The following is a 57,014-nucleotide window of genomic DNA, read 5'->3' on the forward strand; positions in this document are numbered from 1 at the left end:
AACCGGCGAGTTGCAGTTCGAAAGCGGATTTCAAATTCAAAGCGGACGTCGTCATGGCGATTTCCCCTTTTTGTGAAGAGCCATATTGTCAGGCTCCTGAATAAGAGATAATCGTCTTGAATAGTTTTTAAACAGTAAAAACAATATATTAGCAACAATCTCGATCGAGTGCTGCCAGTCCGCCCCGAAGATTGTGCGTCATTGTGGAACATGGACGCGCCGATTGTCTAATTTACCTTGCCGGCAATGGACGGTAGACAAGGCACCCGATGGCCTTGCTTTCGCGGCGGGCCGTTTCATCCGGCGGGAGGTGCCGGGCATTTTTGGGTGCATTTATGCGAACGGAATCTTGCCGTCCGGCTCGCGGAAATGCTGAAGGAGGACATCATGTCGGAAAAGCTTTACCCGGTGCTGGCCGAGGCGAAGAAGAACACGCTCATCGACGACGCAACCTATCTCGACTGGTATCAGGAGAGCGTGACCGATCCGGACGGATTCTGGGCAAAGCATGGCCGGCGTATCGACTGGTTCAAGCCGTTTACCAAGGTCAAGAATACGAGCTTCGACGGCGACGTTTCGATCAAGTGGTACGAAGACGGCGTCACCAATGTTTCCTATAATTGCATCGACCGCCATCTGAAGAGCCGCGGCGACAAGGTCGCCCTCATCTGGGAAGGCGACAATCCCTATATCGACAAGAAGATCACCTATCGCGAGCTATATGAAAATGTCTGCCGCATGGCGAATGTGCTGAAGAAGCACGGCGTCAAGAAGGGCGACCGCGTCACGATCTACCTGCCGATGATCCCGGAAGCCGCTTACGCCATGCTCGCCTGCGCGCGCATCGGCGCTGTGCATTCCGTGGTCTTTGCCGGCTTCTCGCCGGAAGCGCTCGCGGGCCGCATTGTCGATTGCGAATCCACCTTCGTGATTACCGCCGATGAAGGCGTGCGCGGCGGCAAGCCGGTCGCGCTGAAGGAAAACACCGACACGGCCATCGACATTGCCGCCAAGCAATATGTCCTGGTCAACAAGGTGCTGGTCGTGCGCCGCACCGGCGGCAAGGTGAGCTGGGGCCGCGGTCGCGACCTGTGGTATCATCAGGAAGTCGCCACGGTCGAGGCGACCTGCGAGCCGGAGCCGATGAACGCGGAAGACCCGCTCTTCATCCTCTATACGTCCGGCTCCACCGGCAAGCCGAAAGGCGTGCTGCACACCACGGGCGGCTATCTCGTCTATGCCTCCATGACCCATCAATATGTCTTCGACTATCATGATGGCGACGTCTACTGGTGCACGGCGGATGTGGGCTGGGTAACGGGTCACTCCTATATCGTCTATGGACCGCTCGCCAATGGCGCGACGTCGCTGATGTTCGAGGGTGTGCCGAATTTCCCCGATCAGGGTCGTTTCTGGGAAGTGGTGGACAAGCACCACGTCAATATCTTCTACACCGCGCCAACCGCCATTCGCGCGCTGATGGGCGCTGGCGACGAGTTCGTCACGCGCTCCTCGCGCTCCTCGCTGCGGCTACTCGGCTCCGTGGGCGAGCCGATCAACCCGGAAGCCTGGGAATGGTATTACAATGTCGTGGGCGACCAGAAGTCGCCGATCGTCGACACCTGGTGGCAGACGGAAACCGGCGGCATCCTCATCACGCCGCTGCCGGGCGCGACCGACCTCAAGCCCGGTTCCGCCACGCGTCCCTTCTTCGGCATCAAGCCGGAGCTGGTGGACGGCGAAGGCAATGTGATCGACGGCGCATCGGACGGCAATCTGTGCATCACCGATAGCTGGCCGGGCCAGATGCGCACGCTTTACGGCGATCACCAGCGCTTCATCGAGGCTTACTTCTCCACCTACAAGGGCAAGTATTTCACCGGCGACGGCTGCCGCCGCGACGAAGACGGCTATTACTGGATCACCGGCCGCGTCGATGACGTCTTGAACATTTCCGGCCACCGTCTCGGCACGGCGGAAATCGAATCGGCGCTTGTCTCGCACCATTCGGTTTCGGAAGCCGCCGTTGTCGGCTATCCGCATCCGATCAAGGGACAGGGCATCTATTGCTATGTCACGCTGATGACCGGAGCGGACGCGCAGGACGCCGACGAACTGCGCAAGGAACTGACCCAGCACGTGCGCAAGGAAATCGGTCCCATCGCCACACCGGACAAGCTCCAGTTCGCGCCGGGCCTGCCGAAAACCCGTTCGGGCAAGATCATGCGGCGTATCCTGCGCAAGATCGCCGAGGACGATTTCGGCGCGTTGGGCGACACCTCGACGCTTGCCGATCCAGGTGTGGTGGACGACCTGATCCAAAACCGCCAGAACAAGCTGTAACGCGAAAAGGCCGGGAATTTCCCGGCCTTTTGTTTTCCGGCACGAGCGCCAAAGTTTGGTAAGATTTTCGTCCTGCTGAGACGAAAATCGTGATCTTTGAGAACCGGAGCGGAGTGTACTTCAGTACATGAGCACCGGAAGCGCAAAAGAGCGCGATTTGCAGGCCAGCAGGGCGGAAATATCCCAAACTTTTCAGAAGTCGATCGTCCGCCCCTTGATCTCCCAGTCGCCGAAACGCGCGGGATCCTTGCCACCGCGACCGCCAATCTCGCGCGGCGCTTGCGCTTCTTTTTCGGCGGCGCGGCGTTCTTCGGCTTCCTTCAGCGCGCGCTGGGCAGCCGGAGGCAGATCGTCAAATTTGCGCGGCGCGGCGTTCTCGTCGATGTCGGTTGCGTTGAGTTTATCGGTCATCCGCTTAGGTTCCATTATTGAAGCGCAGGCTTTTGATACCCATCATATAGGCAGGAATAGTAGGGACGCAAAACCCCGTTTGAGATAAACTCCCGCTGACTTGGAGACCGCCACGGATGAATATGACCAAAACTGCCATGCTGATCGCGCTCATGACGGTCATGTTCATGAGCATCGGCTATTTGCTGGGCGGCGGAGGCGGCATGATGATCGCGCTTGCGATCGCCGTGGCCATGAACCTGTTCGGCTACTGGAATTCCGACAAGATGGTCCTGCGCATGTATAATGCGCAGCAAGTGGACGAGCGCAGCGCCCCCGACTACTACCGCATGGTGAGCGGTCTCGCCGCCAATGCCGGCCTGCCGATGCCGAAAGTCTATATCATCCACGAAGACCAGCCCAATGCCTTTGCCACCGGGCGCAACCCGGAAAACGCCGCCGTTGCCGCCACGACCGGCCTTCTCAATCGCCTGACGCCGGAGGAAGTGGCGGGCGTGATGGCGCATGAACTGGCCCACGTCCAGAACCGCGACACGCTGACCATGACCATCGTGGCGACGCTTGCCGGCGCCATTTCCATGCTCGGCAATTTCGCCTTCTTCCTGGGCGGCAACCGCGAGAACGGCAACGGCATCATGGGCGTGGTCGGCACCCTCCTCGCCATGATCGTCGCCCCCTTTGCCGCCATGATCGTGCAGATGGCCGTCAGCCGCACCCGCGAATATGCCGCCGACAGGCGCGGCGCGGAAATCTGCGGCAATCCGCTATGGCTTTCCACCGCGCTGAACAAGATCGCGCGCAGCGCCAAGGTCATCCCGAACGAAGAGGCCGAACACAATCCGGCAACCGCCCATATGTTCATCATCAATCCGTTGAGCGGGCGCGGCGCGGACAGTCTTTTTTCGACCCATCCCGACACGGACAACCGCATCGCGGCACTCGAACAGCTTGCCGCCGAAATGGGCATCCGCTCCGCCGGTGCGGCATCGCGCGCATCTGCCCCTTCCCAAAACAGTGGGCCATGGGGTAATGCAGGCGGCAACAACAATGGCGGTTCGGGCTTTCGGGGCCCATGGTCGTAGATAAAGTAGAATAGTGTGAACGATAAAAAGCCTGCACCGCGGCGCGGAAACAAAAAGCCGCAAGCACAAAACAATGTCGCGGATCGCCCCGGTCTGGCAGCGCGTTTATGCGCCGCGCGCCTGCTCGGCGCGGTGATCGAGAAGAAGACGTCGCTCGACGGCCTGACCGACAATGTCCACGGCCACCCGCAATATCTGGCGCTGGAGCCGCGTGACCGCGCACTGGTTCGCGCCATCCTCGGCGCGAGCTTGCGCAATCGCGGCGCCATCGAGCGCGCGATCGACAAGCGCCTCGACAGGCCCCTGCCGGAAAACGCCGTTGCGCTGAAACATCTTCTGCATGTGGCGGTGGCGCAGATATTCTATCTCGACCTGCCCGATCATTCGGCGGTCGATCTGGCGGTGGAAGCCGCCAGCAGCGACCCGCGCAACCGCAAATATGCCGGTCTCGTCAACGCCCTTCTGCGTCGCCTTTCGCGCAACAAGGAACGCGCGCTGGCGCACACGTTAGAACCGGAACGCAATGTGCCGGACTGGTTTGCCAAAAGCATCGCGGACGCCTATGGCGCGGAAAAGGCCGCTGCCATTTTTGCCATGCACGCCTATGAACCGCCCATCGACTTCACCGTGAAGGGCGACCCGGAAGGCTGGGCCGAAAAACTCGGCGGAGTGGCGCTTCCCAACGGCTCGGTACGCCTGCAAACCATCGAAGGCAATCTCACCGACCTGCCCGGCTTTGCCGAAGGCGACTGGTGGGTGCAGGATGCCGCCGCCAGCCTGCCCGCCCGCCTGTTGGGCGATATCGAGGGCAAGCGGGTCGCAGACCTTTGCGCCGCCCCCGGCGGCAAGACGGCGCAGCTTGTGCTTCAGGGCGCGGACGTGACCGCGCTCGACCTTTCCGAAAACCGCCTGAAGCGTCTCAACGGCAATCTGGAACGGCTGGGCTTCAAGGCCAAGACCGTCGCGACCAACCTGATGGACTTCGAACCGGACGAATTGTTCGACGCGGTGCTGCTCGATGCGCCCTGCTCTTCCACCGGTACGGTGCGCCGCCACCCCGACGTGCCATGGACAAAAACACCGGAAGACATCGCCAAACTTGCCGACCTTCAGGGCAGGCTTCTCGCCCATGCGGCGACCTTGGTGAAGCCCGGCGGCGTGATCGTCTTTTCCAATTGCTCGCTGCACCCGCTCGAAGGCGAGGAAATGGCGCGCAAGGCGGACGAGAATCCGCTTCTGGAAACCGACCCGATCACGGAGCGCGACTGCCCCGGTCTGGACGGACTGGTGACGTCGGAAGGCTATCTGCGATCCACGCCTGCCGACCTGCCAGCCGAACGCTTTGGCGGCAATCCGCATATGGCCGGCATGGACGGCTTCTTCGCCGCCCGCTTCAAGCGCGTATAGCAATCGCCGATAAATTAGTAAAATTGCCATAACGGGTCGCAATACCCGTTATGGTTAACGCTCGATTCACCATTTCGGTACAATTGTATCAAGGGACACCGGCTGTTCGAATGGCCGCAGAATAATGACAGACAATACGGAGAAAGACCGGGTGGCAGTCGCCCTCAGCGAAACCCCGCACCTGTGGGGACTGGCCGTTGCACAGGCCTGGCGCAAATTCAGCCGCCGCCTGCGCATGGGGCCGCTTTATCGCTGGCGCTTCACCGGCTTTACGCCCGATCGCATCCTGATCGCGCCGCCCGATCTGCGTGTCGCGGACCCGCAGCTTGCGCAGGAGTTCTACCACGGCCGCTTCGCGCTCGCCGGCCGTCTTGTCGAAACCGGCGGATTGTCGCCTTTCGCCGTCGAGCCGCCAACGCCCGAATGGGAAGCGGCACTTCACAGTTTCGGCTGGCTGCGCCATCTCAAAAGCGCTCATAGCGAGCTTGCCACCGCCAATGCGCGCGCGCTTGTCGATGACTGGATGCGCATGTTCGGCAAGCGCATCGGCGGTCTCGCCTGGTCGCCGGAAGTGACCGCCCAGCGCATCATCGCCTGGCTCCAGCATTCGAACCTCATCCTGTCGGGCGCGGAACTGCCCGCCTATCGCAAGTTCATGCGCTCGCTCGCCATGCAGGTGCGCTATCTGCGCACGGTCGCCGCCGCCATGGACGATGGCGAGGAACGCCTGCGCGCCCGCATCGCACTCGCCTTCGCGGCTCTGGCGCTCCCCGTTTCGCCGCCCACGGCGCGCGCCGCGCGGCGCAATCTCGAATATGAACTCAAGCGCCAGATCCTGCCCGACGGCGGGCATATCTCGCGCAATCCCGTCACTGTCCTGGAACTTTTGGCCGACCTCCTGCCGCTGCGCCAGACCTATGCCAACGGCACCGAAGCGCCGCCGAAAGCGCTGATCGAAGCCGTCGAGCGCATGTTGCCCGCGCTGCGCTTCTTCCGTCATCAGGATGGCAGTCTCGCCCTTTTCAACGGCGTTGGCCCCACCATGCCGGAGCGCATCATTTCGGTGCTGCGCCACGACGAAACCGCCGGATCGCCGCTGACGCACGCGCCCTATTCCGGTTATGAGCGCCTTTCCATGGGCTCGACCACCATCATCGCCGATACGGGCCTGCCGCCGCCGGTCACCGCATCGCGGGACGCCCATGCCGGTTGCCTCGCCTTCGAAATGTCCTCCGGACGCCAGCGCTATATCGTCAATTCCGGCATCGACCGTTTCGGCCCGCCGGAATTTCGTCCGTTGGGGCGCTCGACAGCGGCCCATTCCACCGCCACGATCAACGACACATCCTCATGCCGCTTCAGCCTCAATGCCGGTCTTTCCAACATGATCGGCACACCGATCATTGCAGGCCCGACCCGCGTGCAGCGCGACCGGATCGAGGAAATGGGGCGGCAGGGTTTCGTTGCCAGCCATGACGGCTATGCGCGCCTGTTCGGCATCTATCATGAGCGCCGCGTCGTGCTTTCGCACAATGGCAGTGTCATTCAGGGCGCGGATCGCTTCTATCGCGGCGATGGCCGCTCGCTCAAGGCGAACGGACGCGACAATATTGCCGTCCGCTTCCATGTTCACCCGTCGGTCGATATTTCCTTCGATGAAAACGGGCTGATCATTCTGTCGGCGGATCGCGACGATACCTGGGTCTTTTCCTGTTTCGAGGTGGCGCCGCAGCTTGAGGATTCCATCTTCTTCGCGGGCTTCCGTGGCCCGGTGACGTCGAAGCAGATCGTGCTCTCCTTCCCGGCCTCCGAACTGCCGGAAGTGAACTGGCAATTCAGCCGCGTCGCGCTCGGCAGTTACGTATAAAGTTCAAATCGGTCTTTTACGGTAGGATTCTCGGCGCGCCTGTGTTAGGGCGAGCCGTCCACTTTCCTGAACGCATCCGTTTCAGCAACGAAGAGACCAACTCCCTATGGCTGTCAGCTCCAAGCATATTCCCGCTCCCGATCTTCATCGGGTGCGCCGCGCCCTCCTTTCCGTTTCCGACAAAACCGGCCTGATCGATTTTGCCCGCGCGCTCCATGCGCATGGCGTCGAAATCCTTTCGACCGGCGGCACCGCCAAGTCGATTGCCGCCGAAGGCATTCCGGTGAAGGACGTGTCCGAAGTAACCGGTTTTCCTGAAATCATGGACGGGCGCGTCAAGACGCTGCACCCGGCGGTTCATGGCGGTCTGCTCGCCGTGCGCAACGATCCCGAACACGTTGCGGCCATGGAAGAACACGGCATCGGCGGCATCGATCTCGCCGTGATCAACCTCTATCCGTTCGAGGAAGTCCGCTTCAAGGGCGGCGATTACGACACGACCGTCGAGAACATCGACATTGGCGGCCCGGCCATGATCCGCGCCTCGGCCAAGAACCACGCCTATGTGGCAACCGTCGTCGATCCTGCCGACTATGCCGACATCGTCGCCGAACTTGAAAAGCATTCCGGCTCCCTGCCGCTCGCCTTCCGCAAGAAGCTCGCCGCCAAGGCATTTTCGCGCACCGCCGCCTATGACGCAGCGATTTCCAACTGGTTTGCCGAAGCGATCGAGGAAGAAACCCCGATATATCGCTCGGTTGCAGGCAAGCTGCATTCGGTCATGCGCTACGGTGAAAATCCGCACCAGACCGCAGGCTTCTATCTCACCGGCGAGAAGCGTCCGGGCGTGGCGACCGCGACCCAGCTTCAGGGCAAGCAGCTTTCCTACAACAATATCAACGACACCGATGCAGCCTTCGAACTCGTTGCCGAATTCGATCCGGCCCGCACGGCAGCCGTCGCCATCATCAAGCACGCCAATCCTTGCGGCGTGGCCGAAGCTTCCACCATCAGGCAAGCCTACCTCAAGGCGCTCGCCTGCGATCCTGTTTCCGCCTTTGGCGGCATCGTCGCGCTCAACAAGACGCTCGATGAAGAAGCGGCTGAAGAGATCGTGAAGATATTCACCGAAGTCATCATCGCGCCGGATGCGACCGAAGGCGCACAGGCCATCGTCGCCGCCAAGAAGAACCTGCGTCTTCTCGTGACCGGCGGTCTGCCCGATCCGCGCGCCGGCGGCATTGCGGCCAAGACGGTTGCCGGCGGCCTGCTGGTCCAGTCGCGCGACAATGGCGTCGTTGACGATCTCGATCTCAAGGTCGTGACCAAGCGTGCACCGAGTGACGCTGAACTGAACGACATGAAATTCGCCTTCCGCATTGCCAAGCATGTGAAGTCGAACGCCATCGTCTATGTCAAGGACGGCGCAACGGTCGGCATCGGCGCCGGTCAGATGAGCCGTGTCGATTCAGCCCGCATCGCCGCCCGCAAGGCGGAAGATGCAGCCGAAGCTGCCGGTCTGGCAGAACCGCTCACCAAGGGCTGCGTGGTCGCTTCCGACGCGTTCTTCCCCTTCGCGGACGGCCTGCTTTCAGCCGTTCAGGCCGGTGCGACGGCCGTCATCCAGCCGGGCGGCTCCATGCGTGACGACGAAGTGATCGCCGCCGCCGACGAACATGGCATCGCCATGGTCATGACCGGTATGCGCCACTTCCGCCACTAAACCCTTTTTCAGCTTCAACGACAAAGGCCCCGGAATCGCCGATTCCGGGGCCTTTCGTTCACAGCGGCTTGTTCGCCGGGTAAGGCGTGACCTTTGCCAGCGCGAGACCGACGAGAAAGAACACCGGCAGCACCGACATGCCGAGCGCCGCCGATCCGCTGAGCGCGGTAATCGTCGCAACGAGGAACGGCCCCAGAAAACTCGTCGCCCGGCCGGCAAGCGCATAAACGCCGAAATAGCGGCCCGCTTCCTGCGGCCCGATGCTGCGCGCGAACCATGACCGCGACGAGGCCTGCACCGGCCCGAAAGCCGCGCCGATCATCAACCCGTAGAACAGGTAACTGTGTTCGGCGGCAGTGCCGAACAACTTGCCCTCCCCCTCCAGCGTAAACGGCAGCAGGCCGAAAAACGTATAATCCCGGCCCGTGGAAGCGATGCCCAGGGAAGCGAGAAACAGCAGCGCGAGCGCACCGACGACAACCGCCTTCGAACCGAAACGCGTATCGACACGGCTTGCGGCGAGGCAACTGATGATCGCCATGACATTCAGGATCATCCCGAAAAGCCCGATCTCGGTGATCGTCCAGTGAAACATCGCCGCCGCATAGCCTGCGCCCATCGCCAGAAGCGCATTGACGCCGTCCTGATAGATAAGCCTGGCGGCAAGAAAACGCACGATGCCCGGACGCCTGCGCACTTCGCGCAGCGTCGATCCGAGTTCGGCAAGCCCGCCGCGCACCGCCTGGCGCAGCCGCTGCCCCCGCTCCTGATCGGGCGTGAACAGAAACATCGGCATGACGAAAACCAGATACCACAGCGCCGCTATCGGCCCGCTGATGCGAGCATCTTCACCCATGACGGGATCGAGGCCGAACAGTGGCTTCATGCCGATGATCGTCCGCCCCGTTTCAGGAGAAGCCGCCAGACACAGAACCACGAAAATCAGCACGATCATGCCGCCCAGATAGCCAAGCCCCCAGGCGATGTTCGATACGCGTCCGATATCCCTGCCCGGCACCAGCCGCGGCATCATGGAATCGTTGAAGACGATGGAAAACTCCGCCGCGATCATCGCGATGCTGAAGGCCAGAAGCACCCAGAAGAGCTTCGCGCCCGGCACCGCGAACCACAATGTCATCAGGCTTGCGATCTTCAGGACGGCGAAGAACCCGATCCACGGCTTCCGGGCGCCCGTCTTGTCGGCAATCGCGCCCAGTACGGGCGAGAGAATGGCGATCGCAAAACCGGCCGCGGCGAAGCCATATCCCCATGCGACCTGCCCCGCCTCCGGGCTATCCGCCATGCGGGATATGAAATATGGACCGAAAATGAATGTCACGACGACCGTGAAAAACGGCTGGGCCGCCCAGTCGAAAAAAATCCAGCCCCATATTCCGCGACGCGACGCATAGCCGTGCGCTTCCAGAACCTGATCGCTCAATTGTTTGTTCCTTCCCCCCGCCAGAAAGCAGTCACCGACATACCCATCGGGCGCTTCTCTTTGGCGGGAACGATCCTATACCCCGGAATGCGGGTCACAAGAAACGAAAAGGGCGGCCGAAGCCGCCCTTTGGAGAAAAATATCAGGGCCGTGACCCCGACAAGCGCTACTGTGTCAGGTCGGACATCAGCCCGGCCGCGACCGCCAGCCGCGAAACGGTAAGGTCGCCGCCTTCGGTGAGCGCCACCATACGGCTCTTCACCTGCTCGATGCGCGCGCCGTCCGCGGCGAACCACGCCGCCGCCGGGTCCTTCTCCCCGGCAAAACGCTTGAGCGCCGTAATGGTGATACCGCGCGCGGCCTGGGTGATCGTATCGTTCGCCCGCGACAGGGCCAGGCCGTCATAATAATCCGTGACGGGAATGCTGCGCGCGGCTTCCTCGATGCGGCCGATGCGGAAGGTTTCCGAAACGCCGAAATAGGCTTTTGCCGTGGCCACCAGATCGGCGCCCGCCAGATGCGCGATCAGCGCGATGTCCGGCATGATGCCCGCAAGCTGGAGATTGGCGAGGCGTTGCGCCAGTTTTTCCGGTGCGCCCTTTTCCACGAAAGCAGCCTTGTCGGCCTGAACCGCGCTCTTGAGGAATTGCGGCATCAGACCGTCGAAACGCGGCTCCAGTTCGGCACGCGCCCCGGTGATCGTATCCACCAATTCCGTCAGGTTGGCGCGGGTCGTGTCGTTGCGCAGCACCCAGGCCGTGGTGGCCAGCAGCATTTCGCTGACGATCTGATAGAAACCGTTCTGCACATCGCCCGGCACACGATTGTCGAGCGCATCGATGGCGTCATAGATCGCATCGATCGCAAAGCCGTCACGCACCGCCACATAGGCCCGAACGATATCGGCGGGCGACTTGCCTGTCGTATCGGCCAGACGGCTGATGAAGGTGATGCCGCCGCGATTTATGACGTCATTGGCCAGAAGGGTCGCGACGATTTCCCGCTTCAGGCGATGGTTGGAAATTTCCTGCGTATAGGTCTTCACCATGCGCTTGGGGAAATAACCGAACAGCAGAGACTGGAAATAGGGTTCGTCGGGAAGCGCGCTTGCCACCAGATCGCCCGACAGCGACAGTTTCGCATAGGCAAGCAGAACCGCCAGTTCCGGGCGCGTGAGCGGCTGGCCTGCCTTCTGGCGTTCGATGAGCACGGCATCGGACGGCAGGTACTCCACCTTGCGGTCGAGAAGCTTGCGGTTTTCCAGTTCCGCCATGAAGCGCGCCTGATAAGGCAGCTCGGCCAGTCCCTGACGCTCGCTGAGCGAAAGCGTCAGCGGTTGCAGATAGTTGTTGCGCAGCACCAGTTCGGACACGTCGTCGGTCATGCTGACGAGAAGCTTGTTGCGCGCCGGACGCTTCAGCTTGCCCGAGCGCATGGCGGCCGCGAGCGCGATCTTGATATTGACCTCGACGTCCGAGCAGTTGACGCCCGCCGAATTGTCGATGGCGTCGGTATTGCTCCGGCCTCCGCCGGACCCGCCGGCCCCACCGACCAGAGCATATTCGATACGTCCGCGCTGCGTCACGCCGAGATTGGCACCCTCGCCGATCACGCGTGCGCGCACCTCCGCCCCGGTGATGCGGATCGCATCGTTGGCACGGTCGCCCACCTGCGCATCCGTTTCGGCGGAGGAGCGAATATAGGTGCCGATGCCGCCGAACCAGAGCAGGTCCACCCTGGCCTTGAGGATCGCCGTCATGATTTCCTGCGGCGTGCCGGTGGTCGTCTCCAGACCGATGGCTGCGGCAGCTTCCGGCGAAAGCGTAATCGTCTTCTGGCTGCGGCTATAGATGCCGCCGCCAGCAGAAAGCTTGGTGCGGTCATAGTCCTGCCAGCTCGAACGCGGCAGGTCGAACAGGCGCTTGCGCTCGGCAAAGCCCGTCGCGGGGACCGGATCGGGATCGATGAAGATATCGCGATGGTCGAAAGCTGCCACGAGCCTGATCTGCTCGGAAAGCAGCATACCGTTGCCGAACACGTCGCCCGACATGTCGCCCACGCCGACCACCGTGAAAGGCTCGCTCTGGATATCCATGTCGAATTCGCGGAAATGCCGCTTCACGGCCTCCCACGCACCGCGCGCGGTGATGCCCATGCCCTTGTGGTCGTAACCGGCGGAACCGCCGGATGCGAAGGCATCGTCCAGCCAGAAATCATGCGCCTGGCTGATGGCGTTGGCCGTATCGGAGAAGGTGGCCGTGCCCTTGTCGGCGGCGACCACGAAATAAGGATCGTCCTTGTCGTGGCGCACGACGTCCGTCGGCGGAACGACATGACTGTCCTCGATATTGTCCGTGACCGACAGAAGCGTGGAAATGAAAATCTTGTAGGCGTCGCGACCGGCCTCGAAGACCGCATTGCGGTCGCCGCCGACAGGCAGGCGTTTCGGATAGAAGCCGCCCTTGGCGCCGACAGGCACGATCACGGCATTCTTGACCTGCTGCGCCTTCACGAGGCCCAGCACTTCGGTGCGATAATCCTGTGCGCGGTCCGACCAGCGCAAACCGCCGCGGGCGACCGCGCCGAAGCGCAAGTGCACCCCTTCCACTTCCGGCCCGTAGACGAAGATTTCGCGATAGGGGCGCGGCTCCGGCAAGCCGTCGACAAGACGCGGATTGAGCTTGAACGCGAAGGTCACGCGCGGCTTGCCATCGGCATCGGGCTGCCAGGCATTGGTGCGCAGCGTCACTTCGATCAGGTTGCGGAAACGGCGCAGAATCTGGTCGTCATCGATGCTCGGCACGCCGAGAAGCGCGGTTTCGATACCGCCGACGAGCTTCTTTTCCGCCGTATCGCGGCGCTTGGCCGACGGGTTGAGACGCAGATCGAACAGCGAATAGAGATCGCTCGCGATCTCTGGATAACGGTTGAGCGCGGCAGCGATGAAGCCCTGCGAATAGGCAATGCCCGCCTGTTGCAGATAGCGCCCGTAGGAACGCAGGATCATGATCTGGCGGGCGGTCAGCCGCGCCGTCTGCACCAGCGCGTTGTAGCCGTCATTGTCGGCAAGGCCGTTCCAGACGCTACGGAACACGTCTTCCAGCATCTCGCCGTCGTCGGAAAGATCGACGGCAGAGCCATAGGCGTTCACAAGCTGCATGTCGTGCAGGTAGACGGTCGCCCCGTCCTTGCCAGCCCCATCTCCGCCGACATGTGGAAGATCGATGGTCTGCTCGCTGACCACGCGGAAGCCCATATTCTCCAGAAGCGGCACGCGCCGCGACAGCGCGACCGGCGCGCCATGGTGATAGAGCTTGAGCGAAACCGCATCCGGCCCATCGGTGCGATAGCGATAGAAATCGACGAAAAGCGGTTGTTCGGCGCTCAGGCCCGCAATACGTTCGGCATCGACCAGCGCTTCCGGTGCGGTGAAGATTTCACGATAGGACGGCGGGAAACTCGCGGCCAGGGCGACGGTCTTTCCATCCGCCGTTTCGGTGCTTTCGCGAACCGCATCCTCCCAGGTTCGCACCATGGCGCGGATTTCCTTTTCCAGCGCCTCACGGTCCACATGCGGCGTGGAACGCTCGTGGCGGCGGATGACGAACTGGACGCGCGTCAACCCGCTTTGCAGGAAAACCGGATGGAATTCGAAACTGTCGCCGCCATAGACGTCGACCAGATACTGGCCGATCTTCTCGCGCACGACCGAGTCGTAACGGTCACGCGGAATATAGACCAGCACCGTTGCGAAACGGCCGAAACGGTCGAGACGCGGGATAGCCCGTACGCGGGGTCTTTCGCCCAGCGCGAGGATCAGTTCGGCATTGGCGGTCAGGCTTTCCGTGTCGATCTGGAAAAGCTCGTCGCGCGGATATTCTTCCAGCACATTGATGAGCGCCTTGCCCGAATGGTCTTCGCGGTTGAAGCCGAGATGCCGGATGACCGCATCCGCCTTCGAGCGGATGAACGGGATACCGGCGACCGAGCTTGTATAGGCAACGGAGGTGAACAGGCCCACCAGACGCAATTCGCCGACCGCTTCCCCCGCCGGCCCGAAAATCTTGATGCCGATATAGTCGAGATAGGAGCGGCGGTGCACCGACGAAAGCGTATTGGCCTTGGTGACCATCAGCGGTTCGGCGCTGTCGAGGAATTCCGTCACCTCGCGCGGCGTCACCGTGTCGTCGTCGTGCTTGCGCAGCACGCGCACTTCACTGTCGTTGAGAACGCCGAGCGTTTCCTTGACCGGAACCAGTTCGCGCTTGTCGCCCTTGCCCTTGAAGATCAGTTCGCGAAGCCCGAGGAAGATGAAGCGATCGTCGCGCAGCCATTCCAGAAATGCGATCGCTTCCGGCATGGCCGCGTCGCCGCTCATTTCATGAACGCGCTTGTAATCGGCGATTGCGCCGTCGAGGCGCTTGAGCATCGGCTTCCAGTCGCTGACGGCAGCGCGAACCTGTCCCAGCACACGCTTGATGGCGGCGATGAGATCGGCCTTCGCCTGCTTGTCCAGCGCGGGAAGGTGAACCTGCATGAGGCTGACGCGCTCGACGCCCTCGGCGGGTGCAAGCTGCGACGCTTCACCGAGAATGACCAGTTCGTCCTTCTCGCGTGAAATATCCAGAACCGGGTGCACGACCATGAAGATCCGGCTGGCGCGGTCGTTCAGCTCGCCCATGATGGAATCGAGCAGAAACGGCATGTTGTCGTTGACGATGGTGATGACGCTCACCGGTCGATTATGGGGCTTGCCGCGACGTTCGATACCGTTATCGACGCTGACGATGCTCTTGCCCTTGCGCCAGGATAGAAGCGCTGCGTAACCGTGACGGGCCGAACTGTCGAGAGCGGCGGCATCATAGGCGGCCAGATCTTCCGGCGGCGCCCACTCGAAGAGAAGCTGCGAAAAGGCGGCGAGCACCTTCGACGTTCCTCCCTTCTTTTCCTTCTTGCCTGCCTTGGACGCTTTAACCTTGCTCGACCGATCCTGCTTTGCAGTCACGTCGGATACTCCTGTCATGATGGCAATGCGCGCCAAACTAGCAGATTAGCCATCGGTTTCGATGGAAATTCACGGCAAATAACGAAAAATTTCCCCGAAAGTCAGAAAAGTCGCGTTTAATCCATTTAATTTGGAACAAAACTCCGAAAACTCCTCCCGAAATTTCGGAATATGCCGGAAGGCTTCGCGATCCCTCGCGAAAGGCGGCGTGAAATGGTGAAGCAACCGGCTCGCTTCGCCACTTTTTTGACTAAAGTCTAAATATCTGACTAAAAAAACAGGCCGTCAAAGCTCGACCAGATGATCGTCAAGCTCGTTGGCATTCTCCGCCCCGGCCGGGAAATGCTTTCGCAGGAGAAGCCCCGCCTGGCCGATCGCCTGCACGAACCCCTCCGCCACCTGCGCCTGCGATGCATGACGGGTGAGCGTCGCGACGATCCCGTTCCATTCCTCCTGCCCGACACGGGCATTGATGCCCGCATCGGCAATCACCTCGGCATAATGTTCGGCCATCGAGACGAAGAGCAGGATGCCGGTGCGGTTCTCGGTAATATGGACATTGCGCGCCAGAAACTGTTGTAGCGCGTTGAGATGGGCGCGCTTGTAGCGGATGCGGCGCGGCACCAGAAGCATACGCAGCGACGGCAGGAGCCAGAGTACGAGCATGGCGCTCAGAAACGCCGCCAGCACAGCAAGGCCGAACAGCGGCAGGCGGATATCGAACCAGTACCAGTGCGCGAGAAAGGCCGCGATCACCGAAGCGGCCAGGATGCCGCAGGCCGCGACAAAGCCGGCGGCGAAGAAATAATCGTCGCTGGAGCGCGCCAGCACGGCGTAGATTTCGCCGCTCGTTTCAGCCTCCGCCTGCCGGATCGCTTCCGCGATGCGGGCATGATCCGCGGTGCCGATGATCGTTCTGTCGTGCATGGCCACCCTCTCTACCAGCTTCCCGAAGCGCCGCCGCCACCGGACGAACCGCCGCCGCCGGAAAACCCTCCACCGCCCGACGACCAGCCGCCGCCACCGCCGAAGCCGCCGCCCCGGCCACGACCAGAACCGCCGCGACTGTTATAATCGACGACCATGCCGAGCCATTCATACCGGCCCGGCCCTATCTTGCGGCCGAAGACCGGCGTCAGGATCGACATGCCGAACCCGCCGAAGAAGATCAGGCACCAGAAGGCGATGAAGGCCACGAACACCCAGTCCACATCGTCGGAACTCGTCTGCGCATTGCGCTTTGTCCGCGCTTCCAGTTCCGCCGCATCGCCGGACAGGACCGACAGGATGCCGTCGACGCCCTGCACGATGCCGCCCGAATAATTGCCGGTACGGAATTCCGGGATGATGGTGCCGTTGATGATGACGCTCGAAAGTGCGTCGGTCATGATGCCTTCCAGCCCGTAACCGACCTCGATGCGCACCTTGCGGTCGTTGGGGGCGACCACCAGCAATATGCCGTTGTTCTCCTGTTTCTGCCCCAGCGCCCAGGCGCGGAACAGACGGTTGGAATAGCTCTCGATATCCTCGCCATTGAGGCTCGGCACCGTCACCACCACCACCTGATCCGACGATTTTGCTTCGAAATCGGCCAGCTTCTGCGTCAGTTGCTGGCGCTGCGCGGGATCGATGATTCCCGCCGCATCGACGACGCGGCCGGTCAGCGCCAGCGCGGACTTGCCCGCATCCTGCGCCCATGCCGCAGGGCACAGGGCAAGTGTGGCGAAAAACAGAAGAATGGCCGCGATGAAGCCCCGCGACCAGCTCCAGCCGCGAGACGTGTCATGCAAGAGCCCGATGCGCATCATGGCGGTGCCGGTCAGTTGAAGTTGACCTTGGGCGCGCTCTGGCTCGCTGCGTCGGCGGTGAATGTCTGCATGGGTTGGGCGTCACGGAACCAGATCCATGTCCAGATCATCGTCGGCATGGTCTTGAGCGCCGTATTATAGACACGCACCGCCTCGATATAGTCGCGGCGCGCCACGGCGATGCGGTTTTCCGTGCCTTCGAGCTGCGATTGCAGCGCAAGGAAATTCTGGTTGGCCTTGAGGTCGGGATAACGCTCGACCACCACCATCAGGCGCGACAGCGCGCTGGTGAGATTGGCCTGATTGTCCTGAAACTGCTTGAAGAGTTCGGGATTGTTCAGCGTTTCGGGCGTGATCTGCACCTGCGTCGCCTTGGCGCGCGCATCGATCACGGCCTCAAGGGTTTCCTTTTCATGCGCGGCATAGCCCTTCACCGTCTCGACCAGATTGGGCACGAGATCGGCGCGGCGCTGATACTGGTTCTGTACCTCGCTCCAGGCAGCCTTTGCCTTTTCCTCATTGGTCGGAATCGTGTTGAAACCGCACGCCGAAAGCAGCGGGACCAGAACGATCAGACCGAGAGCGATGAAAATACGGCGGAAAGAGAAGGAAGTCGCAACCGTCGCAGCCGACATGGGGTTCTCCTGAAAAGAGGCGTTGAAGCGCCCGGAAACATCAATATCAGTACCGGCAAATTCGCTTTCACGGAAATGCGAGCCGTCAAATCAACAAGATAGAGAAAATCTGGCAAGTTTCCAGCCGGTTTCGACAAGAACCCTGACCGACCGCCCAAAACAAAAAGGCGACGGATTGCTCCATCGCCTTTTCAAGACAACTGACTGCGAACGAATTATTCGCCTGCAGCTTCCTCAGCCGGAGCGGCAGCGGCTTCTGCGGCGGCGGCAGCAGCCTCGGCAGCCTTGGCTGCGGCTTCTTCTTCAGCCTGCTTGGCCATGGCGATGCGTTCCTGAGCCTTCTTGCCCGGTTCGCCCTTGGTCGGGTTGTTGCGGGCCGGACGCTTGGCAATGCCAGCCTGGTCGAGGAAGCGCAGAACGCGGTCGGTCGGCTGTGCGCCCTGTGCGATCCAATGCTGGATGCGCTCGGCGTCGAGCTTCACGCGTTCAGCGTCCTTGGCCAGCATCGGGTTCCATGCGCCAACGGTTTCGATGAAACGGCCGTCACGCGGGCTGCGAACGTCGGCAACGACGACGTGGTAGTAAGGGCGCTTCTTGGAGCCAGCGCGGGCAAGACGAATCTTCAGAGACATTTTTTCTTTCCTTTAGACAATTGCTTCGCCCGGGGGATGGCCGGGGCAAAACGGGTTGAACCGCCTTTTACGGTTATTACTTTCCGCCGTGGTTTGCGGCGGTATGCTCATGATGCCGAATGACTTCCTTCACGATGAAGTTCAGGAATTTTTCGGCGAAATCAGGATCGAGATGGGCATCGACTGCCAATCCGCGCAGACGCTCCACCTGACGCCTTTCGCGCGTCGGATCGGCGGCTGCGAGACCGCGTTCGGCCTTCAGAACGCCGACAGCCTGGGTGCAGCGGAAACGTTCCGCCAGCATGTGGATCAGCGCCGCATCGATATTGTCGATGGATGCGCGCAGCGTCAGAAGTTCGGCAGGTACGGTATTCTGTTCGTCGTTCATGATGCTCACTTCTTCTTCGGCAGGCCCGGAAGGCCACCGCCAAGACCTGGAAGCTTCGGCCCGCCCAGACCGGGCAAGCCGCCCGGAAGACCGCCACCGGGAAGGCCCGGCAGACCGCCACCCTTGGTCAGGCCGGCCGCTTCCGCCTGCTTGGCCAGCGCCTCAAGCTGCTTGGGGTCCATCCTGGACAGATCGGGCATACCGCCCATACCGCCGCCGCCAAGACCCATCTTGCTGGCAAGACCGCCCATCATCTGCTTCATCATGCCGCCTTTGCCCTTGCCCATGACTTTCATCATGTCGGCCATCTGGCGGTGCATCTTGAGAAGCTTGTTGATGTCGGCGGCGCTCGTGCCGGAACCCTTGGCGATGCGCTGCTTGCGGCTATGCTTGAGAATGTCGGGATTGGCGCGCTCGGCCCGGGTCATAGAACCTATAATGGCGATCTGGCGATCGAAAAGCCTGTCGTCCAGACCGGCGGCAGCCACCTTGTCCTTCATCCCGGCCATGCCCGGCATCATGCCCATGATGCCGCCCATGCCGCCAAGCTTCTTCATCTGGCCCAACTGATCGGCGAGATCGTTGAGATCGAACTTGCCTGACTGCATCTTCCTGGCCATCGCCGCGGCTTTTTCCGCGTCGATGGTTTCGGCAGCCTTTTCGACCAGCGAAACGATGTCGCCCATGCCGAGAATGCGGTCGGCGATGCGCTTGGGATAGAATTCCTCAAGCGCATCCATCTTTTCGCCGGTGGCGATCAGCTTGATCGGCTTGCCGGTGATGGCGCGCATCGAAAGGGCTGCACCGCCACGGCCATCGCCGTCCATGCGGGTCAGCACGATGCCGGTGATGCCGACGCGTTCATCGAAATTACGCGCCAGATTGACGGCGTCCTGACCGGTCAGGCTGTCGGCGACGAGCAGGATTTCATGCGGATTGGCGGCCTTGCGGATATCCGCCATTTCCACCATCAGCGGCTCGTCGATATGGGTGCGGCCCGCCGTATCGAGAATGACGACATCGTGTCCGCCGAGTTTCGCGGCCTGAACGGCGCGGCTGGCGATTTCCACCGGCGACTGGCCGGCAATAATCGGCAATGTATCAACGGAAGTCTGGATGCCGAGCTGGCGAAGCTGTTCCTGTGCGGCCGGACGGCGCGTATCGAGCGAGGCCATCAGCACTTTTTTGCGTTGGCGCTCGGTCAGGCGCTTGGCGATCTTGCCCGTCGTGGTCGTCTTGCCCGAACCCTGAAGACCGACCATCATGACGACGACCGGGGCAGGCGCATTCAGATCGAGCGTGACGCCTTCGGTGCCCAGCATTTCCACAAGCTCGTCATGGACGATCTTGACGACCATCTGGCCGGGCTTGATGCTTTTGAGAATTTCCGCGCCGACGGCCTTTTCACGCACGCGGTCGGTAAAGGAGCGAACCACTTCCAGCGAAACATCGGCCTCGATCAGCGCGCGGCGCACTTCGCGCAGCGCCGCCGTCACGTCGCTTTCGGAGAGAGCGCCGCGTCCGGTCAGGCCGTTCAGGATGGAGCCGAGACGCTCCTGAAGTGATTCAAACATCGACTTGTCCTTTTCATCCGAGACAGACCGGGAGCGCCCAAAGCAGTGCCGCACCCGAGGGCGCATCGCGCTGTCGGATGTGGACCTCCGGGATCGCTTTATACCTTGATGGGTCCCGGTCGGTGGCTCGCGTTCAGAAGATCGCGGATAGATATTGCGCAGGCTTTAAGGCGATTGGCCCTCAATGTCAAGCAAAAGGCCGGAAACCGGCCCCTGGTCAAGCAAAAGGCCCGAAACCGGCCCTTGGCCAAGCAAAAGGTCCGAAACCGGCCCGCGACAGGGGCCGGTTTCCGCTTCGATACAGGATTTATTGCACGCCGGCGCCGACGAGCGGGTCGCCGATTCCCAGCACATAAAGACCGATCAGCAACAGCGTTCCGGCAAGAACGACATAATAGATCGTCGGAATGATGGTCATGCGCAGCGTTGTGCCCTCGCGGCCGAGCAGGCCGACCGTGGCCGACGCCGCAACGACATTGTGGATCGCGATCATGTTGCCGGCGGCGGCGCCCACCGACTGACCGGCGACCAACAGCGCGCCGGAGACGCCAAGCCCTTCCGCCACACCGTACTGGAACTGGCTGAGCATGAGGTTCGACACCGTGTTGGATCCGGCAAGGAACGCGCCCAGCGCACCCACCGATGGCGCGAAGAACGGATAGATATTGCCGACTTCCGTCGCAACCCAGTTCGCCACCATCAGCGGCATGCTGACCAGTTCATTGCCATTGACGCCGGAATTGATCATGACGCGCACCATGGGCACGGTGAAGAGCAGCACGAAGCCCGCCCCGACCAGTGTCTTGGTGCTCTCGCCGAGAGCCTTGCCGAACTGCCCGCCCTTCATGCGATGCAGGAAGAAGGTGATCAGGCAGACGATGACCAGAAGGCCGCCCGGCAGGAACAACGGCGTGAAATCGCCGCCGATGCCGGTTTCGCCCATGATATTGGTGGCGGCGAAGCTGATCGACTTCAGCACATTGCCGACCGACGGGAACACGCGGCTGACAACCAGGAAGATTGCCAGAAGCACATAGGGCGTCCATGCCAGGGCGAGCGGAATTTTCCTGGATGTCAGTTCATCGAGCTTGACCTCGATGCTGCCGATCCAGCCTGAAGGCCATTCCGATGCGGGTGGGAAATCCCAATTCTGCTTCGGCATCAGGAAACCGGCGCGCGCCGCGAATGTCGCTAGCGACAGCCCGACGAGACCGCCGATCATGGACGGGAATTCCGCGCCGAGGAAAACCGCGCTCAGCACATAGGGAATGGTGAAGGCGAACGCCGCGAAGATCGCGAAAGGCAGGATTGCCAGCCCTTCCGTCCACGAACGGTTACGCCCGAAAAAGCGGGTCATGATGAGCACGAGAAACAGCGGCATGAGCGTGCCGCAAATCGCGTGCAGGATCGCCACCTCCGACGTGATGATATGGAAAAACTGTTCCCAGCCCGAACCGCTCCCCTGCAATTGCGCCGTCAGCGCCTCGCGGTTGAGGCCGGATTGCACGCCGACGATCAGCGGTGTGCCGACCGCGCCGAACGAAACGGGAGTGGACTGGATCATCAGCCCGAAGGTGACGGCGGCGAGCGCCGGAAAGCCGATCGCAACCATCAGCGGCGCCACCACGGCGGCGGGTGTGCCGAAGCCGGACGCCCCCTCGATGAAGGAGCCGAACAGCCAGGCGATCAGGAAGACCTGTATGCGCCTGTCCGGGCTGATCTGGGCAAAGCCCGACCGGATGGCCGAGATGCCGCCCGAATATTTGAGCGTATTCAGAAGCAGGATCGCACCGAAAATGATCCAGAGCAGCCCGGCCGTCTGGATCAGTCCCTGAATGGTGGAAGCGGCGACACGATTGCCGCTCATGCCCCAGACCGCCATCGCGATGACGACTGTCAGGACATAGGTCACCGGCATGGCGATGCGCGCCTGAATGCGAAATCCGACCAGCATGACGCCGGCCACAAGAATTGGCAGAAACGCAAATAGCGCGAGAAATCCGTTCGACATGTGGCGTCCTCCCTCGTCAATGTCACGAACTTGAAATCGATTCTATCGATGGGTGGTAAATATTCTTTACCAGTACCGCCATAAGCAATAGGTATGAAAGCGACAGCTTCCAAGCGAAAAATTTCAGCTTGGCCCCGCAGACCGGCAAATACTTGGATGTATTGACAGGAAAATGGCCGTAAGCCCGGCATTCGGGAGCGCGTTTCCCAGGGCAGCGCCTCGTTCCCGGCAGAAATCACGCCCGACGGACGATTGGGACGGATAATTAAGTTAGTCTGAATTACCGCGCTCTAACGTGCCCATCGCATTCGCCAAGCCGGATGACTTTTGGTGTAAGGAATGGCAAATTCGCGTCGAGGTCGAATCAACTCCAAAGGAGAAACGAATGGCATTGATTGCCGAGAGCCGGTCTTGGACGGCAGCAGCAGTTCTTGCAATCAGCATGATGACAGGCGCAGGCGTCGCCGAGGCAGCCCAGTGCGGCAACAATGCCGGCGGGTACAATGCCTGGCTCGATCGGACGGTGAAGGAAGCCGCCTCCCGCGGCATCGGCAGGGCCGGCGTCAACGCGCTTGCCAACACCAAATATGCCAGGGCCACCATCAATGCGGACCGCAACCAGAAGAGCTTCAAGCTCTCCTTCGAGCAGTTCATGCAGAAGCGCGGCGCCAACACCATCATCAAGCGCGGTCGCTCGATGAAGCGGCAGAACGCATCTCTCTTCGCCAATATCGAAAAGCGTTATGGCGTACCCGCCGGTCCGCTGATCGCCATCTGGGGCATGGAAACCGGCTTCGGCTCCTATATGGGCAAGCAGCACACGCTGTCCGCCGTGGCGACGCTGGCCTATGACTGCCGCCGCAGCGACTATTTCACCAACCAGCTTTATGCCGCTCTTCAGCTCATCGACCGCCGGGACCTCAGCCCCAATGCGATCGGCGCCATGCACGGCGAAATCGGCCAGACCCAGTTCCTGCCCGTCAATGTGCTGAAATACGGCGTGGACGGCGATGGCAGCGGCCATATCGACATGGCCCGCTCGAAGGCGGACGCGCTTTATTCGACAGCCAACTTCCTCGTCGGCCATGGCTGGCGGCGCGGCGGGGGCTACCAGCCCGGCGAAGCGAATTACGGCGCGATCCAGGGCTGGAATGCCGCCCAGGTTTACCAGCGCGCGATCGCCGTGATGGGCAAGGCCATCGACGGTAACTGATCGGCAGAACCCGAAAAAATTCAACCAATGGTTGAATTTGCCTTCAAATAGCCATGATTGCCACGAAATAGCCCCGTTTCAAGGGGCTATTTTTGCATCTTTTGCTCCGAATTGACGTCGTTTGAGCGCAAAACGCGGATTTTCGTGTGTTTAAAATAAGGCAAAGCGGCTGCTTTCGATCCGAAGGAAGCCGCTTCGACCGTTCGATTTCGGGAGTGCTTCAGCCGACATCCGGGCGTTTGAAATCGCCAGTCTGGTGATCCATCACCCAAAGCTCTCCGCTCGAAATATCGAACCATGCGCCGTGCAGGGTGAGCTTGCCCTTCTTCTCCAGAATGTCGACGCAGGGGAATGTCCGCAGATTGTTGATCGAATAGCGGATCGAGATGCGCTCCAGCGCGGTCTGGCGCTCAGTCGGCGTCATCAGCTGATTGCCGCTGACCGCCTCGGCGGCCGGAGCGATCAGGCTCATCCACTTGCCGATGAAGTCACCGGGCGAAAGCGGCGCGCTTTCGGTATCGAGCGCGGCCTTGATGCCGCCGCAACGGCCATGGCCCATGACGACGATATTCTTCACCTTGAGGCTTTGCACGGCAAATTCCAGCGCGGCGGATGCCGCGTGATATTCGCCGTCCGGCTCGTAAGGAGGAATGAGATTGGCAACGTTGCGCAGGACGAAGATTTCGCCCGGCGCGGTGTTGAATACGGTTTCGGGAGCGGCACGCGAATCACAGCAGGCAATAACCAGGGTTTCCGGCGACTGGCCCTGATCCGCCAGATGGCGGTAGCGTGAAGTCTCGTGGGTAAAATGCTCGCTCATGAAGGCTCGATAACCGGCGAGAAGTGAATCTGGAAGATCAGCCATGTTTTTCCATTATCCCTATCGAAAACCGAGAGCAATCGAATTGAACGGGCAAGGCTGCATTCGAATGCACGCATTTCCAAACGCAGACCGTTTCACATTTTTGCTGGAAATGTTCAAGCACGAAGCCCCTTGGTCGGATGCATCAGCCGTCGCGTCTGCACCATGGCCATCGGCGCGGCGAGGCTCGACGCATCGGCCTCCAGCATGAGTTCATCGGCGCCGCGCTTGGCCGAACGCGCCATGATCTCGAAGACGGCGGCGGTCGTGCTTTGCAGCATTTTTTCCTCCGTCATGCCCGACAGGCGCCGCGCCAGAAACACCGCCGATGTCAGGTCCCCCAGACCGTTGGTCGGCCCCTCCACACGGCGGTTCTCGGCCATCAGCGCCAGGGTCGGCGTCAGCAAAATATTGCCGATACTGCCATTCATCAGCGGAAAGGCGGAAGTCACCAGCATCGTCGCCGGACCGGCATCGAGCGCCGCTTCCATGAGCGCCTTGTTGTCTTCCAGCGGCACGCCGGCCAGCCATGAAAGCTCGAAACGGTTGGGCGTTGCAATGTCGGCAAGCGGCAAAAGCCGGTCGCGGATGCCCATGGCGGTGGCCTCGGGCACATAGAGCCCTTTTTCATCGCCGATGACCGGGTCGCACAGATAGACGGCGCCGGGATTGTTCGCCTTCACGGTCTTGACCAGCCCGGCCACGGCTTCCGCCTGTTCGGGATGGCCGAGATAACCGGTCAGCACGGCCCCGACCTCGTTCAGCCACGGCGCGCGCTGCAAATCCTGCATCAGGCGCGAAAACTCTTCCGCAGGCGGCACGATGCGCCCGGCAGGCGCGCCCGGAACCCCATGGCCCGGGTGCCAGGGCAGAACGACCGTAGGCACGGCCCAGACCGGAAAACCCAGCGTTTCCAATGCGAAGACGGCAGCGCGATTGCCCACCGAACCGCGAACGACATGGCTTGAAATGACAATAACGGTTGTCGCATCCGAAGGCGCGGGAAGCGTCATTTTGTACCTAGCTTTGCATGAGATAGGAAATGAGCCAGACGATGATCGCCAGCGTTATGAGAAGGCCGAGGCCGCGCCCGATGCGGGTGGCCCAGAGTTCTATCGGATCGTTTTCGGGCGCATCGACGGCGGAAAGATGGTGCGCCGTACGGGACAGGCCGCGCCGCACGATGCCTTCGGCACCGGTCTGCTCGCGCTCCAGCCGTTCGAGAATGCGACGGGCCTCTTCCTGGCGCTCGCGCCCCGGTCCGCCGCCCTCGCCTATGCCCGCCTGATGGCGTTCACCCATGCTCTGCCTGCTCTTTGAAAAGACTCGATTTCCACCACAGGAAACAAACAACAGCATCACGCCCGGAGCGCGGTTCTGCAAGCAATTTATTATAATAGCGGGCGAGCTTCGCGACAGGTTTACCGGCGCTTCCCGGCAATTTCAGCCGTATCTGTCCGAAACCCTATCGCAGAATTTAGGCGTCCGGCGATTAGCCCATCTCGGCTTTGAGGCCCGAAGCAACCAGTATAGGACTGATTTGCTCGTGTCCGAGGTGGGGTGGATTGCGGACTGACAGCTTTTGGACGGCTAACTCCGAGGAAGCGGCCATTCAGACGCCGTGCCACTTGAGTAGGCCCTCGGTTCGGTTTTCACCATAAAAGGCGGTTTGTCTGTTGTAGTAAAAAGGGGCAAAGATGAGAGTCTAAGGATACGCGACGGCGAGTGCCTGTCGGTGCTCATCGGTCATCTCCGCTTCGATGTCATCGAACCAAGCCAGCATCTCGTCCCAGTTGCTACGGCTGAATACCTTCACTCCGTAACGCTTTTCTAAGTCCACCTGTTGCCTGCCCACGATCTCATGCATGGGCCCGTCGATGAGAATAGCGTCACAATAGGGCGCATAGGTCGAAATGTGATCCACGTCGTAATAGAAGCCGGAGAGCTTCTTCAGAGCGTTATCTCTGTTCTGGTAGGCTCCTTGGACCACTAGCATCTTCAGTGTGGCAAACATCCGACTCTTGAGGTCCTGCACCGGGGCGGCCCGGAACTGTTCGGTTGAATAGAACTCAACGATTCGTTCTAGCTTGGCCTTGTGGTCCATTTCCTTGGAAAACTGGCTCAACATCACTTGCACCACTTCGGACATGACAGGCGAGTCCAGGAGGGCGGTGTAGTCGCCCGAAAACATCCGCTTTGCGTAGGTTATGTAGGAGTTGATGTAGCCTCTGGCAGCAGCTTCATGCTCCAATCCTTTGTCTTGTTCAAAGGTGTTGGTCGAGTTTCGCCAGTTCGGGAAAAGGTCAATCAATCCTTCGATAGCTTCGACTTTTCCCTTTCGAACAACGTCACGGTTGCGGTTGTAGCCGCCGACGTCAATTCGATAATACCCATCCCAAACATGGATGTCGTCGTTGATGGCGTCAGCTTTCTCAAACTCCACCGGCTCGTTGTGGAGCCAAGCATGGAGGGCATCCTGTAATTGGTCGTTCTCAATGTGAAAGGCATGCCTGAACTCATGACCGCGTGACGTGTGCTTGATGAACTCCATCAACTCCGCGTACCTCTCCCACATGTGCGTTTCGTCCTCGTGGATGTTAGAGAACGGCACAACCAATTGCTGGCTGGCTGTGAGGTTGGAAATGCGTTCGGCCGCCTCAACAAATACGGGATCGTTAGCGCGGAAGGCATGACTAAAAAAGAATTGGTCCAGATACAGGACCTTTTTCTTCAGCTCAGGCAGCGGGACTTTCTCATTGTACCGACAACGTCCGCACCCACGGTACACGTACCGGGAATAGACATCTACATTGCCAAAGGCTTGCTTGGCGCTGCAGCCGGGACAATCTCCGATAATGTAGCTGACAAGGGCCATATTGCTCCGAATCGGGCACAGTACCCGCTCCAGAGATATAACGAATTTAAGGGTCCGAGAACAATACCGAGGGAAAGGAGGGCGTAACCTGCGAATTGCCATCACCTCGCCCTTCGAGACGGCGCTTCGCGCCTCCTCAGGATGAGGTGATCGGCGCAATGCTGACGTCATTATCGGAATGGCGAACTCCGCACCGTCTTTCACGTCAGACAACCAGTGACGGGAAACCTACCCTCCGTTCGGGCAAAACAAAGCCCCGCCACAAGGGCAGAGGTCGAGTGCCACGACAAAATTCCCCTTTGCCGCAAGGGTCAGGTTTGCCGGCGCTTCTCGACAATTTCAGCCGTATCTGTCCGAAACCCCATCGCAGAATTTGGGCGTCCGGCGATTAGCCATGTCGGTTTTGAGGTCCGAGGCAACCATTATAGGACTGATTTGCTCATGTCCGGCAGCTTTTGGTGGTGAGCAGACCGGCGCTCACCGGTCCTGCCAGAAGCAAAGCTGCCATATCGTGCCGACAGCCCACAGGTCGAGACGTCAGATTCCAGCCGGGATTCGAGCGATCACTTTGATCTCGAAATCGAAGCCGGCGAGCCAGTTGACACCGATGGCGGTCCAGTTCGGATAGGGCGGCTGCGGGAAAACCGCGCTCTTTACCGCCATGATCGTTTCGAACTGATTTTCGGGATCGGTATGGAACGTCGTCACGTCGACGATGTCGTCAAAGGTGCAACCGCCCGCAGCCAGCGTTGCTTCCAGATTGGAAAAGGCAAGCCGGACCTGCGCGGCGAAGTCCGGTTCCGGCGAGCCATCGGCACGGCTCCCCACCTGGCCGGAAACGAACAGGAGATCGCCGGACGCGATGGCCGCCGAATAGCCGTGGGCCTCGTAGAGGGCATGGCGATCCGTCGGAAAAACGGCATTGCGTTTAGTCATGGTATCAACCTTCCTAAAAAGTAAACTGCCTGAATGATGGCGGTCATCGCGGCACCGGCCGGGGCTTCTCGTATACGGCGCAATTTGATATACGCTACGTATCTAGATATTTGACATACGCTGCGTATGTCAAATGAAATATGTTCCATATGTGAAAGGAGAGACGCTTCGTGACCGGACGACGACGCATTGAAACCATGGAAGAGAACCGCGCCAAATTGGTCTCGGCGGCTCGCCGGGCCTTCGCCGCGAAGGGTTTTGCGGCGGCCTCGATGGACGAACTCACTGCGGATGCCGGCCTCACGCGCGGAGCGCTTTACCATAATTTCGGTGACAAGAAGGGACTGCTTGCCGCGGTGGTCGCTCAGGTCGACGGTGAAATGGCCCGGCGGGCGCAGGAGGTGGGAGCAGCCGCGCCGAACGATTGGGAAGGTCTGCTTGCGGAAGGATCGGCCTATATCGAAATGGCGCTCGATGCGGAGGTGCGTCGGATCGTCTTGCTGGACGGACCGGCATTCCTGGGGGACCCTTCGCGATGGCCGAGCCAGAACGCTTGTCTGGAAATGACGAAGCAAGCCATTGGCCGCCTGATCGCGAACGGGATCGTGAAGCCCGTCGATGTCGAGGCGGCGGCGCGGCTTCTCACCGGCGCGGCGCTGAATGCCGCTTTGTGGGTAGCGGCAAGCGACGAGCCAAGCCTTGTTCTCCCCAAAGCCATCGAGGCGTTCCGCGTAATGGCGGCAGGCTTGCTGGCCGATTAGAATTATCCCGCTCTACGTCTCTTATGAGGGCGCGGTCGGCCAATTGCCATCACCCCATCCCGAGGAGGCGTGAAGCGCGCCCATCAAATGGGCGCGCACCACGACTTGTCCGTCAGGCAGTCATCGCATCAGCTTGCGACGCCACCCGCCACATCGATGACGCCGCCGGTCATGTAACCGGCGTTTGGTCCGGCCAGGAAGGAGACGAGCGCGGATACCTCTTCCAGCGTGGCGATCCGGCGGATGGGATGCATGTCGAGTAACGCATCAGGCGCCGTCGTGCTGCCCAATGCCTCAACCATCATGTCGGTCGGCATGACGCCCGGCTGAACGACGTTGACCGTGATATTGCGCGGCCCTAAGTCACGTGCGACCCCTCTCGCGTAGCCGGTGATGGCAGCCTTGGTTCCCGCATAGTCCGCGATACCGGGCATGAGTGCATGGGAGCCGCTGAGAGATCCTATGAAGATGATCCGGCCGCCATCGGAAAGGACCTGTGCCGCCGCGCGCGTGGTTGCAACGGTGCCCATGACGTTGATCTGCCACTGGCGGTCAAGCGCGGCCGTATCGAGATCGGGATCATCGACATTCTGGCCCTTGGCGACGATCGCCGCGTTGTTGACGAGGATGTCGAGCTTGCCGAAATCCGCAATCACCTTCCCGACCATCGGCTTTGCCGCAGCGGTGTCGGCCTGGTCGCTCTGGATTGCGATCGCCCTCACGCCTTTCGCCTTCAGCCTCTCGACGACGGCCTCGGCCTTTTCGGTGGACGTGACATAGGTGATCGCGATGTCCGCGCCCTGATCGGCCAGCGCTTCCGCCATGGCTGCACCGAGCCCCCGCGAGCCTCCGGTAATGAGTGCGACCTTGCCCTTCAACGTATTCGACATAGCTATTCTTCCAATCCACAAATTTGCCTTGCCCGTCATCCGGGCCTGGTTGCGCCCATTCTATAATGAACGTTACGATAACGATCGTTAATGAATGTGGACTTATGCTGTCAAGCGGTTTAATAACGGTCATTACGAATAATATGGAGACAGTGATGGGTCGCCACCGCGAATTTGACGTGGAGAAGGCGCTCGATGGCGTGTTGTGCGCATTTTGGCGCAAAGGCTATGAGGGCGCGTCCTATACGGACCTGACCGAAGCCGCGGGCGTGGAGAGGCCCGCCCTTTATTCTGCGTTCGGCAACAAGGAGGCCATGTTCCGCAAGGCGCTGGCGCGCTATTACGAGCGTTACATGGACTACATTCCGACCGCGCTGAACCTTCCAACGGCTCGCGAGGCGGCTGCGCATTTTCTGCGCGGAACGGTCGACCTCAATACGCGGTTTCCCACGCATACCGGATGTCTTGGTATCAATGGCCTGCTGGCGGGGTCGGATGAGGCTGAGCCTGTGCGGCAGGCCCTGATAGAATTTCGCGCGGAGGGCCAAAGGCTTTTGCGCGACAGGTTCGAGCGAGCCAGGCTCGAAGGCGACTTGCCGGAGACGGCCAATCCCGATGCACTGGCAGCCTTCATCCTTGCAGTTGCCCAGGGTATAGCGGTACAGGCGAAAGCGGGGGCAAGCCGTGACATGCTACAGGCCGTTGCCGATCAGGCGCTTTCCACCTGGCCCTGAAGACGGGATAGCTGCGCTCGGTTCCAAGAGGTGACAAGCGTAATGCTTGGCTCATCAGCAGCGCGCCCGCCGCCGAAGCGAGGGCGCGCAAGCAGAAAAACGTCCGGTGTTACTTCATCGTCGGGATGACGAATTCAGCCCCGTCCTTGACGCCAGACGGCCAGCGGGACGTCACGGTCTTGGTCTTGGTGTAGAAGCGGAACGCATCCGGGCCATGCTGGTTGAGATCGCCGAAGCCGGAAGCCTTCCAGCCGCCGAAGGTGTAGTAGGCAATCGGAACCGGGATCGGCACATTGATACCGACCATGCCGACCTGCACGCGGCTGGCGAAATCACGCGCCGCATCGCCGTCGCGGGTGAAGATCGCAACGCCGTTGCCAAATTCATGATCGTTCGGCAGCGCCAGCGCTTCCTCGTAATTCTTGGCGCGCACGACCGACAGAACCGGGCCGAAAATCTCTTCCTTGTAGATGCGCATGTCGCGCGTCACATGGTCGAACAGGCAGCCGCCCATGTAGAAGCCGTTTTCATAGCCCTGCATCTTGAAATTGCGGCCATCGACGACGAGCTTCGCGCCTTCCTCGACGCCGAGATCGACATAGCCGCGAACGCGGTCGAGAGCGGCCTGCGTGACGACCGGGCCGTAATCGGCGGAACCGTCGGTGGACGGGCCGATCTTCAGGGATTCGACGCGCGGGATCAGCTTTTCCATCAGGCGGTCGGCGGTGTCCTCACCAACCGGAACCGCAACGGAAATCGCCATGCAGCGTTCGCCAGCCGAACCGTAGCCTGCGCCGATCAGCGCATCGACGGTCTGGTCCATGTCGGCATCCGGCATGATGAGCATGTGGTTCTTCGCGCCGCCGAAGCACTGCACGCGCTTGCCGTTCGAGCAGCCGCGGCCATAGATATACTGCGCAATCGGCGTGGAACCGACGAAGCCGATAGCCTTGACATCGGGATCGTCGAGCAGCGCATCGACCGCATCCTTGTCGCCGTTGACGACATTGAAAATGCCAGCCGGAAGACCGGCTTCCATGAACAGTTCGGCCAGGCGCATCGGCACGCCCGGATCGCGCTCGGACGGCTTCAGCACGAAGGCATTGCCGCAGGCGATTGCCGGACCGGCCTTCCACAGCGGAATCATGGCCGGGAAGTTGAACGGGGTGATGCCCGCCACGACGCCCAGCGGCTGGCGCATGGAATAGGTGTCGATGCCGGTGCCGGCATTATCGGTGAACTCGCCCTTCAGCATATGCGCCGCGCCAAGGCAGACTTCCACCACTTCGAGACCGCGCTGGATGTCGCCCTTCGCGTCCGGGATGGTCTTGCCATGTTCGCGGGCCAGAAGTTCGGCCAGGCTGTCATATTCGGCTTCGACCAGTTCGATGAACTTGCGCAGGATGCGCACGCGGCGCTGCGGGTTGGTCGCCGCCCATGCGGGCTGCGCTGCCTTGGCGTTTTCGACAGCCGCGCGCACTTCCTCCTTGGTGGCGAGCGCCACCTTGGCCTGCACCGTGCCGTCGAGCGGCTGGAAGACGTCAGCCGCGCGGCCGCTCTTGCCCGCCACATGCTTGCCGCCAATGAAATGTCCGATATTGCGCATCGAAGAACCTCCCTGATGATCGCTTTGGAGGGCGCGCAGGCCCGCCATCGTGACCGCTATCCTGACTCTGCGAATTCATGATTGCAAGGCGCTGAAAAGCGTATCCGTTGTGCAATTTTTGTAGTACGGATAAAGCCATGAACTGGGACGATATTCGCATATTTCTGGCCGTCGCCCGCTCGGGCCAGATTCTCGGCGCCGCCAAGAGGCTCGGCCTCAATCACACCACCGTGGCGCGGCGGCTGACCGCGCTTGAGACAGCGCTTTCGACCACGCTTCTCACGCGCCGCACCAACGGCTCGACGCTGACGCAGGCGGGCGAGGAATTCCTGCTTGCCGCCGAACGCATGGAAGCCGAAATGCTCTCCGCCCGCGCGCAGGTCGGCAATGCGGACATCGCCGTGTCGGGCACGGTGCGCATCGGCGCGCCGGACGGGTTCGGGGTCGATTTTCTCGCCCCCCGTCTGGCGCGGCTGACGCAGAAATATCCCGACCTCACCATCCAGCTCGTGCCGGTGCCGCGCTCGTTTTCGCTGTCGCGCCGCGAAGCCGATATCGCGATCACCGTCGAGCGCCCCGATCAGGGGCGTCTCGTGGCGCGCAGGCTCGTCGATTACACACTGGGGCTTTATGCGCATCGCGCCTATCTGGAGGCCAACGGCACGCCGCAAAATGCCGATGACCTCGCCCGCCATCGGCTGATCGGTTATGTGGAAGATCTGGTCATCAATCCGTCGCTCGCCTATGCGCCGGAAATCAGCCGCGACTGGAAGCCCGCCTTCGAGGTTTCCAGCGCGCTCGGCCAGGTCGAAGCCGTGCGGGCGGGCGCGGGCATCGGCATATTGCACGCCTTCATCGCCCGCGCCGATCCCGATCTCGTTCCTGTCATGCCGGACCGCGTGATCCGCCGCGCCTATTGGCTCGCCTATCACGAATCCGCGCGCACGCTGCGCCGTGTTACTGCGGTATCTGCACTCATTTCCGAACTGGTGGAGAGCGAGAAGTCGCTGTTCAGCTAAGCTTCATATAGGCGACCATGACGCCGACGATCATGATGGCCGGGACGAACAGCACGTCCAGACCGACGAAATAATGGCCGAAGCCGCCGCCGATGGCGCCGAACATCAGGGAAAACCAGACGGCCACATGCTGAAGCCAGCGCCATTTCGGCGTCTCGCCGCGCAGCGAGCAGGCAAGATCGGCGGCGGCGTTGAAGAGCGTTCCCGTGACATAGGTGACGCCGAGGCGCGCCGCGCCGATGGGCTGCACCGCCGCATTCTGCGCGCCCATGGCGGCGGCGAGCAGCAGAACGGGCTGGATGATCAGGGCGCCTTCGCGCCGCAGCACGCCGACCGCGAGTAGGATCGCCACCACGCTTGCCATGACATAAAGGCTGCCCCAGCGCCCGTAAGCGCGCACCACCAGCGTGCCGAAAAAGGCCCCGGTGAAGAACAATACGATCAGGACTGCGGGAAACCAGACCAGCACCGTGCCCTGCGGTCCCGGCTGTCCGGCAAGCGCGGCGCCAAGCTGCGTGGTATTGCCACTCATGAAGGAGGCAAAGAAACCGCCCAGTTGCAAAAACGCGACGGCATCGACGAAACCGGCTGATGCAGTAAGAACCAGGCCGAGCGACAATTTGGAATTCGGTGTCATTTCAGCAGACTTTGAGAAGAAAAAAAGCCCGGCTTGGGAAAGCCGGGCTTTGTTTAGAGCGTATTGCGAAAACTGTAAACGATTTTCGGAAAAGAGTGTCCCTTGATACCCGAAAGGGCCCTCCCACGCCCGATCGTCAGGCGCGTTTTACGATGCGCAGAATGATCAGGAGGATGGCCGCGCCGATAAACGCATTGATGATCGAGGAGACCATACCGCCGCCGACGGAAAATCCGAGACGCGGCAACAGCCAGCCCGCGAAGAACGCGCCGATGACGCCGACGATGATATTGCCGATCAGGCCGAAACCGCCGCCCTGCACGACCTTGCCGGCCAACCAGCCAGCAATAAGACCCACAAACAGAAAGACAAGAAGACTTCCACCACCCATCATGCGCTTTTCTCCCTCTCACGACGCACCGTTCGGCGCGTCTGGGGCAAGTTGACTATATGTTGCCCCGTGACACAAGGGGGCCAATCGAAACAAATCAGGGCGCCAGATGGCGGAAAGCCGCCACGACGTCCTCATAGACCTTGCGCTTGAAGGGAACGATCAGATCGGGAAGTTCCTGCATCGGCTTCCATCCCCAGCGGTCGAACTCCGCCGTATGCCCGCCGGGCGGCGGATTGATGGCGATTTCGCTCTCGTCGCCCTCGAAGCGATAGGCGAACCATTTCTGCGTCTGGCCGCGATACTTGCCCTTGAGCGCCACGCCGACCAGATGCGGCGGCAGATCGTAATTGATCCAGTCCGACGCCTCTTCCAGCAGGGACACCGAGGTCATGCCGGTTTCCTCGTAAAGTTCGCGGAGCGCGGCTTTTGCCGGGTCCTCGCCCTTGTCGATCCCGCCCTGCGGCATCTGCCAGAGCTGCGTCGCGCCGTCCATCTCGTCGCCCGGAATGACGATGCGCCGCCCGGCCCAGACCAGACCGGCTGCGTTGAGCACCATCAGCCCGACGCAGGGGCGATAGGGCAGGCTTTGCGGATCGACCGGACCCTTATGTTTCGACATTCCGTTCTCCGTATAGTGTTCTCAAACAGCAAAACGCGGAAGCCATGGCCTCCGCGTCATGATTTTTCAAGGCAGCATTCCGCCGATCAGTTCAGCACGCCCTTCTTCGGGTCCGGCGGGAATGCGGCATTGGCCACTTCGCCGCGCAGGAGCTTCAGCGCCTCGTTGAGCTGGATATCGTCCTTCGGCTCGGCAGGCACATAGGCCGACGAACCGGAACCGTTATCGTCTTCCTGATTGCCCTTGATATGACCCTTCAGTTCCGACTCGCCGCGAACCACGTCCTCGCCCTTCAGTTCCGGCGGCAGCGGCTGATCGACCTTGATGTCGGGCGTGATGCCCTTGCCCTGGATCGACTTGCCCGACGGCGTGTAATAGAGCGCCGTCGTCAGACGCAGCGAACCGTTTTCGCCAAGCGGGATGATGGTCTGCACCGAGCCCTTGCCGAAGGACTGCGTGCCGAGCACGGTGGCGCGGCGATGATCCTGCAACGCACCGGCGACGATTTCCGACGCGCTGGCCGAACCGCCATTGATCAGAACGATGACCGGCTTGCCGTCGGTCTGGTCGCCCTTGCGCGCATCGAAGCGCGTCACGTCCTGCGGATCGCGGCCACGGGTCGAGACGACCTCGCCCTTGTCGAGGAAGGCATCGGAGACGGCCACGGCCTGATCGAGCAGGCCACCCGGATTGAGGCGCAGATCCAGCACATAGCCCTTGAGCTTGTCGGCGGGAACCTTGCCCTGAATGTCCTTGATCGCCTTCTTGAGATCTTCCGACGTCTGCTCGGTGAACGAGATGACGCGCAGATAGCCGACATCGTTCTCGACGCGCGAGCGAACCGCCTTCACCTTGATGACGGCGCGGTTGATCTTGAGCGTGATCGGCTTGTCGGCGCCCTTGCGCTCAATCGTCAGCTCGATCGGCGAACCAACCTCGCCGCGCATCTTGTCGACGGCGTCCGTCAGCGAAAGGCCGCGTACTTCCTGCCCGTCGATCCTGGTGATGAGATCGCCCGCCAGAACGCCTGCCTTGGAAGCGGGCGTATCGTCGATCGGCGCGATGACCTTCACGAGATCGTTGTCCATGGTGACTTCAATACCGAGACCGCCGAACTCGCCCTTGGTCTGCACGCGCATGTCCTGCGCGGCTTCGGGGTTGAGATAGGAGGAATGCGGGTCGAGCGAGGTCAACATGCCGTTGATCGCGCTTTCGGTCAGCTTCTTGTCGTCGGGCGGCGTCACATATTGCGCGCGCACACGTTCGAAAATATCGCCGAAAAGAGCCAGTTCCTTGTAGACATCGCTGTCTTTCCCTGCCGCAAAGGCGGTGGAAGCCGGCGCGCCCTGGACCATCACCATGGCTGACGCCCCCAGAAGGGCTCCGGCGAACAGCAGCGACAGTTTACGTATCATTTTCACGTCCTTCCAGAAAGCCGTTCGGTCCACCACGGGGCCGGATCAACGGGTTTTCCATCCTTTCGAAATTCAATGTAAAGCAATGGCGCGCCATTGCCCACCTCTATCGGTGCAACACTTGCAAGAAGTTTTTCTCCCATTGCGCCGACCGGCTCTCCCGCAAGTACAAATTGGCCCTGCGATACGTCGATTCGCCCCATGCCGGCCATTACGACATGATATCCATTGCCCGCATCGAGTATCAAGAGCTGCCCGTAGGAGCGAAACGTGCCCGCATAAAGTATCACGCCATCGGAAGGTGACGTAATCGTGGCGGAAGGCAGTGTTTCGACCACCTGGCCCATCATTGAGCCGCCGACACCGTCCCTGTCGCCGAAACGGCGCACGGCTTTTCCGGCGGCGGGCGGGGCCAGCCTGCCCTTCAGGGAAGCGAAATCGATCTGCGCGCGCAGATGCGTGTCGTCAGGCGTGGATTCCCCGGCCTTTTCCCTTGCCGCGGCCAGACGGTCCGCCTCGGCCTTGCGGGCAGCTTCCGCCGCGTCCCGCACACCGGCCATCTGCTCGTCGAGCCCATCGATGAGGTCCTTGAGGCTGCCCGCCCTGGCTGCAAGCTCTTGCGAACGCTTGCGCTGGGCTTCCATTTCCTGCTCCGACTGCGACTGAAGCTTCTTCTTTTCTTCAAGAAGAAGTGATTGCCGCTTCTGTTCCTCGGCCTGCGCCGTGCGGCTGGCCCTGAGCTTCCCCTGCTCCTCGGTGATGGAGGCGGCGACGCGCTGCATATCCTTCAGGTCGCCGGTCAGTTCCTCGACCTGTTCGCGCATTTCGGGCACGACGGCGCCCAGAAGCACGGCGCTGCGCACCGAAGCCAGCGCGTCGTCGGGCCGGACCAGAATGGCGGGCGGCGGGTTCAGCCCCATGCGCTGCAATGCCGCCAGCACTTCCGCCAGAACGCCGCGCCGCGCACGCAGCGACGCGCGGATCCCCTCCTGCTGTTCGTGCAGGGCTGTCAGCTTGTCGGCAATGGCGGCAATGTCCTGCTGCAATTTCTTGTCGGTTTTGGCCGACTGGATCAGCGCCGCGGTGATGGTGGCCTGATCCTTCTTCAGCGCTTCCACTTCGCTTTCGAGCTGTTTCAGCTTGTCGCCGGTGACGGTGAGTTCGTTGCTGAGCTTTTCATATTCGCTTGCCGCCTGATCGCGCTGCTGCTGCAATGCATCCTGCGCAAAAGCCGACGGCGTGCCGGCAAGTGCACAGGCCAGCACAAGGCCAGCCCGCGCGAATGCAAGCAATCGTGGTCTTTTGAAAAGGCTTACTGGGCTCATGCGTGTTCTATCGGGGCGAAACAAGGCTAAATTCAGGGCCGAAACGAGGGCCGAAGCCGGAACCTAGCCCGATACCGTTAACGAACCATCAACCATAGAACGGAGAGGAAAAGCCGCCCGGCAAATCAGTACTCCCGTGGCCGCCCGTTCTTACACCCGATGATACGGGTGCCCGGCCAGAATGGTGGCGGCGCGATAAAGCTGTTCGGCGATCAGGATGCGGGCGATCTGGTGCGGCCATGTCAGTTCGCCCAGCGCCAGCACGAGATCGGCGCGCCCGCGCAGTGCCGGATCATGGCCGTCCGGCCCGCCAATGGCGACAATGAGCTGGCGCTTGCCGTCATCGCGCATTCGCCCGATGCGTCCGGCAAAAGCTTCCGATCCGAGCGCCTTTCCGCGCTCGTCGAGCAGGATGAGGGCGGCGCCGCCATTGAGCGCCTCGTGGATGCGCTGGGCTTCCTCGGCCTTGCGCAGTTCCGGTGTCTGGCCCCGGCTTTCGGGTATCTCGCTCACACCGGCGAATTCAAGCCCCAGCGGTGGCCCTGCTTTGGAAAACCGGTCGAAATAGCGCTCGACCAACTCCCGTTCGGGGCCGGCCTTCATCCGGCCCACGGCAAAAACGCTCACACGCATGACGCCCTCTTACGACCTGATCAATGCACCGTTCCCAGCGCCTGCTCGTCGTCGAAATTATCGTCCAGCCAGATCTTCTCGATATTGTAGAAGTCGCGGACTTCCGGTCGGAAGATATGGACGATGATATCGCCTGTGTCGATAAGGACCCAGTCGCCACTCTCGAGGCCTTCGATCCGCATGTCCTTGCAGCCTGCCTCACGCAGGGCCTGCAAAAGGTGATCGGCGACCGCCGTCACATGACGATGCGAACGACCCGACGCGACGATCATGTAATCGCCGATTGTCGATCTTCCGCGAATGTCGATGGGGGTGATGGATTCCGCCTTGGAGTTTTCGAGACTGGCCAAGGCCGCGTCGAAGGTCGTGGACACGAGATCGGTCTCGTTCATCCCAACCGTGGAAGGCACATGGTGAGCCTTCTTCTGAACTGCTGTTCTCAGCGTATTCCCTTTCCAACAAGAACAACTTCATGCGGCAGGTATAAGCACCGCACTCCTTAAGATAGGCAGAGTCCCTGTTTTGTTTCAAGAGTCCGTGGCCCTGGCAGCCGTTCACTTTTTCAGAATATTCGCCTGTTTGCGAAGCGCCGTCGAGGAGAGCGACGAACGCGGCCCATGGATGAATGTCCAGGCCGGAGGCGTGCGCCGCGCCAGCATCGGCGCATATTGCTCGTCGAGGCGGCTGTCGGAAAATGTCTGCGCCATGCGCGACGACAGATAGGCGAGCGTCGATCCCGGCCGGTCGATGACGGCAATCGGAAAATTCCGCGCGATCTCGCGCCAGCGCTGCCAGCGATGGAAAGAAGCGAGATTGTCGGCCCCCATCACCCAGACGAAATGGACGCCGGGATTGGCGTCGCGGATAAGCGCCAGCGTATCCGCCGTATAGCGCACATCGAAAGCCGCTTCGAGCGCCGTCACCTTGATGCGCGGATCGGCGCAAACGTCCTCGCTGAGCTTCAGCCGCTCGGTGAGCGGCGCCAGTTCGCGGTGGTTCTTCAGCGGATTGCCGGGCGTCACCATCCACCAGAGCTGGTCGAGCCTGAGCCGCCGGATTGCGATTTCCGCCACCAGCGCGTGACCGCCATGGGGCGGATTGAACGAGCCGCCGAAAAGCCCGACCGCCATGCCCTTTTCGACATGCGGCATACGCAGATAATGCGCATCGACGCCCGGATAACGCTCTTTCAATGCAGAAAGCCCGAAGCCGAATTTCATCCGAGCCTAACCACGAATCTGCCCGTTGCCGCGCACGCGATATTTGAACGAGGTCAATTGCTCGACGCCGACCGGCCCGCGCGCGTGCATCTTGCCGGTGGCGATGCCGATTTCCGCCCCCATGCCGAACTCGCCGCCATCGGCAAACTGCGTCGAGGCATTGTGCAGGAGAATGGCCGAGTCGATCTCGTTGAAGAACCGCGCAACCGCTTCCGCATCTTCCGCCACGATGGCTTCCGTATGATGCGAGGAATAACGGTCGATGTGTTCAACCGCGCCACCAATCCCGTCGACCAGGGCGACGGAAATGATTGCATCGAGATATTCGGTCGACCAGTCCTCTTCGCTCGCGGGCTTCGCCGCGGGAAAAAGCGCCCTCACCTCTTCGGAGGCGCGAATTTCACAGCCCCTGGCGGCAAGGTCTTCGAGAACCGGCACAAGATGCGTCGTAGCGGCGGCGCGGTCTACCAGAAGCGTTTCCGCCGCGCCGCAAATGCCGGTGCGCCGCATCTTGGCATTGACGGCGATGCCGCGCGCCATGTCGAGATCGGCGGATTTGTCGATATAGAGATGGCAGATGCCTTCCAGATGGGCGAAGACCGGCACGCGCGCTTCCGACTGAACGCGCGCGACGAGGCTTTTTCCACCGCGCGGCACGATCACGTCAATCGCGCCGTCCAGGCCTTTCAGCATCTCGCCGACAGCGGCGCGGTCCGTCACCGGCACGATCTGGATTGCATCCGCTGGCAGACCAGCCGCTTCCAGCCCGGCGACCAATGCCTTGTGAATAGCCGCCGATGAATGGGCGGAATCGGACCCGCCGCGCAGGATCACCGCATTGCCCGCCTTGAGGCAGAGCGCACCAGCATCCGCTGTTACATTGGGGCGGCTTTCATAAATGACGCCGATCACGCCGAGCGGCGTGCGCACGCGCTCGATATGGAGACCGTTCGGGCGGTCCCATTCGGCAATCACCTCACCCACCGGATCGGGCAGGCTGGCTATGGCGCGAATGCCTTCGGCAATGGCCGCGATACGGCTGCCGTCCAGCGTCAGCCGATCCACGAAGGAAGCCGCCATCCCGCTCGAAGCGGCATTGGCGAGATCGCGCCTGTTGGCCTCAAGAATTTCGGCCCGGCTTGCGACAATCGCATCGGCGGCGGCTTCGAGCGCCCTGTTCTTCTGCTCGCGCGTGGCGATGGAAAGCGGGCCTGCCGCGGCTCTGGCCTTGCGGCCCACTTCGGCCATCACCGAGGCGATGTCGTTTGCCGTATCTGCTTTCGTCAGCATATTCTCTCCCCTATGCCGCTTGCGCGTCGCTGGCGGCGCGCACCACCAGATCGTTGCGATGGATCATCGCCGCCCGGGCATCATAGCCAAGAATGGCGCTGATCTCATCGCTTTTGTGCCCGGCAATCCTGCGCGCATCCCCGGCATCATAGGCGATCAGACCGCGCGCGATCTCGCGACCGTCCTCGTTCAGCACCGCGACCGTGTCGCCGCGCTCGAAATCCCCGCCGATCTCCTTCACGCCAGCCGGAAGGAGCGACTTGCCGGATTTCAGCGCCCGTGCCGCACCGGCATCGACCGTCAGGCGGCCGGCAGGTTCAAGATTGCCGGAAATCCATGTCTTCCACGCATTGACCGGCGCATTCGCGGCCTCGAACAGCGTCGCGCGCTCGCCGCGATCGATGGCCGAAAGCGGGCCGAAGCGGGTTCCCGACGTGATGATCATCGCCGTGCCCGCCGCATTGGCGATCTTGCCCGCGTCGAGCTTGGTCTTCATGCCGCCGCGCGACAGTTCCGACGCCGCCGCCCCCGCCATCGCTTCGATCTGCGGCGTGATGTTTTCGACCAAAGGCAGGAACTCCGCATCCGGGTTCTTGTGCGGGGGAGCGGTGTAAAGCCCGTCAATATCGGACAGCAGGATCAGAAGATCGGCGCTCATCATGGTGGCGACGCGCGCAGCCAGCCGGTCATTGTCGCCATAGCGGATTTCCGTGGTCGCCACCGTGTCGTTTTCGTTGATGACCGGCACGGCCTTGAGCTTCAAGAGCGTCTCGATGGTCGCCCGCGCATTGAGATAGCGGCGGCGTTCCTCGGTATCGGAAAGCGTGACCAGAATCTGGCCCGACCGGATGCCGTGGCCGCCCAGCACATCGGCATAGGCCTTGGCGAGCGCAATCTGCCCCGCCGCCGCCGCCGCCTGGCTTTCTTCAAGCTTCAGCGCCTTTTTCGGCAGCCCCAGAACGGTGCGGCCAAGGGCGATGGCCCCGGACGAGACAACGAGCACTTCCACGCCCGCGTGATGCAGGGCGGCAATATCCTGCCCGAGGCTTTCCAGCCAGTCGCGCTTCAGGCCGCTTGCGCGGTCCACCAGAAGGGCGGACCCGATTTTCACAACGATGCGGCGATAGTCTTTCAGTTGCTTCAGCATGTTCTCATTCCCCGCGCCGTCTCTGTACCGTCAGTCCAGATCGGCCTGCGAAACGTCCGCGTCGCCGATTTCCGCCGCGCGGCTCTGGTCGATGACGCTCGCCAATTGGCGCAGCACATCGTTCAAACCTTCATGGCTGACAGCCGACAGAAGCAGCGGATCGCGCCCGCACGCCTTTTTCAGCGCCTTGACCTTTGCCTTGCGCGCATCTGGATCGAGCGTATCGACCTGCGACAGCGCCACGATTTCCGGCTTGTCGGCAAGCCCGTGTTCATAGGCTTCAAGCTCGCCGCGAATGACCGAATAGGCTTTCGCCACGTCCTCTTCCTGCGCCGACACCAGATGCAGCAGAACGCGCGTGCGCTCGACATGACCGAGGAAACGATCGCCCAGCCCCACGCCCTCGCTCGCCCCTTCGATCAGGCCCGGAATATCGGCAATCACGAATTCGCGGCCATCGACCCGCGCAACGCCAAGATTGGGATGCAGCGTGGTGAAAGGATAGTCGGCAATCTTCGGCTTGGCAGCCGTCACACTTGCCAGAAAGGTGGATTTGCCCGCATTGGGCAGGCCGACGAGACCGGCATCGGCAATCAGCTTCAGCCGCAGCCAGATCGTGCGATCGATGCCTTCCAGTCCCGGATTGGCGCGGCGCGGCGCGCGATTGGTGGACGTGGTGAAATGAAGATTGCCGAAGCCGCCATTGCCGCCCTTGGCGAGACGATAGCGCTGGCCGATCTCGGTGATGTCGCAGATCAGCGTTTCGTTGTCTTCCTCGAAAATTTGCGTGCCGACCGGCACCTTGAGAACGACATCGTCGCCCTTGCCGCCGGTCATGTTGCGTCCCATGCCGTGCATACCGGTCTTGGCGCGGAAATGCTGCTGGTAGCGATAGTCGATCAGCGTGTTGAGACCGTCCACGGCCTCCACCCAAACGTCGCCGCCGCGTCCGCCGTCGCCCCCGTCCGGGCCGCCGAACTCAAGAAACTTCTCGCGGCGGAACGAAACGGCCCCCGCCCCGCCATTGCCGGAGCGGATATAGATCTTGGCCTGATCGAGAAACTTCATTTGAACGTAACCTTCTTGGATACCCGCACGCTGGCGGGCATTTGGGCGTCAGGCGCCCCGAATTTCGTTACATACGGGCACAGCCCGCATGTGATGTGTTGCAATTACAGCAAAACCGGCTTCCTGCAAACAGTCGAGGAAGCCGGTTCTGACCTATTTCGGGTTCCAGGCCGGATCGGTGAAATCGATATAGATCAATTCCTGATCCAGATACTGTCCCTGCACGTAAAGTGACTTGGTTTCGACGCCGTAAGTCTTGAAGCCGAGCCCGTAATAGACCCGTTTGGCGGCTTCGTTGGTCGCCACCACCTTGGCCTCCAGAATGACGACATGGCCGGCCGCGTGGTCGATGACCTTCTGCACAAGCGCCTTGCCAAGGCCCAGCCCCTGCGCTTCCGGCGTCACATAGACGCTGACGAGCGTGCCGCGATGATGCTCGCTCCTGCGCTCGTACCGGTAATGGCCCGCGATGCCGAGCAGATTGTCGCCATCGAACGCACCGAAGATCACATTGCCGTTCACCTGTTCCAGACGGCGCGCGAATACGGCGTCGGAATAAGCGTTTTCTTCCTCGAAGCTCGAACCGAAAGCCAAGGGCGCGCGCTGTAGCGCGCTGAGCCTGATGGCGCGAAAGCGATGCAGGTCGCCCTTGTCGAGCGCGCGCACCAAAACCCTGTCGCAGGCGATTGCGTGAATATCCGTCATTTTATTCCCCGAGGGCTGTCGGTCCTGCGGCACAAGCGGCAAGGCTTGGCGCGCAGGACCCCTTGTTTATGACTGCCAGCTTCTCAGCCCGATCCACGTCCGGCGGTCGAGGACATAGCGCTCCACCGGCACATTGCCGGCGGCGAGCGAATCCTCCATGCCCATGCCGCTGAACTGGAACCCGCATTTGTGAATCACGCGGCGCGAACCGGCATTGCTGGCGCGGCACGAGACATGCAGCCGTTCGATGGCCGTCGCGCGGAAGGCTAGGTCGATCAGCGCATGTGCGGATTCGGTGGCAAAGCCATGCCCCCAATAGGGTTCGCCCAGCCAGTAGCCGATTTCCAGCCCCTCGCCATGCTTGTGCGCATGGATGCCGCAGCAGCCCATAAAGATGCCGGTTTCCGCTTGCGTGATGGCGTAGATGCAATTGCCCATCTCGCCTTTTCGCACGCGCTCGACAAAATCGACGGCATTCTCACGCGTGTATGGATGCGGCATACGGGCAAGCATACCGGAAACGCGGGCGTTATTGGCAAGATAGGAAATCGCATCCACGTCTTCGACATGCGGCGGCCGCAGGACCAGCCTTTCGGTGACGAGCACAGGACAATCAAGTTCACTGGCCAGATCGGGGGCCAGATCGGGGGCCAAATCATCAGCCAGTTCATGCGCCGCACCGGGCGGCAGATCGGCGTAACTGGCGCCTCTCCCGCTACTGCTTGCGTCGTAACAGTCTTCTTCCAGAACTTCGACAACCATTTTTCGTTCCTCCAGATGCAAAAAGGGAAGATGGTGGCCCCATCTTCCCTTCGATCTTTTGGCTAGGCTGCCATTTGCACCGGGTCCGATGGGACGCCGGTGCTTTATGAGAGTGCCCGGCTTACTCTGCTGCTTCCGCGATCGGGTTAACCGACACGTAGGTGCGACCGTTGGCTTTCGTGCGGAAAGACACGGAGCCGTTGACGGTTGCAAAAATCGTGTGGTCCTTGCCGAGGCCGACATTGGCGCCCGGATGCCACTTCGTGCCGCGTTGGCGCACGATGATGTTGCCGGCGAGCACAGCTTCGCCGCCGAACTTCTTCACGCCAAGGCGTTTGGATTCTGAATCGCGACCGTTACGCGAGGAACCGCCAGCTTTTTTGTGTGCCATTGGTGTTCTCCTTTAATCTCTCTGTTTACTCAGCCGACTCGGCCTTGGCTGCGGCCTTCTTGGGCGCTGCCTTCTTCGGCTTTGCGGCTTCGCCTTCAGCGGAGGCTGCCTTCGGAGCCTTCTTCTCGGCGGCCTTCTTGGAAGGCTTCGCGCCGTCGGTGAGGATCTCCGAGATGCGGATGGTCGTCAGTTCCTGACGATGGCCGCGGGTGCGCTTCGAGTTCTGACGGCGACGCTTCTTGAAAGCGATGACCTTGCGGCCACGGCCCTGCTCGACGACTTCGGCGGTGACGAGGGCGCCAGCGACGGTCGGTGCGCCGATGGTCGTGCCGACCATCAGGACTTCCGCGAATTCTACGATGTCGCCGGCTTCGCCAGCAACTTTTTCGACCTTGACGAGGTCGTTTGCGGCAACGCGGTACTGCTTGCCACCGGTCTTGATGACTGCGAACATTTGTTGTCCTTTCGGTTGTTCGGTCCGGCTCTCATTTCCACGACGCTGACGTCGAAGCGATGGGCCGTCTTTTTATCAGTCGGTTGATGAGCGGGCTTTTAGCCCTTGACTGCGGTTCCGAAAGCCGGAATTCCGCAATCAAAACAATAGGCGCGGATTACCCCACGCCCAAGGTCTGGTGCTTATAGGGGCGAGGCGGCGGAAAAGTCAAGAATTTTAACGACAGAATGCAAATTAGCTCTTGTCTAATCGGCGCTGGCCCGTTATTGAGCCGCTGCACGCTCGGCATTCGTTATTGATGCTCATTGACTGTGCGATTCTGCAAGGGTCGTTTACAGTGCTGCACAAAGCGGAGAGGTGGCTGAGCGGTTGAAAGCACCGCACTCGAAATGCGGCATGGGGGCAACTCCATCGGGGGTTCGAATCCCTCCCTCTCCGCCACTTCAGTCCCTGAGTGGGCACTGAGTTTACGCCACTTCCCGCCACAAGCGTCTGTAGCAGCCGGGACTTCGATCCCATGATGCGAACCTCGCCCTCGGCGACCTCGACACGCTGGGCGAGCGCGCGCAGGTGGTCGCGGCGATAGCCGCCGCCTTCGAGCCGGATACGCTCGCGGGCGGTTGCGGCGAACTTGCGCAGCATCTGCGGCGTTACCGCCTTCTGCCCCGAGTTCTGGAGCATAGCCTGCGCACGCTCTGCATCGACCTTTGCCTGATCGCGGATGGCCTTGAGACCGTCGATGCGGTCTTTCAGCGCCGGGTCATTCAGATCGGCAACGCCTGCCTCGATGGCGTCATAGAGGCGCTTGAGGCGCAGTTCCGATTCGGTTGAGCGTTTGTTCAACTCGGCGATATGCTCGCGGCGGCGCTCGGCGTGTTCTTCCCTCCGGTCGAGTGCTGCGGCAAGAACGGTTTCCAGCCGCTCGGGCTGGAGTAGCTGTTTCTCAAGGTGATTGACGACCAGATCGTCCAGCTTTTCCATCGGCACGGCCATGCCCTCGCAGGCGGTCGGCCCCTGCCGCGCCTTCATCGAGCAGGCATAATAACGATAGCGCCCGCCCTTGCCGGTGCGGATGGTCATGGCTCCGCCGCACTTGGCGCAATGGATCAGGCCGGTGAGCATGGTCGGGCCGCTGATGACGCGGGCGGGCATGACCTTGGGATTACGAGCCTTGAGCAGCTTCTGAACCGCCTCGAAGGTCTCGCGGTCGATGATCGGCGGTACGGGAACCGTCACGATCTCGCTGACCGGCTTCAATTCCTTGGTCTTGGACCGCTTGTTGAACTCATGCTCGCCCATATAGGTGCGGCGGGTCAGGATGCGGTGGACCTGACCGATGCCCCAGCGCCCGCCGTCGCGGGTGAAGATGCGGCGGCTGTTGAGGTAGGAAACGATATTCTTGACGCCCATCTGGCCGGTGGTGCCGTCGCCTTCCAGCGCAAGACGATAGATCAGCCGCACCGTGTCGGCGTGGAGCGGGTCGATTTCCAGCTTCTTCTTGGTCTTGGCTCCGCGCTGCTCGGCGGCGACGGTGCGATAGCCGATAGGAGGAAGCGAGCCGTTCCAGAAGCCTTGCCGGGCGTTCTCCTTCAGGGCCCGCATGACGTGCTTGGCGTTTTCCTTGGACTGGTATTCATCGAACAGCGCCATGATCTGCCGCATCATGACGTGCATGGGGTCATCCCCCATTTCCTGTGTGATCGAAACCAGCTTCACGCCGTTCTTCGCCAGCTTGCGGACATAGAACTCAAGCTCGAAGTGATCGCGGAAGAACCGGCTGAACGAATGGACCACGACCACATCAAAGGGTGCGGGCTTGGACGTTCCCGCCTCGATCATGCGCTGGAACTCGGGGCGGCGGTCGTTGGTCGCCGATGCGCCGGGTTCGATGAAGGTTTCGACCAGTTGCAGGTTGCGGGACTCGCAATAGGCTTCGCCCTGCCGCTTCTGATCGGGAATGGAAACGTCATGCTCGGCCTGCCGCGCCGTCGAGACACGCAGGTAAAGGGCAGCGCGCAGCGGCACGGTCATGGCAATGTCTCCTTCTCAAACCTTGACTCGGCCCAAACTGGTGGACCGTTGGCCGCGCTCAGGCGGCGTTCTGTAACGGGCGCGCGCGCTCAACCCGCTCGCGCTCCTTGGGCGTGTTCATCACCTCCCAAAGATCGCTGCGTCGCTGCACGTTGAGCCAGAAGTCCGGGCTGGTGCCGAACACACGGGCGAGGATCAGCGCCGTCGCCGCCGTCACGTTCCTGCGGTTGCCGCATAGTTCGTTGACGTGCTTGCGCTGGACGCCCATCGCCTCGGCGAGCGCGCCCTGTGTCAGCCCCATCGGCAGCATGAATTCTTCGGTCAGTATCTCGCCGACAGTCGCCGGCTTACGCTTGGTGGTCAGCATGGTTGCCTCGCTTTCATCGGTAGCTGTGATCGTCCAGATAAATCCCGTCCGCCTCGCCGCGTTCACCATCCCAGCGGAAGATCAACCGCCATTGCTGGTTGACGCGGATCGAATGGAAACCTGCGAGATTGCCGCGCAGCTTCTCGAAGTGATTGCTGGGCGGCACGCGCAAGTCCTGATCGGTCACGGCATCGTCAATCATCTGGAGCTTGCGGAACAAGCGGGCTTCAAGATCGGATGGGATGTTGCGGGAACGAACATCATCCACAAAGAAAGCCCGAAGCCAGCCGTCCCGAAAGCCTACGATCACAGGTTTACTCCGATATTGGGCATGTGTACCACTCTATAACTCATATTGCAATGGGGAAATGGCTCAGGAGCCGGAGCCAAATAATTCATCGAACAGGTCGCCGAACCATCGCTCGAACACCTCGATTTCAGCTTCCGTGACCGGAACGGGATCGGGCCAGTCGTCGGTGACGGTCCATGTGCTGAGGTCGTGCTTGGGCGGCCTGCCGGGGAATGGCCACGGATAGCCCAGCAATTCCTCAAGCTGCTCCGACGCCGTGGGCGGTCGTTTGGCGTGCCGGGTTGTCTTCGGCTTGTCGTCGTCCCTGCGGTCAATAATCATCGAGGAAGTCGAACTCGTTACGCGAGCGTTGCCGCCACCCGGCGGGATCGGCAATCCAGCGGTTGATGTCGGATTCTCGCCATCCAGCGCCGTTGGTGCTGATCTTCAGTTGGGCCGGGAACGTGCCTTCGGCGATCTTGCGATAGATGGTGGACCGCGACAGACCCGTGCGAGCGCGGACGGTGTTAAAGCGGATGATACGGTCTGGTTGACGCATGATTGCGCTGCCTCCTGCTGGCTGTTTTTGACGATTGCAGAGACCAGACAGAGCAACGAATTGTCATTGCGCAACAGATATTTACCGTTCGTAGTGCTGTAGCGTAGAAACGGCGGTAAAAAGGAAAACCATACAGGCTGAAACCTCGGCCTCTGCCAAGGTCAATGCCGCGTGTGACGGAGAGTCTGCGGCCAAGACTGCGGCCTGATTCGAGACTGATGCCGAGTTCGCACCTACGCGGTCTTTGCAGCTTTGCGCCCAGCAGATACTGGCGCTGTATATGGATGGGTGAGGCGCGTAAAGCAGAGGGCGAGCGGCGCGATGACAACATTATCGGACGATGCGCTGCAAACGATTCAGCGTGAAATACAGAGATTGCTGGGTCGATGCCTACTGCGACTGCAACAGTACGAACGCCTTATCAAGGCAATCGTGGCACATCACGAAATCTCGGGACCGCCTCACGCGCTGGAGGCGATCCGAGCGGCGCGCGTAACGGAGACCGCGCGCAAGACACTCGGCACACTGATCGGCGATCTCCTCGGATCGTATGTTGTCGTCAACGGCGATCAGACCGCACCCAAGGACACGATCAATTCATCTGAGGATACGGTTTCGTTCAATTTTCGGATGCAGTTGGGCCTATCCGACATAGATTTCGCCCGGACAGAAACTGAACTTAGAGAATTGGTGCTGCTGCGGAACAGCTTGGTTCACCACTTCATCGAAGAGCACGACCTCTGGAGCTTGGAGGGATGCCGTGGCGCTCACGGGGCGTTGCTCGCTGCCTACAGCCGCATCGACCAACACTTTGAACAGCTTCGCGGGTGGGCAGAACATATGGAACAAAGTCGGCGTCTGGCCGATGCTTTTGTCCGTTCGAATGAGTTTCGGGATTTGGTCATCAATGGCATTGCCCCGGACGGCAAGGTGGATTGGTCTGCCGCAGGCATCGTACGCGCCTTGCGGGAAGCTGCTAAGGAATTGGCTGTCGATGGGTGGGCATCTATCACGGAGGCGGGCAAGTGGATTGCCGAGCGGTTCCCAGAACAGCTACCTGCAAAATATGGATGCGGCAGTTGGCGTCAGGTCGTGCATGAATCGCGTGCCTTCGAGATTCGTTACCTTGATATGAATGGTAAGCGCGCTGCGCGGTATCGGGAAAAAGAGAAGCCTGCGACCTCGCGCTGAAATACGTTGGCGCTGCGCGCGAAGGGGACAAAACTGGCAATCGCGCCCTCGGTGTCGAGTGGCACTATTCTTGGCGCACTCTACAATCCGATGCCCCGTCCCCTGCCGAGACCGTGACTGAGGGCAAGTTGCCGCCCGAGCCTCATCCCTGAGTCGAAATCCATGCTGATGCCGAGTTGCTTCTTGCGGCCTTCGAGCAGGGATTCCATCTGCGGATCGCGTTCCAGACTCATCGCCATGTTGCCCATCTCCGCGCGCGCTGACCTGTAGCCGGAATAGTTGCCCGCCGCATATTGCCGGTCGCCGGTCTGTTTGAGTTCCCGGAACCGTTCCACGAAACGGTCGGCGCGGCGCTCCGGGCTGGTCCGAATCTCGGTTTCGAGTTGGAGGGCGCGGATGGCGCGATTGACCTTGCCCGATCCCGCCTCATGGGCAAGGCTCTCATCCTTGGCATAGGCCGCTTCCGCGTCCTGCCAGCCATAGGGGCGCACCTGATCGAATGCCCTGCGGGAATCGACCAGTTCTTCCCATTGCGCCGGGCTTGCCTTGCCCCCGGTATCCTCGGCGTTGAAGACCTGGCCGACGGCATGGGCATGACGAATGAGCGCCATTCTGCGGGCATGGCGCAAGGCATCCTCCGAGTCTATTCCGGCTTCCTTCGCCGCCGCTTCGATCTCCTGTCTTATCCCCCTGCCGGCCACCTCCCTTTCCGTCTCGTCTGCGCCGTCCCGAGGTTCGCGGACGCTCAAGATGATGTCGTTGATCCGGTCGAGAACTCTGTCTGGGACGTGTATCTGTTCAACGGCAACATCACGGGCGCGGAAGGTGATGCCGCGCCGCTCGGCATAGTCCTGCGCCGGGTCGTAATCCGTCGCCATATCCTTTGCCCCGTCGCACGACAGGGTGTTCACCAGCCTGTCCTGACTGGTGAAGTCGTCGCGGCCATAATGCAGGTCCATGCCGTCGCGGTGACGCGACAGGGCGACATAGCTGCCGTGGGCGTCCATGCCGGGTGTCGCCAGAACATGGGTGCGGTCCACGGTCATGCCCTGCGCCTTGTGGATGGTCGCGGCATAGCCGTGGTCGATGCGGTCGTAATCCTTGAGGTCGAACGCGATAGAGCGGCCATCGTCGGTCTGCACGCTCATGCTCTGCGTGCTGACCTGTTCGATGGTGCCGAGCGTGCCGTTCTTCACCCCAAGCCCGCGCTCGTTTTGCAGGAACATGACGCGATCACCGACGGCAAAGCTGCGTTCGCCACGCTCGACCATTACGCGCACGTCCTCGCCCAGATCGCCAGCCTCCCGCATCCGGTCGCGGGCGGCCTCGTTGAGTTCCCGCACCTCGGCATTGGTATGGGTGAGAATGATCCTGCTCGCGTCCGGTGACGCCTGCCGCTGACGGTCCCATCTGTCGATCAGATCGCCGCGCGCCTGTTCACGTGTTTCGGCGGAATGCACCATGTCGTGCGCGTCATAGGCGGCAATGGCATTGCCGGTTCTGCCGCTCGCCAGACCGCGCGTGGCGTCACGCTGCCAGTCCTCGCGCTGGCGGCGCACTTCATGGATTTCGACGCCACCGTGACGCTCGTGGATGGACCGGAAAGCGGCACCGGCTTCGATGGATTGCAACTGCTGCGGATCGCCGACCAGCACGACCTTCGCGCCTGCGTCGGCGGCATGGGACAGAACCCGCTCCAACTGCCGCGTGCCGACCATGCCCGCCTCGTCGATGACAAGCACGTCCCGGCTGGTGAGCATGTCGCGCCCGTTCTTCCAGCCATGTTCCATGCTGGCGATGGTGCGGGACGCAATGCCCGATCCACTTTCGAGATTTTCCGCCGCGATGCCGGACAGGGCAACGCCCCGGACCTCAAAGCCTGACGCCTCCCAAGCCTCGCGCGCCACGCCGAGCATGGCGCTCTTTCCCGTTCCGGCATAACCGACGACAATGCCAAGATCGCGCCCGTCCGTGACATGCGCAAGCGCCCGGGCCTGCTCGCCGGAAAGGACAAGGCCGCGCTGTTCGGCGCGCACAAGCGCCTCAATCCTGTCTCTGTCGTTCACCTCATGGCGTTCCCGTTCCGCCATCATCTCTGCGGCGCGGTGCAGGCGCTGTTCGGCCTCGATCATATCGCGCGTGGTGAAGCGGTCCTCGCCGCGTCCGTCTTGCCCGAGTTCGACCAACTCGGGCGAACCGCGCATCGCGCCCATCACCTCGTTGAACTGCTCGATGCCGTCGCTGTGCCGGTGCGCGAACATCGCCATGTCTCGCCGCGTGAAAGTCGATTGCTGGTGCGTGATCGCGTCCAGCGCAATGGAAGGATCGGCAATGATACGTTCGCCATTGTTGCGCGCGATCTCCCGATGCATTTCCGCCCGGTCTGCGGCTTCAATGCCTTCGCCTTCGATGCGCTGTGCAGGCGCGCCGATCTGGCTTTGCGGCTCAAGCCCAATGCCCTGCGCCTCAAGGCTGCGATGGTCGACCCGGGCGTCGATGTCGAGTTCAGCCAGTCGCTCGTTGGCAAGCTCGGCCCATCGTTCCCGCCACCGCTCCACCATCTCCGTGCGGTTCCAGTCCCGAACCTTAGGACCGAACCCGTCCTCGTTCACCGACCGCATGTTGAGCATGACATGCGCGTGGGGCTTCGGCATCCCGTCCTCGCCGATGTCCCAATGCACATTGAGGTCGGCGATCATGCCCTGATCGACAAACTCCGACTGGGCGAAGTCGCGGGCGAGATCGATACCTTGCGCCTGCGTCATCTCACGCGGAATGGCGAACTCCACCTCGCGGGCAAGCTGCGCATCCTTGCGCACCTCGAACGCCTCGACATCATTCCAGAGCCGTTCGCGGTCGCTCCATGCCTCTGGCGCGTTCTCCGGCAACAGCACCTCGGAATGAACGACACCGCGCTTGTTGGAAAAATCCTGCACGCGGTCCAGCCGCTCGTCGCGCATCCGCGAAGCCGAACGGTAGGCAGCGGAAGCCACCGCACTGCTTCCGGCCTTGCGGCTGATGACCTTGACGTGAAGATGATAGATCGCCATCGCAATCAAGAAATGGCACGGCCAAGCGCACGTCGGAACGACGTATAAGCGCGCCCTCCCTCGAAAAAATCTCGGGATGGACCGGGCCGTGCCAGACCGTCCCAGCAACAATACTGCGTTCCGCTGTCTGCGCAACTATCCTTGCTGCATCAACGACTTGCGACCGGGAAAGGACACGACGATGCGGAAACCGAGAGACTATGACGCGGAACTCAAGGCGCTTGAGGACAAGGCGCGGGAACTCAAGATACGGAAGGTGCAGCAGTTTGGCGAACTGGTCATCGCCACTGGGGCCGATGGCCTCACCGCCGACGAATTGGCCGGTGCGCTCGTCGCGCTGGCCGAAACCAAGGATGCCGGAAAGAGGGAGGCATGGGCGAAACGCGGGGCAGCGTTCTTTCGTGGCAGGTCGCGGCGAACTGCATCGGCGTCTGATCGCGACGCTGGCGGCGCTGCAACGCAATCGGGCGGCGCGCAACCGGCATCAGGCGGCGCGGGCGCGGCATGACATGCGGACATGGCAGGTCGAGCGCCGCAGACGCACGCGGTATTTGATCGAACTAGGCGGTCTCGTCGTCAAGGCCGGGATAGTGGACCTGACCGGCAATGACCGCGCCATGATCTACGGCGCGATGATCTGGATCGCCGAAAAGCTCAAGAGCGAGGACGGCGAACACGCGCGCGGCGTCTGGACAAAGCTAGGAAAGATGGCGTTCGAGATGGAGCGTTCGGCAGGCCCGAACGACAGAGTGCAGTCGCAGCAGGATCGGGCGTGACCGATGGCGGGCGGCGCGGAGACCCCACATATCGCAGCGCCGCCCGCCATCGCGCGGCAACGCCGCGCAAAAACGGTGAGCATCAGGGCGTTGTGCTGCCGTGGTGGCTTGTGCGATCTTGCCATTATTGCGTTGGAAAGGGCGAATACTGAATGCGGGATCAATATGCTGGGGATGTGAGTGATGTAATCAAATTTGCCTTCCTCCGCGCCCTTGCAGGCAAGGATAGAACACTAGGCATCGCATGGTATTACGCCCCGAGTCACGATGGTCGGTCAGATGGTCGGCATCTTGAATGGCGAGACGAAGCGGCGTGGCGCACGCTTGATGAGGAACTGCACACAGGTCTTGCAACCTTGCCGGAACGCAGCGTGGCCGCCCTCGAACAGGCGATGATCTGGCCGGAAGGTGCACTGTTTCATCGCGAGCCTGTGCCATCCCGAGTCGAACGACATGCGTGGGGAGTACGCAAGCGGAGCGCGCTTGATGCTGCCGACATTCTGTTCCTCGATCCCGACAACGGCATAGGCGGAGAAACCGAGAAACACGCGACCTTCTCGGAGGTCCGGCTGTTGCGCAGGCCCGGACGCGCCATCGTCTTCATCACATTTCCGGGCCGGAGCATGACGCACGATGCCCTTTTGAAGCAGTTGCATGAACGGCTCTCTATCGAAACGGGCACCGATAACATCGCCACACTGCGAACCAACGTGTCGGTGCCACGCGCCGCTGGCTCGTCGTCTTATGTGCAGCGCCAGCGCTGGTTTACAGTCATCGACCCTGACGCCGAACTGATGGCTAGGGCGCACGCTTTTGCTACTGCGCTTGCATCTGTTCCCCGCGTCCGCGCGAAATTGGAATGTCTGACGTGAGCGTTTCCGAGAACATCCGCGCGTTGGCGCGCGAAGGGTTGAAGGTTGCCGAGATTGCAAGGCGACTGGGGATTCGTTACCAGCATGCCTACAATGTGTTGAAGCAGTCTCCTGCGCCGTCGTCGGCTGCTGCACGGGACAGTCAAAGGAAGGTGTCACTCGACCTAACCGACGCCCTTGTTCTCGTTTCATGTGTGAGTCAAAAGCTCACCCGACCAGCTCCTGCACAACTGCTTTATCGTTCGGAATGGTTCCTCAAAGTGCGGAAGGTGGTCGAAAGCCAAAAGGCTGACTGGCTTATACTGTCCGCACTCCACGGCGTGATCGCGCCGGATACAGAAATTGCCCCTTATGAAAAAACGCTCAATACCGCTGACGTGATTGAGCGCCGCGCATGGGCAGAAAACACTCTCCGACAATTAGGCCCACATCTGATCGGACGGCGACGGGTCGTGATATTTGCTGGACAACGCTATCGCGAGTTTCTGGTCCCCGCATTGCACGACGACGGTTACGAAGTGGACGTGCCAATGGCGAACCTGCGTATTGGAGAACAATTGGCATGGCTGACCTCGCGATCATGAGCAGGACAGATGATCTTAACCGCCTGTATCGGATCTTGGACCGGCTGGAAGTTCTGACGGGTGGCAAAAGGTTTCTGGCTCAACTTCCCCCTTCGAGAACTTGGCCGCGAAGGGGTGTTTATTTCTTCTTTGAGCCGGGCGAAACCCGTACAGGCAGCGGTCACGGCCCGAGGCTCGTCCGTGTAGGCACGCATGCTTTGGGTGCTGGCGCGCGCTCAACCCTACATCAACGTCTGCGCCAGCACGCTGGCAGGTCGTCCAGCCTCGGCGGAAACCATCGGGGGTCAATCTTCAGATTGCTTGTTGGCGAGGCTCTAATCGCTCGTGGTGACTGCCCGGAGTGTCCGTCTTGGGGGGTGAAAGGCGATATTGGGAAGGCTGCGGAAATGCTGACCATGCAAAGGGCCGAGTTGGCAGCCGCTGAGGCACCAATTGAAGCCGCCGTATCTGAGTATTTGGGTAGACTTCCCTTTTTGTGGCTTCCCGTGGACGATGAGCCGGGGCCTGCCTCCCTACGTGGTTACATCGAGCGGAATGCGATTGCGCTCACAAGCGGCCTGCACGAGCCGATGATTGATCCACCCTCACCGTCATGGCTGGGCTTCCGTTCGGGCAGGGATAAGGTCCGCCGCTCCGGCCTTTGGAACCAGCGACATGTAGATGAGAACTACGAGCCTCGCTTTCTCGATGTGCTGGAAACAGCTATCGAACGCAGTACAGATTCGTAGAACGATAGAGCAAATAGGGAAATACAGAGCATGGCAGGGGCGTCCTTCCAGACTAATCCTATCGACCTTCACCGGCTGCTCGATGAGTGCCATCGGGGTATCATCCAGTTGCCGGATTTTCAGCGAAGCTGGGTCTGGGACGAAGATCGGATCAAGAGCCTGATCGCCTCGATTTCGCGCGCCTTCCCCGTCGGTGCGCTCATGTCGCTCGACACCGGCGGGCCGGTCAATTTCAAGCCCCGCCCTGTCGAAGGCGCGCCAGCGGAAGCCCGAAAGATAGCGCCGCAATCCCTTCTGCTCGATGGTCAGCAGCGCATGACTTCGCTCTATCAGGTGACGTTGCGCGGCAAGGTCGTGGAAACCGTCACACCGAAGAAGAAGCGCGTGAAACGCTGGTTCTATCTCGACATTGCCAAGGCGATTGATGAGACGGTGGACCGCGAGGAAGCTGTGATAGGCGTGCCGGAAGATCGCGTGGAGCGCACAGATTTCGGACGCGAAGTCGCTCTCGACCTCTCCACGCCGGAAAGGGAATACGCCGCGCTGATGTTCCCCGTCAGCCAGGTATTCGATTGGGACGCATGGCAGGACGGATTCAACGACCACTGGTCGGGTGACGAGCACAAGGCGGTGCGCGAGCAGTTCCGCACCTTCAAGAAAGAGGTGCTGGAAAACTTTAAGATGTATCGCGTGCCGGTGATCGCGCTCGACCGCTCGACCTCCAAGGAAGCCGTCTGCGTGGTGTTCGAGAAGGTGAATACGGGCGGCAAGCCGCTCGATGCCTTCGAGCTGGTCACGGCGATGTATGCGGCCTCGGGCCACGAGTTGCGCAAGGACTGGTATGGCGATGAAGGCGTCAAGGGCCGCCACCAGCGACTTGCCGATACCCTGCGCCCCGCGGATTCCGATGCCGGCATTCTAGCCGGTGTCGGCAATACCGATTTCTTGCAGGCCATTTCGCTCTTTTTCACCCGCGACCGGCGGCGTGCCGCCGAACAGGCGGGCAAGGAAGGCAAGGAATTGCCTGCCGTGTCGGGCAACCGGCAAGCCCTGCTCGACCTGCCGCTGGAAGCCTACAAGAAATATGAGGCGCAGGTGGAACGCGGCTTCATACAAGCCGCCAAGTTCCTGCACATGCTCCATATCTACCGCATTTTCGATCTGCCCTATCAGTCGCAGATTGTGCCACTGGCGGCGATCCTCGGCGACATTGGCGATGCGTGGGAGCATGAAGCCAACCGGGCGAAGCTGGTCCAGTGGTATTGGAACGGCGTATTCGGCGAG

The 57,014-nt window shown here is 61.2% G+C and carries 54 protein-coding genes, 1 tRNA gene and 1 pseudogene (2 of these 56 cut by a window edge); 17 read left to right on the forward strand and 39 right to left on the reverse strand.

Features of this window, described 5'->3' with window-relative positions; genetic code table 11:
• On the reverse strand, positions 1–55 hold the 5' end (the start) of the coding sequence (locus FHS76_RS14075) for an usg protein (RefSeq protein ID WP_183653777.1). The gene continues 233 nt to the left of window position 1, outside the view; the window shows 55 of its 288 coding nt (coding positions 1–55); it begins with the start codon at positions 53–55; its stop codon lies beyond the left edge, outside the window.
• 332 nt (positions 56–387) lie between these two features.
• Here FHS76_RS14075 and acs point away from each other — a divergent pair, with 332 nt between their 5' ends.
• Entirely contained in the window at positions 388–2,343 is a 1,956-nt protein-coding gene (gene acs, locus FHS76_RS14080; protein ID WP_183653779.1) for an acetate--CoA ligase, read from the forward strand.
• Positions 2,344–2,535: 192 nt separating this feature from the next.
• On the opposite strand, the gene FHS76_RS14085 is transcribed toward acs, so the two are convergent.
• On the reverse strand, positions 2,536–2,754 hold the full coding sequence (locus FHS76_RS14085; protein ID WP_183653781.1) for a DUF1674 domain-containing protein: 219 nt from the start codon (positions 2,752–2,754) through the stop codon (positions 2,536–2,538).
• Positions 2,755–2,870: 116 nt separating this feature from the next.
• On the opposite strand from FHS76_RS14085, the gene htpX reads away from it, so the two are divergent.
• The 4 genes from htpX (at position 2,871) to purH (ending at position 8,833) form a co-directional block, all read left to right on the forward strand.
• On the forward strand, positions 2,871–3,836 hold the full coding sequence (gene htpX, locus FHS76_RS14090; protein ID WP_183653783.1) for a zinc metalloprotease HtpX: 966 nt from the start codon (positions 2,871–2,873) through the stop codon (positions 3,834–3,836).
• 15 nt (positions 3,837–3,851) lie between these two features.
• Positions 3,852–5,243: an RsmB/NOP family class I SAM-dependent RNA methyltransferase gene (locus tag FHS76_RS14095; RefSeq protein WP_183653785.1), complete on the forward strand. Its 1,392-nt coding sequence runs from the start codon at positions 3,852–3,854 to the stop codon at positions 5,241–5,243.
• 124 nt (positions 5,244–5,367) lie between these two features.
• Positions 5,368–7,110: a heparinase II/III family protein gene (locus FHS76_RS14100; protein ID WP_183653787.1), complete on the forward strand. Its 1,743-nt coding sequence runs from the start codon at positions 5,368–5,370 to the stop codon at positions 7,108–7,110.
• Between the two features lie 106 nt (positions 7,111–7,216).
• A complete protein-coding gene (purH, locus tag FHS76_RS14105) occupies positions 7,217–8,833 on the forward strand; it encodes a bifunctional phosphoribosylaminoimidazolecarboxamide formyltransferase/IMP cyclohydrolase (protein WP_183653789.1) in 1,617 nt (538 codons plus the stop codon).
• Between the two features lie 58 nt (positions 8,834–8,891).
• On the opposite strand, the gene FHS76_RS14110 is transcribed toward purH, so the two are convergent.
• The 9 genes from FHS76_RS14110 to FHS76_RS14150 all read right to left on the reverse strand — a co-directional run bounded on the left by FHS76_RS14110 (position 8,892) and on the right by FHS76_RS14150 (position 22,327).
• A complete protein-coding gene (locus FHS76_RS14110; RefSeq protein ID WP_183653793.1) occupies positions 8,892–10,274 on the reverse strand; it encodes an MFS transporter in 1,383 nt (460 codons plus the stop codon).
• A 166-nt stretch (positions 10,275–10,440) separates the two neighbouring features.
• Complete coding sequence (locus tag FHS76_RS14115; protein ID WP_183653963.1) at positions 10,441–15,279, reverse strand: NAD-glutamate dehydrogenase; 4,839 nt, start codon at positions 15,277–15,279, stop codon at positions 10,441–10,443.
• A gap of 285 nt (positions 15,280–15,564) precedes the next feature.
• On the reverse strand, positions 15,565–16,206 hold the full coding sequence (locus FHS76_RS14120) for a TPM domain-containing protein (RefSeq protein WP_183653796.1): 642 nt from the start codon (positions 16,204–16,206) through the stop codon (positions 15,565–15,567).
• An 11-nt stretch (positions 16,207–16,217) separates the two neighbouring features.
• Positions 16,218–17,087: a TPM domain-containing protein gene (locus FHS76_RS14125; protein ID WP_183653799.1), complete on the reverse strand. Its 870-nt coding sequence runs from the start codon at positions 17,085–17,087 to the stop codon at positions 16,218–16,220.
• An 11-nt stretch (positions 17,088–17,098) separates the two neighbouring features.
• A complete protein-coding gene (locus tag FHS76_RS14130) occupies positions 17,099–17,722 on the reverse strand; it encodes a LemA family protein (protein ID WP_183653802.1) in 624 nt (207 codons plus the stop codon).
• Between the two features lie 215 nt (positions 17,723–17,937).
• Positions 17,938–18,354 carry a 30S ribosomal protein S16 gene (rpsP, locus tag FHS76_RS14135; RefSeq protein WP_183653805.1) on the reverse strand — a complete coding sequence of 139 codons (417 nt, stop codon included), beginning with the start codon at positions 18,352–18,354 and terminating at the stop codon, positions 17,938–17,940.
• Positions 18,355–18,430: 76 nt separating this feature from the next.
• Positions 18,431–18,742, reverse strand: a complete 312-nt coding sequence (locus FHS76_RS14140; protein WP_183653808.1) for a chorismate mutase — start codon at positions 18,740–18,742, stop codon at positions 18,431–18,433.
• Positions 18,743–18,747: 5 nt separating this feature from the next.
• Positions 18,748–20,316: a signal recognition particle protein gene (ffh, locus tag FHS76_RS14145; protein ID WP_183653811.1), complete on the reverse strand. Its 1,569-nt coding sequence runs from the start codon at positions 20,314–20,316 to the stop codon at positions 18,748–18,750.
• 307 nt (positions 20,317–20,623) lie between these two features.
• Positions 20,624–22,327: an L-lactate permease gene (locus tag FHS76_RS14150; protein WP_183653814.1), complete on the reverse strand. Its 1,704-nt coding sequence runs from the start codon at positions 22,325–22,327 to the stop codon at positions 20,624–20,626.
• A 385-nt stretch (positions 22,328–22,712) separates the two neighbouring features.
• Here FHS76_RS14150 and FHS76_RS14155 point away from each other — a divergent pair, with 385 nt between their 5' ends.
• Entirely contained in the window at positions 22,713–23,540 is an 828-nt protein-coding gene (locus FHS76_RS14155; RefSeq protein WP_183653817.1) for a lytic murein transglycosylase, read from the forward strand.
• A 220-nt stretch (positions 23,541–23,760) separates the two neighbouring features.
• On the opposite strand, the gene FHS76_RS14160 is transcribed toward FHS76_RS14155, so the two are convergent.
• From FHS76_RS14160 to FHS76_RS14180, 5 genes are all read right to left on the reverse strand, one after another.
• On the reverse strand, positions 23,761–24,405 hold the full coding sequence (locus FHS76_RS14160) for a carbonic anhydrase (RefSeq protein WP_183653820.1): 645 nt from the start codon (positions 24,403–24,405) through the stop codon (positions 23,761–23,763).
• 113 nt (positions 24,406–24,518) lie between these two features.
• Positions 24,519–25,415, reverse strand: a complete 897-nt coding sequence (gene pdxY / locus FHS76_RS14165) for a pyridoxal kinase PdxY (protein ID WP_183653822.1) — start codon at positions 25,413–25,415, stop codon at positions 24,519–24,521.
• Positions 25,416–25,422: 7 nt separating this feature from the next.
• Positions 25,423–25,704, reverse strand: coding sequence for a hypothetical protein (locus FHS76_RS14170; protein WP_183653824.1), 282 nt, complete (start codon positions 25,702–25,704; stop codon positions 25,423–25,425).
• A 403-nt stretch (positions 25,705–26,107) separates the two neighbouring features.
• Complete coding sequence (locus FHS76_RS14175) at positions 26,108–27,277, reverse strand: hypothetical protein (protein ID WP_183653826.1); 1,170 nt, start codon at positions 27,275–27,277, stop codon at positions 26,108–26,110.
• 537 nt (positions 27,278–27,814) lie between these two features.
• Positions 27,815–28,213, reverse strand: coding sequence for a RidA family protein (locus FHS76_RS14180; protein ID WP_183653828.1), 399 nt, complete (start codon positions 28,211–28,213; stop codon positions 27,815–27,817).
• A gap of 197 nt (positions 28,214–28,410) precedes the next feature.
• On the opposite strand from FHS76_RS14180, the gene FHS76_RS14185 reads away from it, so the two are divergent.
• Positions 28,411–28,974, forward strand: coding sequence for a TetR/AcrR family transcriptional regulator (locus tag FHS76_RS14185; protein WP_183653966.1), 564 nt, complete (start codon positions 28,411–28,413; stop codon positions 28,972–28,974).
• A 128-nt stretch (positions 28,975–29,102) separates the two neighbouring features.
• Here FHS76_RS14185 and FHS76_RS14190 read toward each other — a convergent pair whose 3' ends face one another.
• Positions 29,103–29,864, reverse strand: coding sequence for an SDR family NAD(P)-dependent oxidoreductase (locus tag FHS76_RS14190; RefSeq protein WP_183653831.1), 762 nt, complete (start codon positions 29,862–29,864; stop codon positions 29,103–29,105).
• Between the two features lie 155 nt (positions 29,865–30,019).
• Between FHS76_RS14190 and FHS76_RS14195 the strand changes: the two genes are divergently transcribed.
• A complete protein-coding gene (locus FHS76_RS14195; RefSeq protein WP_183653834.1) occupies positions 30,020–30,598 on the forward strand; it encodes a TetR/AcrR family transcriptional regulator in 579 nt (192 codons plus the stop codon).
• Between the two features lie 109 nt (positions 30,599–30,707).
• Here FHS76_RS14195 and FHS76_RS14200 read toward each other — a convergent pair whose 3' ends face one another.
• Entirely contained in the window at positions 30,708–32,204 is a 1,497-nt protein-coding gene (locus FHS76_RS14200) for a CoA-acylating methylmalonate-semialdehyde dehydrogenase (protein ID WP_183653836.1), read from the reverse strand.
• 137 nt (positions 32,205–32,341) lie between these two features.
• On the opposite strand from FHS76_RS14200, the gene FHS76_RS14205 reads away from it, so the two are divergent.
• Entirely contained in the window at positions 32,342–33,223 is an 882-nt protein-coding gene (locus FHS76_RS14205) for a LysR family transcriptional regulator (protein WP_183653838.1), read from the forward strand.
• On the opposite strand, the gene FHS76_RS14210 is transcribed toward FHS76_RS14205, so the two are convergent.
• From FHS76_RS14210 to rplU, 15 genes are all read right to left on the reverse strand, one after another.
• Complete coding sequence (locus FHS76_RS14210; protein ID WP_183653840.1) at positions 33,216–33,860, reverse strand: YoaK family protein; 645 nt, start codon at positions 33,858–33,860, stop codon at positions 33,216–33,218. The genes FHS76_RS14205 and FHS76_RS14210 overlap by 8 nt on opposite strands.
• Positions 33,861–33,996: 136 nt before the next feature.
• Positions 33,997–34,251: a GlsB/YeaQ/YmgE family stress response membrane protein gene (locus FHS76_RS14215; protein ID WP_183653969.1), complete on the reverse strand. Its 255-nt coding sequence runs from the start codon at positions 34,249–34,251 to the stop codon at positions 33,997–33,999.
• Between the two features lie 97 nt (positions 34,252–34,348).
• Positions 34,349–34,873: an RNA pyrophosphohydrolase gene (locus FHS76_RS14220; protein ID WP_183653843.1), complete on the reverse strand. Its 525-nt coding sequence runs from the start codon at positions 34,871–34,873 to the stop codon at positions 34,349–34,351.
• A gap of 86 nt (positions 34,874–34,959) precedes the next feature.
• Positions 34,960–36,288, reverse strand: coding sequence for a S41 family peptidase (locus FHS76_RS14225; protein ID WP_183653846.1), 1,329 nt, complete (start codon positions 36,286–36,288; stop codon positions 34,960–34,962).
• A gap of 2 nt (positions 36,289–36,290) precedes the next feature.
• Positions 36,291–37,613: a murein hydrolase activator EnvC family protein gene (locus FHS76_RS14230; RefSeq protein ID WP_183653849.1), complete on the reverse strand. Its 1,323-nt coding sequence runs from the start codon at positions 37,611–37,613 to the stop codon at positions 36,291–36,293.
• Between the two features lie 150 nt (positions 37,614–37,763).
• Positions 37,764–38,246, reverse strand: coding sequence for a 23S rRNA (pseudouridine(1915)-N(3))-methyltransferase RlmH (gene rlmH, locus FHS76_RS14235; protein ID WP_183653852.1), 483 nt, complete (start codon positions 38,244–38,246; stop codon positions 37,764–37,766).
• Positions 38,247–38,266: 20 nt separating this feature from the next.
• Positions 38,267–38,638, reverse strand: coding sequence for a ribosome silencing factor (rsfS, locus tag FHS76_RS14240; protein ID WP_183653971.1), 372 nt, complete (start codon positions 38,636–38,638; stop codon positions 38,267–38,269).
• A 162-nt stretch (positions 38,639–38,800) separates the two neighbouring features.
• Positions 38,801–39,466 carry a nicotinate-nucleotide adenylyltransferase gene (locus FHS76_RS14245; RefSeq protein ID WP_183653855.1) on the reverse strand — a complete coding sequence of 222 codons (666 nt, stop codon included), beginning with the start codon at positions 39,464–39,466 and terminating at the stop codon, positions 38,801–38,803.
• A 6-nt stretch (positions 39,467–39,472) separates the two neighbouring features.
• The gene (locus tag FHS76_RS14250; protein ID WP_183653857.1) at positions 39,473–40,756 is read right to left on the reverse strand and encodes a glutamate-5-semialdehyde dehydrogenase; all 1,284 of its coding nucleotides are present in this window, start codon (positions 40,754–40,756) and stop codon (positions 39,473–39,475) included.
• A 10-nt stretch (positions 40,757–40,766) separates the two neighbouring features.
• Positions 40,767–41,903, reverse strand: coding sequence for a glutamate 5-kinase (gene proB / locus FHS76_RS14255; RefSeq protein WP_183653861.1), 1,137 nt, complete (start codon positions 41,901–41,903; stop codon positions 40,767–40,769).
• A 30-nt stretch (positions 41,904–41,933) separates the two neighbouring features.
• Complete coding sequence (gene obgE, locus FHS76_RS14260; RefSeq protein ID WP_183653864.1) at positions 41,934–42,971, reverse strand: GTPase ObgE; 1,038 nt, start codon at positions 42,969–42,971, stop codon at positions 41,934–41,936.
• Between the two features lie 153 nt (positions 42,972–43,124).
• The gene (locus FHS76_RS14265; protein ID WP_183653868.1) at positions 43,125–43,676 is read right to left on the reverse strand and encodes a GNAT family N-acetyltransferase; all 552 of its coding nucleotides are present in this window, start codon (positions 43,674–43,676) and stop codon (positions 43,125–43,127) included.
• 66 nt (positions 43,677–43,742) lie between these two features.
• Positions 43,743–44,438: a GNAT family N-acetyltransferase gene (locus FHS76_RS14270; protein WP_183653871.1), complete on the reverse strand. Its 696-nt coding sequence runs from the start codon at positions 44,436–44,438 to the stop codon at positions 43,743–43,745.
• Positions 44,439–44,559: 121 nt separating this feature from the next.
• Entirely contained in the window at positions 44,560–44,829 is a 270-nt protein-coding gene (gene rpmA, locus FHS76_RS14275; protein WP_002964927.1) for a 50S ribosomal protein L27, read from the reverse strand.
• Positions 44,830–44,854: 25 nt separating this feature from the next.
• Positions 44,855–45,283 (reverse strand): 50S ribosomal protein L21, encoded by a 429-nt coding sequence (rplU, locus tag FHS76_RS14280; RefSeq protein WP_183653874.1) that lies wholly within the window; start codon positions 45,281–45,283, stop codon positions 44,855–44,857.
• Between the two features lie 351 nt (positions 45,284–45,634).
• Between rplU and FHS76_RS14285 the strand changes: the two genes are divergently transcribed.
• Positions 45,635–45,724: transfer RNA gene (locus FHS76_RS14285), tRNA-Ser, on the forward strand.
• Here the strand turns inward: FHS76_RS14285 and FHS76_RS14290 are convergent.
• The 5 genes and pseudogenes from FHS76_RS14290 to FHS76_RS14310 all read right to left on the reverse strand — a co-directional run.
• Positions 45,695–47,314 (reverse strand): annotated as a pseudogene (locus FHS76_RS14290) (recombinase family protein); the annotation flags it as partial. The gene FHS76_RS14285 and the pseudogene FHS76_RS14290 overlap by 30 nt on opposite strands.
• A gap of 58 nt (positions 47,315–47,372) precedes the next feature.
• Positions 47,373–47,681: a HigA family addiction module antitoxin gene (locus FHS76_RS14295; RefSeq protein WP_183653876.1), complete on the reverse strand. Its 309-nt coding sequence runs from the start codon at positions 47,679–47,681 to the stop codon at positions 47,373–47,375.
• A 13-nt stretch (positions 47,682–47,694) separates the two neighbouring features.
• Entirely contained in the window at positions 47,695–47,991 is a 297-nt protein-coding gene (locus FHS76_RS14300; protein ID WP_072461974.1) for a type II toxin-antitoxin system RelE/ParE family toxin, read from the reverse strand.
• A 63-nt stretch (positions 47,992–48,054) separates the two neighbouring features.
• Positions 48,055–48,312, reverse strand: a complete 258-nt coding sequence (locus FHS76_RS14305) for a hypothetical protein (RefSeq protein ID WP_183653982.1) — start codon at positions 48,310–48,312, stop codon at positions 48,055–48,057.
• On the reverse strand, positions 48,302–48,529 hold the full coding sequence (locus FHS76_RS14310) for a helix-turn-helix transcriptional regulator (protein WP_072461972.1): 228 nt from the start codon (positions 48,527–48,529) through the stop codon (positions 48,302–48,304). Before FHS76_RS14310 ends, FHS76_RS14305 begins: the two co-directional genes overlap by 11 nt.
• Before the next feature lie 321 nt (positions 48,530–48,850).
• On the opposite strand from FHS76_RS14310, the gene FHS76_RS14315 reads away from it, so the two are divergent.
• The gene (locus FHS76_RS14315; RefSeq protein WP_210306109.1) at positions 48,851–49,720 is read left to right on the forward strand and encodes an OST-HTH/LOTUS domain-containing protein; all 870 of its coding nucleotides are present in this window, start codon (positions 48,851–48,853) and stop codon (positions 49,718–49,720) included.
• Positions 49,721–49,800: 80 nt separating this feature from the next.
• Here FHS76_RS14315 and traA read toward each other — a convergent pair whose 3' ends face one another.
• Positions 49,801–52,770: a Ti-type conjugative transfer relaxase TraA gene (gene traA / locus FHS76_RS14320; protein ID WP_183653879.1), complete on the reverse strand. Its 2,970-nt coding sequence runs from the start codon at positions 52,768–52,770 to the stop codon at positions 49,801–49,803.
• A gap of 181 nt (positions 52,771–52,951) precedes the next feature.
• On the opposite strand from traA, the gene FHS76_RS14325 reads away from it, so the two are divergent.
• From FHS76_RS14325 to FHS76_RS14350, 6 genes are all read left to right on the forward strand, one after another.
• Positions 52,952–53,278 (forward strand): conjugal transfer protein TraD, encoded by a 327-nt coding sequence (locus tag FHS76_RS14325; RefSeq protein ID WP_183653882.1) that lies wholly within the window; start codon positions 52,952–52,954, stop codon positions 53,276–53,278.
• A 1-nt stretch (position 53,279) separates the two neighbouring features.
• Positions 53,280–53,546 carry a conjugal transfer protein TraD gene (locus tag FHS76_RS14330; RefSeq protein ID WP_183653885.1) on the forward strand — a complete coding sequence of 89 codons (267 nt, stop codon included), beginning with the start codon at positions 53,280–53,282 and terminating at the stop codon, positions 53,544–53,546.
• Between the two features lie 176 nt (positions 53,547–53,722).
• A complete protein-coding gene (locus tag FHS76_RS14335; protein WP_183653888.1) occupies positions 53,723–54,418 on the forward strand; it encodes a hypothetical protein in 696 nt (231 codons plus the stop codon).
• Positions 54,406–55,002, forward strand: a complete 597-nt coding sequence (locus tag FHS76_RS14340; protein ID WP_183653890.1) for a DUF6884 domain-containing protein — start codon at positions 54,406–54,408, stop codon at positions 55,000–55,002. Before FHS76_RS14335 ends, FHS76_RS14340 begins: the two co-directional genes overlap by 13 nt.
• Before the next feature lie 386 nt (positions 55,003–55,388).
• Positions 55,389–55,730 carry a hypothetical protein gene (locus FHS76_RS22455; protein ID WP_210306110.1) on the forward strand — a complete coding sequence of 114 codons (342 nt, stop codon included), beginning with the start codon at positions 55,389–55,391 and terminating at the stop codon, positions 55,728–55,730.
• 30 nt (positions 55,731–55,760) lie between these two features.
• Positions 55,761–57,014, forward strand: partial view of a GmrSD restriction endonuclease domain-containing protein gene (locus tag FHS76_RS14350; RefSeq protein WP_183653893.1) — the 5' portion only. 654 nt of this gene lie beyond the right edge of the window; only the first 1,254 of its 1,908 coding nucleotides appear in the window; its start codon is at positions 55,761–55,763; its stop codon lies beyond the right edge, outside the window.

Source organism: Brucella daejeonensis (assembly GCF_014199265.1).
Taxonomy (GTDB): domain Bacteria; phylum Pseudomonadota; class Alphaproteobacteria; order Rhizobiales; family Rhizobiaceae; genus Brucella; species Brucella daejeonensis.

Coding starts and splice junctions, on each gene's coding strand:
- FHS76_RS14265 (WP_183653868.1), bottom strand. CDS start 43,676: ATGACGGATATTCACGCAATCGCCTGCGACAGGGTTTTGGTGCGCGCG.
- FHS76_RS14250 (WP_183653857.1), bottom strand. CDS start 40,756: ATGCTGACGAAAGCAGATACGGCAAACGACATCGCCTCGGTGATGGCC.
- FHS76_RS14130 (WP_183653802.1), bottom strand. CDS start 17,722: ATGTCGGCTGCGACGGTTGCGACTTCCTTCTCTTTCCGCCGTATTTTC.
- FHS76_RS14230 (WP_183653849.1), bottom strand. CDS start 37,613: ATGAGCCCAGTAAGCCTTTTCAAAAGACCACGATTGCTTGCATTCGCG.
- pdxY (WP_183653822.1), bottom strand. CDS start 25,415: ATGACGCTTCCCGCGCCTTCGGATGCGACAACCGTTATTGTCATTTCA.
- FHS76_RS14100 (WP_183653787.1), top strand. CDS start 5,368: ATGACAGACAATACGGAGAAAGACCGGGTGGCAGTCGCCCTCAGCGAA.
- FHS76_RS22455 (WP_210306110.1), top strand. CDS start 55,389: ATGCTGACCATGCAAAGGGCCGAGTTGGCAGCCGCTGAGGCACCAATT.
- rpmA (WP_002964927.1), bottom strand. CDS start 44,829: ATGGCACACAAAAAAGCTGGCGGTTCCTCGCGTAACGGTCGCGATTCA.
- FHS76_RS14295 (WP_183653876.1), bottom strand. CDS start 47,681: ATGCTGACCACCAAGCGTAAGCCGGCGACTGTCGGCGAGATACTGACC.
- FHS76_RS14170 (WP_183653824.1), bottom strand. CDS start 25,704: ATGGGTGAACGCCATCAGGCGGGCATAGGCGAGGGCGGCGGACCGGGG.
- rsfS (WP_183653971.1), bottom strand. CDS start 38,638: ATGAACGAGACCGATCTCGTGTCCACGACCTTCGACGCGGCCTTGGCC.
- FHS76_RS14190 (WP_183653831.1), bottom strand. CDS start 29,864: ATGTCGAATACGTTGAAGGGCAAGGTCGCACTCATTACCGGAGGCTCG.
- FHS76_RS14245 (WP_183653855.1), bottom strand. CDS start 39,466: ATGAAATTCGGCTTCGGGCTTTCTGCATTGAAAGAGCGTTATCCGGGC.
- FHS76_RS14330 (WP_183653885.1), top strand. CDS start 53,280: ATGCGGACATGGCAGGTCGAGCGCCGCAGACGCACGCGGTATTTGATC.
- FHS76_RS14175 (WP_183653826.1), bottom strand. CDS start 27,277: ATGGCCCTTGTCAGCTACATTATCGGAGATTGTCCCGGCTGCAGCGCC.
- FHS76_RS14140 (WP_183653808.1), bottom strand. CDS start 18,742: ATGAACGACGAACAGAATACCGTACCTGCCGAACTTCTGACGCTGCGC.
- htpX (WP_183653783.1), top strand. CDS start 2,871: ATGAATATGACCAAAACTGCCATGCTGATCGCGCTCATGACGGTCATG.
- FHS76_RS14180 (WP_183653828.1), bottom strand. CDS start 28,213: ATGACTAAACGCAATGCCGTTTTTCCGACGGATCGCCATGCCCTCTAC.
- acs (WP_183653779.1), top strand. CDS start 388: ATGTCGGAAAAGCTTTACCCGGTGCTGGCCGAGGCGAAGAAGAACACG.
- FHS76_RS14340 (WP_183653890.1), top strand. CDS start 54,406: ATGTCTGACGTGAGCGTTTCCGAGAACATCCGCGCGTTGGCGCGCGAA.
- FHS76_RS14125 (WP_183653799.1), bottom strand. CDS start 17,087: ATGATGCGCATCGGGCTCTTGCATGACACGTCTCGCGGCTGGAGCTGG.
- FHS76_RS14195 (WP_183653834.1), top strand. CDS start 30,020: ATGGGTCGCCACCGCGAATTTGACGTGGAGAAGGCGCTCGATGGCGTG.
- FHS76_RS14310 (WP_072461972.1), bottom strand. CDS start 48,529: ATGCGTCAACCAGACCGTATCATCCGCTTTAACACCGTCCGCGCTCGC.
- FHS76_RS14225 (WP_183653846.1), bottom strand. CDS start 36,288: ATGATACGTAAACTGTCGCTGCTGTTCGCCGGAGCCCTTCTGGGGGCG.
- traA (WP_183653879.1), bottom strand. CDS start 52,770: ATGGCGATCTATCATCTTCACGTCAAGGTCATCAGCCGCAAGGCCGGA.
- purH (WP_183653789.1), top strand. CDS start 7,217: ATGGCTGTCAGCTCCAAGCATATTCCCGCTCCCGATCTTCATCGGGTG.
- FHS76_RS14160 (WP_183653820.1), bottom strand. CDS start 24,405: ATGGCTGATCTTCCAGATTCACTTCTCGCCGGTTATCGAGCCTTCATG.
- FHS76_RS14305 (WP_183653982.1), bottom strand. CDS start 48,312: ATGATTATTGACCGCAGGGACGACGACAAGCCGAAGACAACCCGGCAC.
- FHS76_RS14215 (WP_183653969.1), bottom strand. CDS start 34,251: ATGGGTGGTGGAAGTCTTCTTGTCTTTCTGTTTGTGGGTCTTATTGCT.
- FHS76_RS14150 (WP_183653814.1), bottom strand. CDS start 22,327: ATGTCGAACGGATTTCTCGCGCTATTTGCGTTTCTGCCAATTCTTGTG.
- rlmH (WP_183653852.1), bottom strand. CDS start 38,246: ATGCGTGTGAGCGTTTTTGCCGTGGGCCGGATGAAGGCCGGCCCCGAA.
- FHS76_RS14085 (WP_183653781.1), bottom strand. CDS start 2,754: ATGACCGATAAACTCAACGCAACCGACATCGACGAGAACGCCGCGCCG.
- FHS76_RS14155 (WP_183653817.1), top strand. CDS start 22,713: ATGGCATTGATTGCCGAGAGCCGGTCTTGGACGGCAGCAGCAGTTCTT.
- rplU (WP_183653874.1), bottom strand. CDS start 45,283: ATGTTCGCAGTCATCAAGACCGGTGGCAAGCAGTACCGCGTTGCCGCA.
- FHS76_RS14220 (WP_183653843.1), bottom strand. CDS start 34,873: ATGTCGAAACATAAGGGTCCGGTCGATCCGCAAAGCCTGCCCTATCGC.
- FHS76_RS14205 (WP_183653838.1), top strand. CDS start 32,342: ATGAACTGGGACGATATTCGCATATTTCTGGCCGTCGCCCGCTCGGGC.
- rpsP (WP_183653805.1), bottom strand. CDS start 18,354: ATGTCTCTGAAGATTCGTCTTGCCCGCGCTGGCTCCAAGAAGCGCCCT.
- FHS76_RS14210 (WP_183653840.1), bottom strand. CDS start 33,860: ATGACACCGAATTCCAAATTGTCGCTCGGCCTGGTTCTTACTGCATCA.
- FHS76_RS14120 (WP_183653796.1), bottom strand. CDS start 16,206: ATGCACGACAGAACGATCATCGGCACCGCGGATCATGCCCGCATCGCG.
- FHS76_RS14315 (WP_210306109.1), top strand. CDS start 48,851: ATGACAACATTATCGGACGATGCGCTGCAAACGATTCAGCGTGAAATA.
- FHS76_RS14325 (WP_183653882.1), top strand. CDS start 52,952: ATGCGGAAACCGAGAGACTATGACGCGGAACTCAAGGCGCTTGAGGAC.
- FHS76_RS14185 (WP_183653966.1), top strand. CDS start 28,411: ATGGAAGAGAACCGCGCCAAATTGGTCTCGGCGGCTCGCCGGGCCTTC.
- FHS76_RS14200 (WP_183653836.1), bottom strand. CDS start 32,204: ATGCGCAATATCGGACATTTCATTGGCGGCAAGCATGTGGCGGGCAAG.
- obgE (WP_183653864.1), bottom strand. CDS start 42,971: ATGAAGTTTCTCGATCAGGCCAAGATCTATATCCGCTCCGGCAATGGC.
- proB (WP_183653861.1), bottom strand. CDS start 41,903: ATGCTGAAGCAACTGAAAGACTATCGCCGCATCGTTGTGAAAATCGGG.
- ffh (WP_183653811.1), bottom strand. CDS start 20,316: ATGTTTGAATCACTTCAGGAGCGTCTCGGCTCCATCCTGAACGGCCTG.
- FHS76_RS14270 (WP_183653871.1), bottom strand. CDS start 44,438: ATGGTTGTCGAAGTTCTGGAAGAAGACTGTTACGACGCAAGCAGTAGC.